Raw genomic sequence first — 57,671 nt, 5'->3', positions numbered from 1 at the left:
AATTATGTGCAGCTACAGGGTGATGTGCGCGATCTCTATCCCGTGATCCGGCTCGCAGACCTTGCCCAAGGCGGAACCGCCCATCATAAGGCCAGCGAACTGCCGAGCCTGTATCCACCGTGGAATTATGAAAGCTACGCCTGGGGCATGGCGATCGATACCGCCGCGTGCATCGGCTGCAACGCCTGTGTCGTCGCCTGCCAGGCTGAGAACAACGTCCCCGTGGTCGGCCCGGAGGAGATCGCGCAGGGACGCGACATGCACTGGCTGCGCATCGACATTTATGATCACGGGACGCGGGAGTACCCCAGGCCGGGCTTCCAGCCCGTACCCTGCATGCACTGCGAGCAGGCCCCATGTGAGCCGGTATGCCCGGTGGCGGCTTCGGTGCACGACAGCGAAGGCCTCAATGTCCAAGTCTACAACCGTTGCGTCGGCACGCGCTTTTGCGAAGCGAACTGCCCCTACAAGGTGCGCCGCTTCAACTTCTTCGCTTATGCCGATGGTCAGGAATACGGCAATCTCGGCGCCGAATCCGTCAAGGCGCAACGCAACCCGGAAGTGACGGTGCGGACACGGGGCGTCATGGAGAAATGCACCTATTGCGTCCAGCGCATTAGCCGCGCGCGACAAACGGCAGAGAGGGAAAACCGCGCCATCGCCGAGGGTGAAGTCGTCACCGCATGCCAAGCCGCCTGCCCGACCCGAGCCATCACGTTCGGAAACCTCAATAGCGAGATGTCGGCCGTTCGCTCCGCAAGGAGTGATCCACGCCACTATGCGCTCCTCGGCCACCTCGGGACCCGCCCCCGCACCACCTACCTCGCCGATGCCAAAAATCCGAATCCGTCACTCGATGGAGACGCGACATGAGGCGGATCGAGCAAGGGGCGCCGACCATGGAGCATCCCTGGCTCGCAATGCAACATGCCTCCTATGAGACCATCACCGCCGCGGTGGCGGATCCTATCCTCAAGCATCGGCCAGGGCGGCTGTGGTGGATGGCTCTGGGAGGCAGTTTTCTTCTCGTGTTGGCGACGATGGCCGCCGTCGGCTGGCTGTTCATCAACGGCATTGGGTCATGGGGCGTGAACACGACCGTGGTCTGGGGCTATGCCATCGCAAACTATGTCTGGTGGATCGCCATTGGCAGCGGCGGCACGCTCATCTCCTCGATCCTGGTGCTGACACGCCAGGATTGGCGCCACTCCATCAACCGTTTCGCCGAGTCGATGACCCTGTTCGCCATCTCGATTGCCGGGATCTTCCCGATCCTGCACCTCGGCCGACCGACCTATTTCTACTGGCTCGCACCGTATCCGAATACCATGTTGGTCTGGCCCCAGTGGCGCAGCGCCCTCGTGTGGGACTTCTGGGCTATCCTCAGCTATCTGATCTTTTCCATCATATTTCTCTATGTCGGGCTCCTGCCCGATCTCGCCACCTTGCGTGACCGAGCGGCCACACGGGCCGGAAAGATATTCTACGGTGCCGTGGCGCTCGGCTGGCGCGGCTCGGCACGGCACTGGAAGCACCTGGAAACCTTGCACACGACGCTTGCGGCGCTGGCCGTTCCACTCGTCGTCTCCGTACATTCCATTGTCGGCCTCGATTTCGCCGCGAGCCTCATGCCCGGCTGGCAGGAGACGATCTTTCCTCCGTATTTTGTCGTCGGCGCTCTCTATTCCGGCTTCGCCATGGTTCTCCTGCTGACCGTGCTCGTCCGCTACGGCCTGCAGTTCGAGTCGCTCATCACGATCAATCATTTCGACGCAATGGCAAAGATCATCCTGACCGGATCGATCATCATGACCTATTCATACGCGACCGAGTGGTTCGTGGCCTGGTATGGCGGAGGCCATGCCGACCGCAGCCTTATCGCCTACATGTTCACGGGCGATTATGCCCCGCTTTACTGGACCGTACTCTTCTGCAACTGCCTTCTGCCGCAAGCCCTGTGGTCCAGATCCATCCGCCATAATGTCCTGGCTCTGACAATCATCGCCATCGCTATCCTGGTCGGCATGTGGCTTGAGCGCATCCTGATTATCTGGAACACACTTTCTCATGGATACATGCCGAGCCTCTGGCGGCTATTCCATCCAACCCTCTCGGATTGGACGCTGCTGATCGGCCCGTTTGGCGTTTTTGCCTTCATGTTCCTCTGGTTCGTGAGGATCATGCCTGCGGTCTCGATGTACGAGGTCCGCAAGTTCTGCCGAAAGGAGGGTCCCGCATGACGCCATCGATCCTTGCCGAATTCGCCGATGCAGGGACGCTTGTCGAAGCAGCACGACGGGCCAAGGATGCCGGCCATCAACTGGTCGATGCCTTCACACCCTTCCCGGTCGAGGGTCTCGCCGAAACCTTCGGCGTGGAGCCCTCCCGCATCCGCTGGGCGATGCTGGTTGGAGGCTTGGCCCTAGCAATCTTTGCCTTCGGTCTCCAATGGTGGAGCGCCGTGCATGATTATCCGCTCAACGTCGGCGGGCGCCCCCTGAACAGCTGGCCCGTGTTCCTGCTCGTTCCCTGCGAGGTAGGCATGCTCGTTGCAGCACTGGCAGGCCTCGTGGCCTTCTTTCGGCAGTGCGGCTTGCCCCGCCTTCACCATTCGCTCTTTGATGTGGCAGGCTTTGAGCGGGCAAGCCAGGACCGCTTCTTTCTGCTGACACAGGAGGCAACCGACAAACAGGACGGGAGCCTGCGCAACCTTCTTCTCGACTCCGGTGCACTCACGATCTCGGAGGTGAAATCATGAGACGGGCCGCCTTGATCCTGGCATCATTACTCGTTGTTACTGGCTGCAAGGACCAGTCCATGCGTCAGCAGAACCGCTACGACGTGTATGGGCCCGCAGCCCTCTGGCCCGACGGCTCCGAGGCCCGCCCTCTCCCAGATGGCGTCGTCGCGCGTGGCGACATCGCTCTTGCGCAAGAGGCGGACCACGCCCCCGTTGCGGATGCGGCGCTCCTGCGCCGCGGACAGGAACGCTACCGGATCTTCTGTACGCCTTGTCATGGCGCGGCCGGCTTCGGCGACGGCATGATCGTCGCGCGTGGTTTTCCGGCACCGCCCTCCTATCACACCGCTCGGCTCAGAGCCGCGCCGGCGCAGCACTTCTTCGATGTCATCACCAACGGCTATGGCGCGATGTATTCCTATGCGGCCCGCGTACCGCCCCGAGACCGCTGGGCAATCGTGGCCTATATCCGCGCCCTTCAGCTTTCGCAGCGCGCACAATTAGCGAGCGTGCCTGAAGTCAGGGAGCAGCTGCCATGACGAGTGCAGCGCTGCCCTCTTATATCTCCCGATCTGCGGTCACCACGCTCGCGATTGGTCTTGTCAGCCTTGCGACCCTCGCGGCCGGATCGGCCTTCGCTCCCGTTGCCGTGGCGCAGGGCTGGCTTATGGCCTTTCTGTTCTGGAGCAGCATCCCGGTCGGAAGCCTGATCCTTCTCCTGATCCATCGCCTCGTCGGCGGCAGATGGGGTAATGCTCTTGCTCCCGCGCTCTTGCCTGCCGCAAGCCTGATGCCGCTTGTCGCGCTCGCGTTTCTCCCGGTCGTGTTTGGTCTCACGGCCATTTACCCATGGGCGACGCAACCCGCGATTTTGCCGCCGGACGTAAGCCATTTTTATCTCAACGCCCCAAGCCTCATCATACGTGCTTTCGTGGCGCTTGGTGGTTGGTCGTTGCTCTCCATTCTGGTGGTTCAGGGCCGTTGCACAAAGCTTACGGCAGGTCTTGGACTTGCTTTCCATGGTTTTGTCGTGAGTTTCACGGCCATCGACTGGATTCTGTCCGTCGACCCTCATTTCGCATCGACCGCCTTCGCGGCGAGCATCGCCATCCAGCAGATTCTGGCCGCGCTCGCATGGGCCGCAGTCTCTGCTCCCGAAGCTCCCAATGATCCTGCGACCGCCGACATCGGTGCCTTCCTGATCGCGGCTCTGTTGGGTGTCGTCTATCTCGGTCTCATGTCCTACATCGTCATTTGGTACGGTGATCTGCCGGAAAAAGCAGCTTGGTATCTGAAGCGCGATACCAACGGCTGGAACTGGATTATCACTGCCGCTTTCTTGGTCGGAGCAGCGATCCCGCTCGCCATGCTGCTCAAACGCAGCCTGCGCCAAAGCCGACGCGTGTTGCGGATCGTTGGCGGGATGATCCTCGTGGGGATCTGGCTCCATGTGGAATGGCTCGTCGCGCCCACTTTCGTCTCGGGATGGCTGATTGCTGCCGCAATCGCGATGGTCGCGATGGCCGGCATCTCGGTCGGACTCATCAGGGGCGCTATGCTGCGCCCCGGCAGGAATGTGGACCATGCCGAGTGATGAACGATCAACCAATGCATCTCACCAGTCGCCGAGGGGACCGGCGCGGTCCACGTTCGCAACCATGCTCGGATTGGCCGGCTTGGCGTTTTTCTTGGGATTTCGAGCACACCTTACGCGAAGAACCCAAACATCGAGGATACATCCGTCTGCTCAGACATCGGATGTGTCCGGGTCTTCCATTGAGGCGCCGGATGTGGCGGCGCGGTCGGTACTGTTCGCAGTGCTCGGGTTCTTCGCCTTCGTCGGCCTCTCGCTCCTGGGGCTTCGCGTCTATTACGCGTGGGACGTGCATGGGCTGGCGGTCATTCCGCCCCATTCCTTTGCCGAGCCGCGCCTCCAATCCAATCCGACCGAGGACCTGCGCCGTTTCCAGGCAAAACAGCGGCAGCAGCTGACAGGCTACGCCTGGGTGGATCGCGGCCAAGGTCTTGTGCGTATCCCGATTGACCGGGCGATGGATCTGATCGCAGCGCGTGGTGCCGATGCCTATGCTCCGCTCGACCCACCGGCGGAACCCTCGCCCATTCGCTTGCCGGAGAAGCAGCCATGAAGCCGTTCCTCGCAGCCTTCATCGCGCTCATCCTCACCTGTCCAGCACTGGCGGGCCTGACCGAACGCGGCCTCTCGGAGGTGGCCTTCGCTCCCGGGCTGGAGGCGCAGGTACCGACCTCTCTCGTGTTCCGAGATCTCCAGAGCAGCACCGTTACTCTTGGCGAGGCGCTCGCCGGTCGAGCGGGGCTCCTAATACCGGTCGACTATACCTGTCGAACCACGTGCGGTCCGGCGCTCTCGATCGTGGCCTCCGCCCTCGCCCAAACCAACCTTAATGCAGGGGACGACTATCGCCTGATCGTGGTCGGCATCGATCCGAAGGACAGCTCGGGCGATGCACGAACGCTCGTCCGAACCAGGATCGGTGATGAGGCACTCTTTTCGTCGACATCGGTTCTGCTGGGCGATGCCCGGACGGTTAAGGCGCTTCTGACGGCCCTCGGTTACCGGACAGCTTACGATGTCGAACACGATCAATTCGCCCATCCGAGCGGCGTGGTGACACTCTTGCCTGATGGACGGATCTCGCGCGTTCTTTCGACACTTGCGCTTGACCCACTGGATTTGCGCCTAGCCCTAGTCGAGGCTGGACAGGGACATGTCGGCGGACTGACGGACCGCATCACGCTGCTATGCTACGGCTTTGATGCCGTGCACGGCATTTATACACCCATGATCCGCCGCATCCTTCAGTTGGCCGGCGCAGGCACCCTCGCCGGATTTGGGCTCGCCCTCGCAGCCCTTTACCGGCGCTCGCGCCGCGCCGGGTTCTCTCACGAGGGGAAATCTTGATGTTCTCCAGCCTGATGCCCGATGTGGCCTCGACGCAGGCGGCTAAGACCGACACACTCTTCTTCGCCCTGCTGGGCCTTTCATCCGCAATTATTCTCCTCGTGCTCGTACTCGTCGCTACCTTCGCGATCCGCTATCGCCGCGGCTCGAGAGCGAACCGGGGTAGCCTGCCTCCGATCCTCAGCCGCGAGTTTGAGATCGGCTGGACCGCGACGACCCTGTTCGTCTTTCTCTTCCTGTTCTGGTGGGCCGGGTCCTCGCAACTCTCGGCACTTGCTCCTCCCAAGGATGCCATCGAGATCCATGTGGTCGCCAAGCAGTGGATGTGGAAGACACAGCATTCCAATGGCGCCCGCGAGATCAACGAGTTGCACGCGCCGCTCGGTGTCCCGGTCCGCCTCATCATGACGTCGCAGGATGCGATCCACTCCTTCTTCATGCCCGCCTTCCGGATCAAGAAGGATGTGCTTCCGGGCCGCTATACAGAGACGTGGTTCGAGGCAAGCAAGCTCGGAGTGTTCCATCTTTTCTGCGCCGAGTTCTGCGGCACCGATCATTCGCGCATGCTTGGCCGCATTGTCATCATGACGCCGGAAGACTATGCCCGATGGCTGACGGCCCAGCCCGAGGGCGATGATCTCGCCCATGAGGGAGCGGCTCTCTTCGCCACGCGCGGTTGTTCCGGATGTCATGCTCCGTCCTCCCCGGTCCATGCTCCGAATCTTGCCGGACTCTACGGCCGCACCGTGCAACTGGCCGACGGTCGCACCGTCACGGCCGACGACGCCTACATCCGGGATTCGATTCTGCAGCCCGGGCGCGATGTCGTCGCCGGCTACGAGGCGATCATGCCGAGCTTTGCCAGTATCCTCTCGGACGGGGAGATACAAAGCCTCGTCGCCTACATACGGTCGCTAGCGACCGGCCAGGCGGGGCGCGGCCCTGCCCTGGCTCCCGGAAACGCCATCGAGGGTCGGCCTTCCGGCGAATCCGATGGAGCCAAGCCATGACGACCGCCGCCGCTTCCTCCGGCGAACAGCCTCTTTCATCTGAGACTGACTACCTCGGCGCAGGGCACACGCTCGGCTCCTGGCTCATGAGCACGGACCACAAGCGGATCGCGATCCTTTATGCGATCTCGATTACCCTGTTCTTCTTTCTTGGCGGCGCGGCGATTTCCATCGTGCGCCTCGAACTGTTCACACCAGAAGCCGACGTCATCACCGCTGATACCTACAACAAGCTCTTTACGCTTCACGGCGTGGTCATGGTCTGGTTCTTCATGATCCCGTCCATTCCTAACACTTTCGGGAATTTTCTCCTGCCGTTGATGATCGGCGCACCGGATGTCGCATTTCCCCGTCTCAACCTATTGAGCTGGTATTTGAACATCGGCGGAGCGCTCCTGACCATTTATGCGTTGATCGTCGGCGGGGTCGATACGGGATGGACGTTCTATACCCCCTATTCGACCATGCTCTCCAACACTCATGTCCTTGCAGCTGCCGCCGGCGTGTTCCTGGCCGGGTTTTCCTCGATAGCCACGGGCGTGAATTTCATTGCGACAACGCACATGTTGCGCGCACCAGGCATGACATGGTTCCGGCTGCCGCTGTTCGTATGGGCGATTTACGCCACCAGCATCGTCATGGTACTTTCGACCCCGGTGCTTGCCATCACGCTTCTCCTCATCATAGCGGAGCGCTGGCTGAGTCTGCCGATCTTCGATCCGTCGCGCGGCGGCGACCCTCTCCTGTTCCAACACCTGTTCTGGTTCTACAGCCACCCGGCGGTCTACATCATGGTCCTGCCCGCCATGGGCGTGATCTCGGAGGTGATTACCTGCTTCGCGCGCCGGCGCATATTCGGATACAGATTCATGGTCTATGCCATAGTCGGCATTGCTGGCATCGGCTTCTTCGTCTGGGGCCACCATATGTTCGTAGCCGGCATCTCGCCCTACGCCGCGCTTATCTTCTCGTTCCTGTCCTTCGTCGTCGCGGTGCCGTCGGCGATCAAGGTCTTCAACTGGACGGCGACCCTCTACCGAGGTCAAATCGGCTTCGAGGCGCCTATGCTCTATGCGTTGGGCTTCCTGGGCCTGTTTACGATCGGCGGATTGACCGGGCTGTTCCTGGCTTCAATCCCGGTCGATGTGCACGTGACCGACACCTACTTCGTCGTCGCCCATTTCCACTACATCATGGTCGGAGGCACGGTGTCGGCTTTCTTTGCCGGGCTGCACTACTGGTGGCCGAAGATCACGGGCCGGCTGTATCCGGAATCCTGGGCGCGCTTCGCGGCGATCCTGATGTTCTTCGGCTTCAACTTCACTTTCTTCCCGCAGTTCATCGTCGGCTATCTCGGGATGCCGCGACGCTATCACGTCTATCCTCCCGAATTTCAGGTCTACAACGTGCTGTCGTCCGCTGGCGCCGGAATCCTTGCCGCCGCCTATCTCCTGCCGCTCGGATACCTGGGATGGTCCCTGATCTGGGGTCGCCGTGCCGGCAACAATCCTTGGGACGCGACAGGCCTCGAGTGGCGGACGACCTCGCCCCCTCCACGAGAAAATTTCCCACACACTCCGCGCATCAATATCGGCCCTTACGATTATCATCCGGAGGGAATGTCGCCGGCTCCGGATCAACCCAGGCACCGTGGGCAAGGAGATTGAACGTGAGCCATTCGCCCGCCATCCTCAAGGAGCCCTGGCGAGATCTCACCCGGCAGCGGGAGAGCGCCACTTTCGGCATCTGGGTCTTTCTTGCGAGCGAGTTGCTCTTCTTCGGGGCCTTGCTCATGACCTATACGGTCTACAGGATCGAGAACCCGCAAGCCTTCGCAGCCGCGGCCCGCGAGACCAATATTTGGTATGGCACCATCAACACCGCCGTCCTTCTGACGAGCAGCCTTACCATGGCAGTCGCGGCACAGGGCGCCGAGCGGGGTTGGCGGCGCCTCGCCGTCTGGTGCCTAGCCGCAACTGCGGGGCTTGGACTCGCCTTCGGGATCCTGAAGGGGTTTGAATATGCCGAGGATATCCGCAAGAGCCTCGTGCCGGGCCCCAACTTTGCTCTGCATGACGCGGCGGCCCAGCTGTTCTTTGCACTCTACTGGACCATGACTGGCTTGCACGCGATCCATCTGACCATCGGGATCGCGCTCGTGGGCCGGCTATGCCTTCTCGGCGCTCTCGGGCGGATCGTTCTTCGAGGGAATCCCCAGGTCGAGGTTACCGCGCTCTACTGGCATCTCATCGACGTGATCTGGATCATCCTCTATCCGCTCCTCTATTTCCCCGGGAGGGCCTCATGAGCGATGCGGCGGAACGTGCGGGCGTCTGGTCCCTCTGGCGCCGCAATCTTCTCATCTGGGCGGCCCTTCTTGCGCTTTTGAGTCTGACATTAGGCTTCGCCTACATACCGCTTGGACCATTCAACGTCGTATGGGCCCTCGGAATCGCGGCAATCAAGGTTGGATTGGTAGCCCTTCTGTTCATGGAACTCAGGCGGTCGAGCACCCTGATCCGCCTCGCCGCGGCAACCGGCTTCCTGTGGCTCATCATCCTCTTCGCATTGACGCTCAGCGATATTTTGACTCGATCCTCAGGTAGCTGAAGCATCGCGGATGATTGAAAAATCGACTCTGGTCAGGATGCGTGTTCCAACCTCCTGTTCATGGATTGGCGGCCAAAAAGAAACAGCATGGCTGCGAAGCCAAAGGCAGCGCATGCGAGACCCGCACGTAGATAGGCCGGATCGACATCAATCAGGCTCGTCCTGGCTCGGAACCCGAACCGGCCACGTGCGCCATGATCCTCGTGGGCGGGCTCGAAGAGAATATCGGGATCACTCGCAAGCACGGGTTTCGCCGAGAGCTGTTGTTCATAGGCGGTTCGTGCAAGGTACATGTCGAGCATACCCGGCGCGATGAAGTTCCCGAGAATGGCCGCAATCGTCGGGGTTCCGATCCAGAGTTCTCGCGGCCCCTGCTGGGCCGCGTCGACGATCGCTCTGACGACGACATCGGGTTCATAGCACGGCCCAACCGGCTGATGATGATATCTCTCATGAGTGCGGGACCAGTCGAATTGCGGGGTGTTGACACCCGGTAGCTGCACTATCGTCAGCCGGATAGCGCTATGATCATGCAACAGCTCGGTCCGGAGAGAGTCGGTAAAACCACGGATTGCGGCTTTCGCTCCGCAATAGGCGGATTGCAGCGGGATCGAACGGTAGGCGAGGGCCGACCCGACTTGGACAATGATTCCCTCATCGCGTGGACGCATGTGCCTGAGAGCAGCCAGCGTGCCATGGATTGTACCCAGATATGTCACCTCCGTGACCCGCTTGAATTCGGACGGCGTGATGCGGTCGACCGGACCGACGACTGTCGCCATCGCATTGTTGACCCACACGTCAATCCTTCCCCAGTGAGCCATGACAGAATCGGCGGCGGCAAATACCTTGTCGCAATCGGCGGTATCGACAGGAGCGACGAAGGCCTCGGCTCCTGCTGCCTCCACGTCGCGGCGGGCTCCCTCCAAACCTTCTTGTCCTCGCGCCAGAAGAGCGACGTCATAACCACGATGGGCGAATTCGATGGCAACCGCGCGCCCAACGCCGGCGGAAGCACCGGTCACGACAGCCACCGGGCGGGAGCCGCTACTCTCGCTCTTCCTGCTCAAGCCTTGCTTTTTGCTTTCACTCATCGATCCTCTCCACGCTTCGAGAACAATGCTCGCCTGCGATACAGACATGTCCCTCAAGGATTCAGGCTAGCACGGGCCAAATGAGACTCGCAGGACAGTCTGTGAGCCGTATTGACTAGGGCGAGGTGGGACAGGGCCTGCGGGAAATTGCCAAGGAGCATCTTGGCTTCCGGGGCATATTCCTCCGCCAGGAGTCCGACATCGTTGCGCAGGGAAAGGAGGCGCTCGAAAAGGTCCTTCGCCTCTTCGTGGCGGCCCTGAAGAGAATAGTTCTCCGCGAGCCAGAAGCTGCACACGAGAAACACGCCTTCCCCCGGCGGCAATCCATCCTCTGTCTTGTCCGTATCATAGCGCTTGACGAAACCATCTTGCATAAGCTCACGCTCGATCGCTGCGACGGTACTCTTCACCCTGGGGTCGTCCGCCGGCAGGAAGCCAACAATGGGAATGATAAGCGCGCTCGCGTCCAGATGCTTCGAGCCGAACGCTTGAACGAAGGCTCCCCGTTGTTGATCGAATCCGCGCTCACATATCTCGGCGTGAATCCTGTCGCGCAACGCTCTCCATTGCTCGACAGGTCCATCAAGGCCCGATTGCTCCACCGCTTTAATTGCGCGATCAAATCCCACCCAGGCCATGACCTTCGAATGTACGAAGTCTTGGCGCCCTCCCCTGACCTCCCAGATCCCTTCGTCCGGTTCGTTCCAGATTGCCCCGAGATGTTCGAGAAGGGCTTTCTGCAGGTTCCATCCGGCTTCGGTTGGATCAATATGCGCCCTGCGGGCGAGGTGGAGTGCGTTCATGATCTCGCCAAAGACGTCGAGCTGAAACTGAGTAAAGGCCGCATTTCCGATTCGCACGGGCTTGGACCCGCCGAAGCCGGGCAGCCAAGAGGCCTCCCACTCGTTCAAGCGATGCTCGCCAGCGATCCCGTAGATCGGCTGAATTTGGGAGGGCGTTCCGGCAATCGCGCGCAGCAGCCAGCCGCGCCAAGCGCGCGCCTCGTCGCGAAATCCAGCCTTTAACAGGCAGGCCACCATGAAAGTGGCATCCCGCAACCAGCAGAATCGATAATCCCAGTTTCGCTTGCCGCCCGGTTGCTCGGGGAGTGAACTCGTAGGTGCGGCAACGATTCCTCCCGTTGGGCGGTAGGTCATCGCCTTGATCGTGACCAGCGAACGCTTGACGGCCTCTGCCCAGGCTCCCTGATATGAACACCGGCCCGTCCAGTCGCGCCACCATTGCTCGGTCTGACGGAGGGCATCCTCGGCATCGGCAGGATCGGGGGGCGGCAGGTGCGATGCGCGATAGGTGAGCACGAATGGGATGCGCTGACCTTCGCGCACACGGAACTCGGCACATATCTCACAATGCTTCCTCTCAAGCGGAATCTCTGTTCGAAGGGTCACCGCGTGGGGACCGGAGACAGCTTGCAGGCAACTCTCGCCAGGGCGCTCCACCCAAGGTATGAAACGGCCATAATCGAAACGAAGAACGAACTCGGATCTCAGCGGAACCTCACCCTTCTGTCCGGTAACAATCCTGACGAGACGCGAGCTATCATCCCGGATCGGCATGAAATCAATGAGCGTCACGATGCCCTGAGAGGTTTCGAATTCCGTTTCAAGGATGAGAGTGGATTCCTTGTATCGTCGCCTGATCCGGCTTACCGGACAGGAAGGCGCGATAAGCCAGCGTCCGTGTTCAGGTTTTCCCAGCAGGGCCGCAAAGCAAGCCTCCGAGTCGAATCGGGGCCAGCACAGCCAATCGATCGAGCCATCCTTAGCGACGAGCGCCGCTGTCTCGCAATCACCGATCAGTGCGTAATCTTCGATGCGCCGCATGCCGCTTCCACCATGCTCCCTCCTTCGCTTTCTCCCTTAGTCCTGGCTATAGGCAGTGGTCGTGAGGAGCGCGAGCTCCGCCTTTCTCGAGTCGAGCCGCGTATGCTGGATCACGACAGGCACGTCGGATTCGAACAGCGACGAATAGTCCGTGTCGCGCGGAATGGCTTCTGGATCTTGGAGATCATTGAACCGTAGGTGCAGCGTGCGTCCCGCCGGTACCCTCACGCGATACGGCCCGACCGGATCCCGGTCGGAAAAGAATACGGTGACCGCAAGATGAGCATCGGACGGCCCAGCGTTGAGAATGCAAGCCGTCTCATGAGAAACGAAGGCTCGATCGCCGCTTGTGCTTTGCGACGGAATATAGCCCTCCGCTATTGCCCAGACCGTCTTGCCTACCGGTCTCATGCCATGCCTCCTTATAATCCTAAGCGCCGCGCCATCAGTTCCGCGACGTGCAAAGTCTCCCTTCCAGTGCCCTGCTCGATTTGCTCCCGGCAGCTGTAGCCGTTCGCCAGGATGAAGGTTTCGGGATCGGCCGTCCGCACTGTTGGCAGCACCACCCGCTCGCCGACCGCCATTGCGACATCATAGGTTTCGGCACTGAAACCGAAGGCGCCGGCCATGCCGCAGCAGCCGGACGGCATGACATTGTAATCAAGGTCTAGTCGGTCGAGCAGTTTTCGCTCACCATCGGCCTTGATGACTGCATGCTGATGGCAATGGATCTGCACCAGGGCCTTGGCCTGCGCATCCGGCCGCAATTCAAAGCCATCGGCGTGGCCGCTCACGAAATCACTGAAGAATATGCTTTGCTCGGACAACCGCTTGGCAAGATCATTCTCGGGAAAGAGATTGGTAAGTTCGTCGCGGAAGGAGGCCAGGCAGGCGGGCTCAAGGCCAATGAACGGCGTTCCGGCTCGAATCTCCTCGCTCAGAGTGGTCATCGTCTGCCGCCATAATCGTTTAGCCGCTCCGAGCCAGCCCCAATCGTACAAAGGGCGCCCGCAGCACAACGGCCGACCGGGGATGACGACTTGGAAGCCGAGTTCTTCAAGAACCTTCGTGGCGGCGATGGCAGTCCCCGGGCGAAAGTAGTTGTTGAACGTGTCCGGCCAGAGCAGGACGCGCGGGCCTCCGTTTCGGGGCGCCTCGCGGTGGCGAAACCAATCCGTGAAAGGCTCACTGGCAAAGCGGGGTATCGAACGCTGCTGCGCGATTCCGCCTGCGGCCTTGGCGAGGCTGCTGAGCACGGGAGCATGCGTGAGGAGGTTGGCGGCCCGGGGCATGCGCGATGCCTCGCGCGCAACCCAATAGATCCAGCCCATGGCATAGGCGTGTCGGGGTCGCAGCCGCCAGGCATAATGATGAGCGCGGAATTCCGCCTTGTAGCTCGCCATATCGACATTGACTGGACAGTCGCTTTTGCAGCCTTTGCATGCCAGGCATAATCCCAGTGCGTCCTCGACGGCGTCATTGCGCCAGCCGTCCTTGATCGGCCCTCCATGGAGCATTTCGAACAGGAGCCTAGCCCGTCCACGCGTCGTATACTTCTCCTCATGCGTCACGAGAAAGCTCGGGCACATCACCTCGCCATCATTATCGTGCCGGCGGCATTTTCCTACGCCGACACAACGCTGGACAGCCCGCTCGAAGCCGCCCTCGTTCGGGAAAGTGAAATACGTTTTCAGCTTGGGGGGATGATAGCTCGGTCCGAGCCGAAGGTTGGAGGTGATCGGATACGGATCGATCACCTTGCCGGGATTCATTCGCCAATGCGGATCCCAGATTTCCTTGAACTCCCGGAAGGCCTTGACCAGTTCCGGACCATACATCTTTTCGAGAAGCGCTCCCCTCGCCTGACCGTCTCCGTGCTCACCCGAAAGCGAGCCGTCATGGCGCACGACGAGTTCCGCCGCCTCGTCAAGGAATTTGCGCCATTGCTTTATCCCAGGCTCGTCATAAAGATCGAAGGCAATGGCGCAATGGACGACACCACCTCCGAAATGACCATAGATGACAGGATCGTAGCCGTACTTATGGAACAGCGCCTTCAACTCCCGTATATAATCGCCGAGCTGGTCCGGAGAGACCGCGCTGTCCTCCCATCCGGGCCAGGTGTCGGGGTGGTTCGGCACGTAGGATTCTGCCCCAAGTGAATCATCGCGGACATTCCAGATCCGCTTCTGCTGCTCCTTGTCCCGGATAAGCTTTGGATCGACGCCATCGCTCCCTTTGAACTCATCCACCAGTCCCTGAGCCTTCGCGGCGGCATCGCTGTCGTTATCTCCGCCGAACTCCACCAGGAGCCATCCCTGCCCTTGCGGGAGAACCTTCAGATCGTCGGCATGCAGGCCCTTCGTCTTGTATCGATCGATCAGAGTTTCATCGAAGCCCTCAAGACCGATCGGCTTGTGTTTCAGAACCCGGGGAACAGCATCGGCCGCCTGATAGATGTCCGGGAACCCGACGATGGTGATGACCCGCGCCGGAGGATTGTGAATGAGATTGAGGGTTGCCTCGAGAACGGTCACGCACGTGCCCTCAGTTCCAACGAGCGCGCGAGCGACATTCATGCCCTTCTCGGGAAAGAGCTGATCGAGGTTCTCATAGCCCGAAACCCGGCGTGGAATATCTGGGAACTTCTGCCGGATGAGGTCGCCGTACTGCCGGCGCAATTCATCGAGTCGACGATAAATCTCGGCGCGGCGGCCGCCTGCCCGCAGGACGGAACGATAAGCTTCGTCATCTGTAGGTCCCACGGCCAGTTGCAGCCCCTCATAGGTCAGAACCTCCAACGCCTGGACATTGTGCACCGTAATCCCGTTCATCACCGCGTGAACGCCGCCGGAGTCGTTGCCGATCATGCCGCCGAGGGTGTTGTGGTCGTGCGTAGCCGGATCGGGGCCGAAGGTAAGACCATATTTGGCAGCCTCCTCCCGCAGATGGTCGAGGATGCAGCCCGGTTCGACGCGAGCCAGGCGGCGTTCAGGATCGATTTCGAGCACGCGATTGAGATACTTCGAGAAGTCGATGACCACAGCCGTGTTGCAGCACTCCCCTGCAAGGCTCGTTCCACCACCGCGTGGGAGGACAGGTGCCTGATGACGTCGGCACACCTCGACGGCCTTGATGACATCATCCCGCGTCTTCGGGATTACGACTCCGATCGGCACCTGCCGGTAGTTTGAGGAATCCGTTGCATAAAGGGCGCGGCTACCGGTGTCGAAGCGCACCTCGCCATCTATAGCGGCCTCAAGCTCCCTGAACAGGGCCTTCGGATCGAGATCAGGAATCTCCGTATACGCAGTTCTGATACGGCCATCCGGGGCACGCTCAATTTGGCGATCCGGATGCCTCCGGCGGTTCTCCGCCGACAGCTTGTTTGCCTCTGTCACGGCCACATTGGCCATTGCGGCATCCTCCCGTTAACGGCAAGTTCCATGCGACCCCACAGCGCGCACGAGAGTCGCATGGAAACCTTCACTGCACGATCACATCACGCGGAACCGCCTTCACATCGGTTACCCCCGTGAGCGCCATGCCGGTGTCGAGCTCTTCCGATATCAAGGACAGAGCCTTGCGGACGCCTGCTTCCCCACCTGCCCCCAGTCCGTAGAGATAAGCGCGTCCGATGAAGCACGCTCGCGCTCCCAGGGCGAGAGCCTTCAGAACGTCGAGACCTGAGCGGATCCCGCTGTCGAAGAGGAGTTCAATCCGGTCACCGACAGCATCCCTCACTCCAGGGAACGCCTTCACCGTCGAGGGAGCGCCATCGAGCTGGCGACCGCCATGGTTGGATATGAGCACCGCATCCGCACCCGCCGCGACCGCCATCTCGGCATCCTGCGGATCGAGGATGCCCTTGACGATGAGCTGGCCCGGCCAGAGCTTTCGCACCCACTCCACATCGTGGCGTTCGAATGAAGGATCAAACTGCTGCTTGACCCATTCCGACAGGATTCCGAGATTGCCTGAATTTCGGATGGCATCCTTGAGGTTGCCAAACGTATATTCCTTGCTCCATAGCATTCCAGACGCCCAGCGTAGATGCATCGCAATATCGAGGATATTGGCCAGTGACAGCCGTGGGGGAATGCCGAGCCCGTTGTGCACATCGGCCGTACGCTGGCCTTCGACATGCAGGTCCATGGTCAACACCAGCGTCGGGCACCCTGCCGCATGCGCCCGCTCGATCAGCGATCGGCTGAAACCGCGATCCTTCATCAGGTAGAGTTGGAACCAGAAGGGTTTCTCGACTGCGGCAGCGACATCCTCGATGGAGCAGACCGACATGGTGCTGAGACAGAAGGGCACTCCATGCGACTGCGCGGCGCGGGCGGCATGGATTTCACCATTGGGATATACGGCTCCCGTCAGGCCTGCCGGCGCGAGCACGACCGGCAGCAATGCGGGCTGACCGACGATCGTGGTCGACTGGACCCGGGAGGAAACGTCGACCATGACCCGCTGGCGCAACTCCAACGCATCGAGAGCTATCCTGTTCGCCCGCAGAGTGAGTTCATCATAAGAGCCGGCTTCGACATACTCGAAGAAAGTTCGTGGAACTCGCTTCTTCGCAATCTCACGAAGGTCTTCAATATTGGCGACCGCGCCCCACGCCAGGCTAGCCTTCGTCCTGGCAGCCGAAGCCGAGCCTAGCTCCTTCGACCCGCTAATGGGATTGGCGGAAGCCATGGCCTGCCTCTCAAATGACCTCACGCACCTTGTCCGACGCGATCGTCAGCGCGATGGAGCCGGCATTGGGGGTGCCGCGAGCAAGCGCCTCCGCAAGGTGGGCCACCTGCTCGACACTGACTTTCGGCGGCATGGGAGGTTCGTTTGGATCGACCACCGCCTCGATCACGACGGGCCCGCGGGTAGCAAGCGCCTGCTGCAAGATCTCACGGCAGGTCTTTGGGTCCTCAATGGTGAACCCGGTGCAGCCAAAACCCTTGGCAACGGCCGCAAAATCGATCGGCTGAAGCTCGCAGCCGTATTCCGGATTGCCGAGAAAGACCATCTGCTCCCATTTGATCTGGCCGAGTACGTTGTTCTTGACGACGACGATCTTCACATCGAGATTGTATTTGACCGCTGTCGCAAGCTCACCCATCAGCATGGTGAGCCCACCATCCCCAACGAAAGCGACGACCTGTCGGCCCGGATAGGCAAGTGCTGCGGCGTTCGCGTAGGGCAGACCGCATGCCATCGTGGCGAGATTTCCAGAACAGGAAAACATCATGTTGCCCCGAATATCGATGTGCCGTGCGGCCCAGCTCGTAATCGTCCCTGAGTCGGTAGCGATGATTGCATCGTCGGATAGCAACTTGTTGAGCTCGTGAGCGACGACCTGCGGCTTCATAGGTATGTCCGTTCGGCTCCCGCGTTCCTGCATGAGTTTAAGCCATTCGGACATCCCGGCCTGGGCTTTTTCCAGGAATGAGCGATCCTGGTGGTGGTCGAGCTTGGGCAGAAGTGCCTGCAAGACGCGCGCAGAATCGCCGACGAGCGCCGCATCGACGGGATAACGGAGAGAGACACGCTTGGGATCGAGTTCGATTTGGACACACTTCGCCTTGCCCGGCTTCGGATAATACTCGATATACGGGAAGCTCGAGCCAACGATCAGAAGCGTGTCGCATTCCTCCAAGGCTTCCTGGGATGGTCTCGTCCCGAGAAGACCTATCCCACCTGTGGTATAGGGATGATTATCCGGCAGGACGCCTTTGCCGAGAAGCGGCTTCACAACTGGCGCGCCGAGTCGCTCCGCAACAGCCTCAACCTCACTTCTTGCGCCGAGAGCCCCTCGCCCAGCCATGATGACGATCTTCCGGCCTTCGTTCAGGATCGCCGTCGCACGAGCGAGTTGATCCTCCGTCGGCATATGTGCGCTTTCGGCCATGAGGTCGGAGACATGATCGGGGCGGTTCCGCGCGGACCGTAAATCCTTCTTCACGGGCTGATCCTGAAGGTCGACCGGGACTGTGATATGGGCGACGCCCCGGTAGGCCAGTGCCGTGCGGCATGCAAGCTCCGTTACATTCTGGACATGAGCGGCACCCATGATCCGCGAATTATAGACGCAAACGTCCATGAAGAGCTTATCGAGCTCCACATCCTGTTGCGTATAGGTATGCAGGAGGTCATGGAACTGAAGGCCCGTGATGGCGAGCACCGGCTGACCGTCGAGCTTGGCATCATAAAGCCCATTGAGGAGATGAATCCCACCGGGGCCGGAGGTGGCGATGCAGACCCCGAGCCTGCCGGTCCATTTGGCATAGGCGCAGGCCATGAAGGCTGCCGCCTCCTCATGCCGCACTTGAATGAACCGGATCCGGTCTTTGGCTTCGCGCAGCGACTCGATGATGCCGTTTATCCCGTCACCCGGTAACCCGAAAACTATGTCGGCACCCCAGTCGATGAGGGTTTCAACAAGCACATCGCCCGCAGTCGTAGCCATGATTGTCTTCCCTGAAGAACCAGTGGCGATAGCGGCCGCTCTGCCGCTGAAATGCATTGGAATTGTCTAGGTCGAGCGGCTCGCAGGAAACCGATGGTCCACGTTGACAGTCACGATATCTTCACAACCAGTAGACCTGATAAGACGACGGCTCGATTTTGTTCCATCTCATGCTCGATCATTGGATATGGCCCGTCGGTTCCCAGCTTTGCTGACCGGACTTGCCAGACCTCTACTTCTGTTGAGTAGCGCCTCCGCTCCTATTGGGGGCCGTGGTCTGGCTCCCCGAGCCTGCGGTAGAACCTGTGCTTGCCGGTCCGCTTTGAATCTCCTCAAACGCAGCCATGCCATTGGGGCCAATGGTCATCACGATTGGATTACCGTCCCGTGTCTTGGCTTGGACGACGAAGGCCTCCTGGACGACCTTCACATCGGAGAATCCCGCATTCTGCAAATCCTGTGTCAGCTTCTGCCTCGTGATCAGCTCATTCTGGCCGGCGGCAGGAGCTGGCTGGTTTCCTGGAGAGCTCGATTGACTCTGCGATCGCGTAGCGGGTTGCGAACCCGAAGGAGGTGAGGACTGAGCCAAGGCTAAGCTCGAGCTGGTTAGCCCAAGTGCAACGACGAAAACAAAAGCGCCTTTCACTTTCATGGGGCTCTCCCGTGCCGAAATCTGCTGGCTAAAGGGGAGTCCTGTCCAATGGTTCCAGGATCAACAAAGGTGTGTCCGCCACCGTACCATGTTATGGTTGGGGTCCAACCGACATAAGCTGGATCATGGTCAAGTTGGAGCGCCGCCGTGACAGAGAGGCTTACCGCAGCCAAGCCTTGCCAAACTTCAATTCGCAATCGCCTGCTGCAGGCCATTTCGCCCCGCGATCTGCAGACGCTCTGGCCTCATCTGGTGTCGGTTGAGCTCAAGCCCCGACAGACGCTTCATTACTCCGGCACTCCGATGGAGAGGATCTACTTCATCGATAGCGGGCTTGTATCAGTCTCGGCTAAAGCATCGCCCAGTACATGGGTGGAGGTCTGGTTGATCGGATCCGAGGGAATGACTGGTCTCCCAGTCCTGTTGGGGGATCCAGACCCTCCGTTCCGTCGCGTAGTCCAAGTGGGCGGAAGCGCATACCGGATCTCCCGCACGGAGTTTCAGGACGTGGTCGAGCGCGCGCGTTCGCTGCGGGAAACGCTCTTCAAATACAACCAGTTCGTTTTACTGCAGGCATCCCAATCGGCTGTTTGCGAGGCTCACCACTCACTGAAGCAGCGCCTGTGCCGTTGGCTCCTGCTGGCGCGTGATGGGCTAGAGGGTCAAGATATCCCTCTCACACACCAAATGCTCGCACGACTGCTCGGGGTAAGGCGGGCAAGCATAACAGAATGCCTACGCGCTCTTGAGGATGAGGCAGCCCTCGAGAACACGCGAGCGCTGATCCGCGTGAGAAATCAGGAGAGATTGGAGGGCCTCGCATGTAGCTGCTACAATCTCATCAGAAGTGAGTACCGGCGGCTGATCAAGTAAGCACCGTGCTAACGGCAGCCATTAGCGTAAACCATCCGCCTGTGCCGTGCGCCGGTATCGTCACATTAACGGCTATTCGATAGGATTCGGGCTGAGCGGAGCATCGTTTTCAGGCGGTGCGCGCCACAGAGGCGATGTTCGCCCATGCCGCGAAGGCTGCGGCTCGCGCTTGACGCTCGTCAGCCGTGGTCAACCGATGGCGTCGCAGGTGAAACACGCTGCTGGTCGGATCAGGGATTGAGAAAAAGCGCTGCGCCTGTCGCGCCGCCTTGAAGCGCTTCATCGGGCGTTCTCGTCGGCGGATGCGCTTGGCATACGCGGCCCAATCTCTCGGCCCAGCGTCGCACCGTCTCGTGACTGGTCTCAATCCCGCGGCCGGCCCGCATCGCCACGACCATCTGGACGCTCAGGGGAAGGCGGACGTCCAGCCAAACTGCCAGGCTGATCACCTCGGCCGGGAAACGGTGGCGGGCAGAGATCGAAGGGCGAGGCTTCTTCATCCCGCCTCATACGCCAGCTCCCCATCGCATCTCGTTAAGGTGACGATGCCGGCAACTCGCGGAATAAATCCACTTTGACCGTTTCCCCGTGCCCAGCGTTGTCCCGCACCTGCTACCCGGACCAAGCCGGCCGCCGGGTCTGGACTCAAAAGGAGCCCTCCTTTCCATGCCGCACGATGTGGCTCTCATCGCGACCATGGCCGCCGGTCTGACGGTCGCCTTGTTGGGCGGACTGTTGGCGGTTCGGTTGAGGCTGCCGCAGATCCTCGGCTACCTCATGGCCGGCGTCGTGGTCGGCCCCTTCACGCCGGGCTATGTCGCCGATCCGCGGATTGCCACGCAGCTCGCCGAGATCGGTGTCATGCTGATGATGTTCGGCGTCGGAATGCACTTCTCGCTGCGGGACCTGCTGGCGGTGCGTACCATTGCGGTACCGGGCGCCATCCTGCAGATCGCCGTTGCAACCACGCTAGGGGCAGCAGCCGCCCGTCTCTGGGACTGGCCGTTGGGCGCTGATCTGGTATTCGGCTTGGCGCTGTCGGTGGCCAGCACGGTGGTGCTCCTGCGCGCCCTGGAGGAGCGCGGCAAGGTCAACGCGCCGGACGGCCGGATCGCGGTAGGCTGGCTGCTGGTCGAGGACTTGGTCACGGTGCTGGCTCTCGTCCTTCTCCCGGCGCTGGCGCCGACCCTCGGCGGCCAGTCTGCGCCCGACGCACCGGCTCAGGCGGGGCTGCTCGCAGTCCTGGGATGGACAGTCGTGAAGGTCGGGGCCTTCATCGCCCTGATGCTGATCATCGGCGCACGGGTGCTGCCGTTGCTGCTGGACCGGGTCGTCGCGACCGGCTCGCGCGAATTGTTCACCTTGGCCATCGTGACGTCGGCCATCGGCATCGCGTTTGGGGCAGCCGAGTTCTTCGGCGTCTCCTTTGCCTTGGGCGCGTTCTTCGCCGGCATGGTGGTCAACATCTCCGCGCACAGCAGTCGCGCGACACAGGAGATTCAGCCACTCCAGGACGCCTTCACGGTTCTGTTTTTTGTTGCTGTTGGCATGCTGTTCAATCCGCTGATACTGATCGAGCGGCCGTTGCATGTGCTGGTGACAGTCGCGATCATCATGGGAGGCAAGTCGCTGGCCGCCTTCCTGATCGTGCTCGCCTTCCGGCATCCGCTCCACACGGCTATCAGGATCTCGGCGGCCCTAGCGCAGATCGGTGAGTTCTCGTTCATCCTCGCCACGCTTGGGCTAGGGCTGGGCCTCCTGCCACCTGAGGGGCAGAACCTGATCGTGGCCGGCGCTATCTTTTCGATTACCTTAAACCCGCTTGCCTTCCGTCTTGCAGACGCGGCCCAGAGGCGATCGGCGGAGCGAAACCATCTACCCGGATGAGCCGGAAGCCAGCCTAATACGGAAGGAGGTGCCGCGGGATGACCTGGACTGCGGCCCTCGGCTGGTTCTTCGCAGGCTATGCGCTGCTGACCGGCATCTTCATCCTCCTGAAGAACCGACTGGAGAACCGGCGCCCTCAGGCGACGCTGGCCTGGATGCTGCTGTTCATCGGCCTGTCCGGCATCGGGCGGAACTGCCGCAAACCGGCCGGTAACTTGGTCCAGCATATGCCCCTGGCAAGCTCCGGAGGTTCGTCATGTTCAAAGGTCGCCAGTTTTGCCGCTCGGTGATCCTGCTCCGCGTGCGGTGGTATCTCGCCTATACCTCTGGAGCTGCCTCCTAACGCGATGGACCGCGGAGCAATTCTTTGATTGCTGGGATGACAAGACCGAGCAGGGATACGCGCTCGACTTCGATATCGCCATGGGCGAGCGTGCCGATCGTCAGGGGCGTGCTCGGCCCTTGGGAGGAGGTCCAGGCATAGCCGCTTGGAGTAGCGGGACTGCGCTTCATCTCAACCGTGGTCAGAAATGGAGCGCCGTCAGATGTCAGCTTGCGAACAAGATCGTCGTTGCGCACGATGCGACGCAGCCGCTCGGGCGTGATCGGCACATCAGAGGTGGTGGTCACCCGTCCTTCGATGGTGCCATAAACATCGCGTCGCACAGAGGTGGGGTCGACCAAAGCCGGCATGCCGGGGCGGATCTTCTTGCCATCCTGCGCAGCCACGAACAGGAGCCCAATCAAACGATGCGGGCCTGAACGCTCGGTGCCGAGGGTCTCGTCCGTTGGGAGCAGACTGACGACAGGCGTGTCGAAGCGCACGAGATCGCCGGCCTCGACCTTGATCTCTGAGACTGTGCCGGCATGGGTGCTGATCACCACCGTTTCATTGCGCTGACGATCTTCAAGGCGGTTGATCTGACGCTCCGTCGCAGCGAGGCGGGTTTCAAGCTGCTGGATCTCGCGCTCGTATTGCGCCTGCTTCTCACTCTGCTCGACGAGAATGGAGATCAGCACATTGCGCTTGTTGGCTAACCGTTCTCTTGCATCCGCAAGATCGGCACGCGTCTGCAGGTGGCGGTCGACGGTGATGTTACCGTTCAGTCGAAGTCTGTCCAGATGGGTGGCGAGCTGCTCCAGGGCGGTCACACGCTCACTCAGAAAAGTAATGCTGTCTTCGACCTCGGCCTGCTGCCGTTCGTGCAGGCGCGCCGTGACAGAGAATACCTTCTCCTGGAGCTCACGCACGCGAGCGAGTTCCTGCGCAATGCTTTCACGCTCGATCCGGGCAAGACGCAGTTCGGTCTCCAGGCCCGGCTGCACGAGACGGGCGACGACGGTACCGGACGAAATCACGTCACCTTCCTCGACGACGATCTGCGCCACTCTCCCCTCGTGCTGCGAAGCGACCGTGAGCTCCAGCATCCCTTTCGAGCTGATGATGACTCCAGTGCCCTTGACCATGACCGGCACACGAACGAACGCCGCGGCCCCAAAAGCGACAACGATAATCAAACCGAGCGCGACCAGGACAAGACGTGTTGCCGGCCGCACGAGCCGCAGGCTCCGGCCAAGCTGCTCCGGACTTCGCAGGGCATCAAGCGCCTCTTGGCGAAACAGGGTTTGATCGGTCATGGTCACATCACTTCACGAGATTGCTTGATGCTGATCATCGGGCGGACCTTGGAAACGCCCTGCGATGAGCGCACGAAATGGCCCGGCGCGGCCAGCGAGCTCGCGGAACGTGCCGCTGTCAACGATACGGCCGTGCTCCAGGACATAGACTCGGTCGGCGCGCGCCAGGGTCGACAGGCGATGCGCCACGACGATGCGGGTTGGGGAAAGCTCTGCGAGCGCGTCGAAGATGCGAGCCTGCGTCGGCCCATCGAGCGCACTCGTGGCCTCGTCGAAAACCAGGATTGCGGGGCGCGCCGCAAGCGCTCGGGCGATCAGAAGGCGTTGTACCTGACCGCCGGACAATCCGGCTCCGCCTTCACCGATGAGGGTATGCAGGCCCATGGGCATCGTGCGCAGATCATCGCCGAAACCAGCCAGTTCAGCGATCTCCAAGGTCTCTTCGTGGGTAATCGACGTCGCACCGCGGATGTTGTCGAAAATCGACCCTGGGAACAGTTGGCCCTGTTGGAGCACGGCGCCGATCTGGCGGCTGAGCTCCCGCCTGTCGACCTGCTGCAGGTCCTGTCCATCGATGATCACCATGCCCGTCTGCGGAGCATCAAGGCCCAGGATCAGGCGGAGCAGGGTCGACTTGCCCGATCCTGACGATCCGACGATGCCCACGAACTCGCCCGGCGCGACGGAGAGCGACACGTTGTTCAACACCTGTGCGCTGTCGTAGCCGAAGCTGACATTGGTCACCTCTATGGCGCCGCTCAAGCGGGGCAGCGGCACGCGCGGTCCATCCTCCTCAAGCAACTGTTCGATGAGAGGCCGGGCAAGCTTGGCCATCGGCAGAAGTTTGGCGGCGCCCAAGGTCGCATGAGAGAGCGCACGACCTTCCGCCATGAGCGTGCCGAGCGCAGCCACGAAGGCGACTGCCGCTCCGACGCTCATGCTTCCGGAGGAACCTGCAAAAGCGATCGCCGCGAAGGCGACCGCGACCGTGATTACCTCCCAGCCTCCCTCAATCACAGCGGCCAGATTCGAAATGCGCGCGGATCGTATCAGGCGGCTCTGAAATGCCAGGAAGTTCTGTGCCCATTGGACGAAAGCCCGGCTCTCCGCACGAAGGGAGCGTAGGGCAGGCACAAGTCGGATCAACTCGTACACGAAAGCCAGGACTATCACGTCCATGCGCTCACCTTCGTAGATCGCCTTGAACTGGCACCAGCCTATGGCAGCGCTGCCAAGCACGAGAAGGATGACGAGACCGCAGACCGCAAGCCCCGCCACCGGTGCGTAGAAGGCAACCAGGGCCGCCGCCATGAGGCCCTGAATGGTGGCAAGGACGGCCATAATCAGAAATCTGAGAAAGGCGCGACGGAATTTTTCTACCGTCTCCATCTGGGTTGCCAGGATGACGGTCGTGGAGCGGCGCAGGGCGCTGGCGGGCAGACGCAGGAGCCGGTCCACCATAGCGGCATGGAGCAACAGGCCCACGCGTCCCTCAGCGCGCAGAATCGCCATCTGTCCACCCAGATGCAGAACCGCCTGCGCGATCAGCGCCAGCAGGAGGCCGGCGATGATCTGACCGAGAACGACGAAGTCGCGGTTGGGAATGGCCAGATTGACGATCTGAGCAAAAGCAATCGGCGTCAGCATGGCGACGACGCTGCCGATCAGTCCCCAAGTAACGATCTGAGCAGCATCCCGCCAGACATGCTGCAGCCCGAAGGTCATGATCTCCCGGTAGCTCAGTTTTCCCGAAGGCAGTGTCGGATGAAAGGCGAAGGCCGCCCGGTCGAGTCGCGAGCGCAGAGCGGCCGTAAGCGGCGTGCGGGTGCCGGTTTCCGGATCCTCGATTTCGCAGAGCCCTCCCCGTCCCGCTATCAGCGCTACGGGACGCGCTCCCTCGTCGAGAAAGACGATAAGGGGCCAGTGCCCATCGGGTTGCCAGTCGCCGTCGAGCACCAGACGCCGCAGACGCATCCGGCACGAGGCTGCCATCCGTGTGAGCACGTCCGCCGGCGCCTCGCCGGGCAGTGGGCGGAAGCCGTCCGGCGCCTTGATATGCAGGCTGTCGAGCACGATCCGCGCGGCGCGCACGAGGGCTGGCGTATCCATCTCTTCAGGCGAACGTCGCTTGAAGCGTCCGTCGAGCAATCGGCCGAAATCGCCGAGCGTCTCGCGGAAGCGCGCATCGTTGGCCTGCCTCCGCAGCGCAAACCGATCCTCCTGGAAGGGAGCGTTCATTCGGCCTCCACAAGCTTGCGGTAGAGGCCGTTACGGGCCATCAGTTCGTCATGACTGCCGGTCTCGCTCACCTGCCCGGCATCCAGAACAACGGCACGGTCGCAGAAACGTAGCGTGCTTGCCCGGTGGGTAATGATAATGGTCGTGATTCCGCGCTCACGCAGGTTGCCGAGCACGATCGCTTCAGTCGCGGCATCGAGAGCGCTGGTTGCCTCGTCGAGAACGAGAATTGTCGGATCCTGCATGAGAGCGCGGGCAATGGCGAGACGCTGGCGTTCACCACCACTGAGCCCTGCACCACCCTCGCCGAGCCGTCCATCGTAGCCGCCAGACCGCGCGATGATCACATCATGGGCGGCAGCACTCCGCGCCGCGCGCTCGAGTTCGGCATCGGAAACTGCGGGGTCCCAAAGCGTAAGGCTGTCGCGCACCCTGCCTGAGGCGAGATAGGGAGCTTGGTCCACATAGCCCAGCGAGGCCCCAAGCGTGGCGTGCGGCACTTCATGAGCGAACCGCCCGTCATAGAGCAACTCGCCGGCCGATGGGTTCAGAAGTCCGACCAGCAGCCGCCCGAGTGTGGTCTTGCCGCTGCCCGAGGCCCCGGCAATCGCGACGATGCTGCGCGGCTCAATAATCAGGTCTACCCCATGCAGCGTCGGCCGCGACCGGCCGTAGCCGAATGTCAGCCCCCGGGTTTCGATCCGTCCGGTCAGCCGGTCGGTTGCCCGTGTGCTGGGTTCTGTCGGACCGGAGCTGCGCCCGTCGACGGCGTGACCGGTAATATCCTGAAGGCGCATCATTGCGCTCGATGAGGTCTGGATTGCGGCTCCGAGGCCTACCAGCGCCGACAGAGGCGCGCTGAACATTTCGGCCAGCATCTGGAAGGCGATCAGCATGCCGATAGTCATTTCGGTCTGCATCACCTCTACAGCGCCGACTCCCATGACCGCGATCGCCAGCAACCGACTGCTCACGAGTGGGGCGGTGCCGAGCAGCTTCTGAACCCGACCTACGGCCTGTTCGGCATTGAGGAGTCCGACCTCGGCCTCGACCATGCGCTCGTAGAGGAGCGCCTCCGTCCCTGTGGCGCGGTGGTCCTCAATGAGGGCGACGCCTTGAATTGCCACCGCATGAGCATGGCCTGCCGCCATCTGCAGGCGCTGACTGCGCTCTGTGACGACGCGAGCCACCCGGTGCAGAACGAGGAAATTCACGGCCGCAAAGCCGACGGCGATGACTGTCAGCAGCGGACTGTAGGCCAGCATGATGACCGCATAGACGGTCATGGTGATGAGGTTCACCACAGTGGTAGTCAGAGGACCTGAAACCGTGCCGGCGATCTGGCTGGCCAACTGCACCCGACTCGACACTTCCGCGGGACTGCGATGCACGAAGAAACGATACGGAAGGTGGAACAGGTGCCATACGAAGCCGGCGGACATGACGGCAGTGATTTTTGTTTGCAGTAGCAGCAAGCCGCGCGTCTGCAACCAGAGAAGAGCCATGCGCAAGGCGGCTACGGCAATCATCCCCAGCAGCAGAGGAACGAGCCAGTCGCCGAAACCGCGAACGAGGTAATCGTCGATGAACACCCGTGTAAAACCGGGAACAAGCATACCGAGCAGCACCAACAACAAGCTTGCGACAATGACAAAGCCGACGGCATCGCCCGACTGCCGCATCTGGGCGAAGAGCTGGCGCAACACTCCGCCGGGAGCACGCTTGCGCACGAACTCCGCCTCGGGCTCGAAGGCCAGCGTCACACCCGTGAATTGACGCCGGAACTCATTCTCCTCGACCGTGCGTCGTCCAGACGACGGATCGACGATTGAAAACCGATTGCCACGGATGCGCTCGAGCACGACGAAATGGTTGAACCCCCAGAACAGGATCTGGGGCATGGGCAGGTCCGCGAGTTGCGGCACATCCCGTGTGAAGGCTCGGGCCTTGAGATGATAGCTGCGCGCCGCGGCTATGATGTCCGTTGCGCTCACCCCGTCGCGAGAGACCCCGCACCGGTCGCGCAACGCATCGAGAGACTCGTGGCGTCCGAAATGCGCAAGAACCATCGCGAGACAGGCTGCCCCGCACTCGACGGCTTCCATCTGAAGAATTGACGGTACGCGCCGCGATTTCACAGCCCACCCTAACCCATTATCCTTCGCGCAACGCCATATGCATGGCGTCGCCCTGGCCCTTCCCTGTCGAGGGTTATGCCTCACCCATTATCTATGAACGTAAGTAACGCAGAGGCATGTTTAATTTTCCGATTCCATTTGTCAGAATTTCTTGCAACGGTCTATAGGTTCAAAGGATGAACTTCATGAGCGAAGGGGTTCTTGCTTAACGAGCGTATGAAATACGGTGTCTGAAAGTAGCATTATTACTTAAAAATGCTTACACCGTGTGCTGAGCCGCACATCGTCAAGTGCTCGTTCAAGTGAAGCTTGGCATATAGCCGGACACGTCTCGTCGCCGGCGGGTACGGGGGATATTGATGACAGGCCAGAACGAGCGCCGGAATTCCCGGCTCGACGGGATCGAAGATGGCGCGGTCCCGGAGGTAATCCTGGATAGAATCGTCGGTGGACGCGGCACCGACACCCGGCGCGAAATCACTGCCGAGACAGCTGCGGCGCTAACTGCCGCCGAACCGGTGAAGGACGCGCAGAAGGATGCCGTTCAGGAGCCGGGAAAGGTAGAGAAGCCTTTCAAGTCCGAGTCCTCCAAGACCGTCGGCCCATTGGATATCACCAAGACCACGAAGGACGGCTGGGACGAGAAGAAGGCCGCCTGGGTCAAATCGAAAGACACAGAGATCTCCTTCAAGACGAACGACGAATCTAAGAAGGACGATTCGCAGTGGAAAAAGGCGTTCAAGGATGGCGCCAAGGACGCTGCGTCCAAATTGCCTGAAAAGCTTCGCGACGGTTATCATTCTCTGGCGCAGAGTAATGCCGAGAAGAGCGGCAATTCCGCCCGCGAAGAGGCCATCGACAAGGTGCGCGGCAAGGCCGGCGTCGAGGCGCCTGAGGCGGGCAAGATCATCGTCAAGGTGACGGAAAAGGACGGCTCCAGTTCCGAGAAGTCCATCACGACAGGCGGCAAGCCGGTCCAGCCCGGTGATATCGTCGGAGCCTGGGACCCGCTCAAGGCTGGGAGCAAAGGTCCGGCAGACAGCGTTACGCGGGAGGCTCACGCGACCTACAAAGTCGATAATTCCGAGAGCCTGTCGAACGAGACGGGATCGCTCAAGGTCACCGAAAAGATCAAGGGCGACGTGAAAGACATTCGGATCGGCGGCGGTGCTGAGGGGATCGTCGGCGGGATCAAGGTTTCGCAAAGTCATCAGGCCGGTGCGAGCACCCTCACCGAAACGACGTCGAAGTCGATCGAGGCGAAAACCAGCGACACCACAGCGCGCGAAACCGAAGCGGGAGCTCGGGCCGCTGCTCAGGCCGAACTCGGTTCGACGTCGAAAATCGGTGCGATCGAGACCAACTCCAAACTTTCGGCGGGCGCCGAAGCGGGAGCGAGTACTGCCAGTAAGGTTCAGTCAAGTGCTTTCGGCGCCATTGCAAGCGGTGAGGCACAGGCCGGAGCGGAAGCCAAGGTAGGCTTCAAGCAGACGACGAAGATCGGAAGTCAGATCGAAGCCCATAACACTGGCGAACTCGCCGCCAAGGCTCAGGCGAAAGCGGAGGGCACGGCGTTCGCCGACAAGCACATGCTCGCTGCCGGCGCGAGCGGCTCGGCTGAGGGCAGCGTCCAAGTGAAAGCCGAGGCTCGGCAGGGTGTCACTTTGGGCGGCTCCATCGACGTGACCCAGAAGGGTACAGCCGATGCCAAGGCCCAGATCAAAGCGGAAGGATCCGCCCAGGCGAGCCTCATGGGGGCCAAGGCGGAAGGCTCCGTCAAGGTCGGTGCACAAGCCGAAGCGAAGGCCGAGAACCGGGTTGCGATCAAGGAACTCGGCGGCGCCGGAATCTATGGCGGTGGTGCCGCAAAGGCCCAGGCGGATGCCGGCGCCAAGGCCGGGGCACGCCTAGGCCTTCTGGAAGGTGTCGGCGGTTCAGCCAAGGCCGAAGCTGCGGCCCGCGCCGAGGCTGGGGCGCACCAGGGCCTCGATTACGGTGTCGGCTCCGCCACCGCGGCAACCAAGGTCTTTGCGCAGGCCAAGGCGGAAGCGAAGGCCTCCGCCGAGATCTCCTGGAACCCTGCCGATAAGGTTGGAGCCAAATTCGGTGTCGGGGCTATGGCCTCTGCCGGCGTTGGCGTCAGCATAGAGCACAAGCTCGCCGATAAGGGCGGCCACAGCGCAGGTGCCACGGCGACGCTCATGTCGCCGGGTGCGGCGGGCGCAAAGATCGATCTCGATTGTTCGCTCAAGGACGGCGAGCTCAAGTTCAAGATCGGCGGAGCCCTCGGAATCGGCATCTGCGGCGTCAAGCTGGACGGCGAGATCAACCTGAACCTGAAGCCGCAGAAGCAGGCAATCGAAAACGCGATCCATGAGTTGAAGGCGATTACGCCGGAGAGTGCTCTGAAAAACCCTGATACCCTGGCGCCTGCAGTTACCAAGGCGGCCGACAAGGCGGCGGAGGCATTGATCAAGTCAGGGCAGACCCAGGGCGGACTCGCCGGCAAGATTACGGAGGCCTCAGGGCATGTGCTGAAGGCGGTGAACGACAACATTACCAAGCCCATCATCAAGCCAATCATCGAAGCCGCCAAGCCGGTGATCAAGGTAGTCGAGGCGGTTGTTCCGAAGCCCATTGTGAAGGCCGCCACGGCGGCCTGGAACTGGTTCACAGGCCTATTCCGCCGCTAAGCGCTGCCTCACCATACAATAAGGACCGATGTGATGTTCCCGCAGAACGACCGCGATCTGACACCCGCTCAAAAAACCACTCTGCAGCGCGCCATGGACGAACTCGGGCCGCGCCTGCAGGAGCTCCGCAATCTCATGCACATCAACATCGTTAACCGGGCGGAGCGCGAAGGCTGGTCAAAGAGCCAAGCCGAATGGCTCGACTCCTTTGCCGAAGTACCTTTTCTCGAAGCTATTCTGAGCAATGTACCGGCACCGGAGGCGCTTGATAACGCTTATACGCAAGCGCGCAGCCAGCTCGCGGAAGCCTATTTCATCAAAGCGCTGGACGACGGCAAAAACCGCCTCACCGCTTTCCTGACCGTCATCGATCTCGAACGACAGGTCGTGGAACGCAGGGGCGAGCCGGTAATCGACTATTCCGATGCCTGGTTGCAACGCGCAGCGGCCGCGGTCGAAGCCGCGGCGGCCGCAGGTGTATCTCCGCATGAGCAACTCGTGGCAGGTTTTGCGACGTTGCACGAACTCGCTATGAACTGAGTGCGCATCCGGCAAGTAATGCTGCCCCAGCAGAAGAGCGATCCCCGGCAGGCAGCCGTGGTGGCGCCCGCATCGCATCCCGCTCAAGCGCCTGGCCGATGCCGACCAACTCGACTGGAGCCAAGCCGCGCTCGACTGCTCTGCCATTGCTGCCAAAAAAGAGGCACATCAACGCGCGCAACGCTGGGGAACAACACATTCTTCGGCTCTGCGAACGGCCTGAGCGTAGTCATCAGGTTTTGAAGTTACTCGGCCAAGCCGTTCAACAACGTCTTGGTAGACACATTAAGCGCTTCTAGAGCATCGTGCGCATAAGTGGAGCCGGTTTTGCGCACGACGCTCTCACCTGATGCTTTAGGCCCGATGCAGGACGCCCTTATGGATTAACTATTCAACACGAGATGCCCTGCCGAGACCTCCCTGTACTCCCGGATAGGGGGTACGTAAGTGATCGGGCGAACAGGGCTCTTGATTTCATCGGTTGCCATCTCGCGCCGCAAACTGCGGCGGGCGGGATCCGGCACAGGAACAGCCGCCATGAGCTTTTTGGTATATGGATGCTGCGGGTTCTCGAACACGGAAGCACGGGGCCCGATTTCCACGATTTCGCCGAGATACATGACTGCGACGCGATGACTGATGCGCTCGACCACGGCCATGTCGTGAGAGATGAACAGATAGGCAAGGTTCAGGCTCTGCTGGAGATCGAGCAGCAGATTGCAGACCTGTGCCTTGATCGAGACGTCCAGGGCTGAAACCGCCTCATCCGCGATGATGACCTTCGGGTCGAGCATCAGGGCACGGGCGATGGCGATCCGCTGGCGCTGGCCACCGGAAAATTCATGGGCATAGCGCCGCATCATGTCCGCCTGAAGGCCAACCTTCTCAAGCAGGTCCGCAGCCTTCTCCTGCGCCTGCTTTTTCGAACCCAGCTTGTGCTCCAGATAAGGTTCCATCACAGCGGTACCGATGCTCATGCGAGGGTTAAGGCTCGCGAACGGGTCCTGAAACACCATCTGGATACTTCGGCGCATCGTCCGAAGGGTTGGGCGGTCCAGCTTCGCGACCTCGTGGCCGTCTACGACGATGTCGCCCTTCGTCGGTTCGATGAGTCGTGTCACGGAGCGCCCGGTCGTCGACTTGCCGCAGCCGGACTCTCCGACGACGGACAGCGTTTCGCCTTCGAACAGATCGAAAGAAATGTTTTCCACCGCGTGCACCGCACCGGTCTTGCGCGCGAAGACTCCCGAATGGATATCGAAACGGGTGGTCATGTTCTTGACCGACAGAATCGGCGTCTTCGTTTGAGCGACCGTATTGGCGACATCCCGCTGTGGCTGTACGTCCCCAGTGACGATATCGACGATGGGGAAGCGCAGAGGCAGGTCGCGGCCTGTCATCGATCCGAGCTTGGGCACCGCGGAAAGAAGCGCACGGGTATATGGGTGCTTGCCACGCAGGAAGATATCGGCCGTCGGACCCATCTCGACTGCATCGCCGCGAAACATGACAATGCTCTCATCGGCGATTTCCGCGACAACGCCCATGTCATGCGTGATGAAGAGGACGGACATGCCCTCCTCATCCTGGAGGTTCTTGATCAGGTCGAGGATCTGGCCTTGGATGGTGACGTCAAGCGCCGTAGTCGGCTCGTCGGCGATGAGAAGTTTCGGCTTCGAAGCCAACGCCATGGCGATCATCACCCGCTGCCGCATTCCCCCCGAGAACTGGTGCGGATATTCGCCGAAGCGGGAAGCCGCGTTCGGAATGCGCACCCTGTCCAGAAGGCGGATGACCTCCTTGCGGGCCTCCGACCGGGACATCTGGTTGTGAACGGTCAGCGCCTCCGCGATCTGCTTGCCGATCGGAAAGATCGGGTTGAGGCTCGTCATGGGCTCTTGGAAGATCATGGAAACGTCCTTGCCCCGGACGCGCCGCATCTCGTCATCTGAGAGTGTGTGAAGCTTTTTCCCGCCGAGGGTAATCTCGCCCTCGATACGGCTGGAATGCTTCGGAAGAAGGCGCATGATCGATAGGGACGTCACGCTCTTTCCGGACCCCGACTCGCCGACGATGGCGACGGTTTTCCCGGGCGCCACGTCGAAGCTCAGATTCCGGACCACGGGCTTCCACGCATCGTCGCTCCTGAAGGAAGTGGTCAGATTGCGAACCGATAGAACCGGGGTTGCCGTTTCCACTTGGGTCATCGGGGAATGACCGGGCTGATGCATTTGGATCATCTCAGTCTTCAGAGAACGAGTTCAGGAACGGGCCTTGACAGGGCCGGGTCCGCCTTGAAGGCGGTCTCGATTGCATGGGCGATTGCCAGGACCTCCCGGTCCTTGTGCAGTTTGCCGACGATCTGAATGCCGAATGGCGTGCCGTACTCGTCGACGCCGCAGGGAATGGCGACGACCGGGTTGCCGGTAACAGTCAGGGAGGACGTCAAGGCGGCCCAATGCACGTAATTCTCCATGGGAGCGCCGTCGATCTCCTTGGGGTAGAGCTCCGCGAAGGGGAACGGGGTGACTGTCACCGCCGGGCAGATCAGAACATCAAAATCCGCCATGAAACGGTGGAAGTCCTGCATGAGGCGATATTGCTCGCGGGCGGCCCATCCGATCTTGCGGGCCTCCATTTTCAAGGCTGCGGCGACGTTGCTGCGAACATTCGGATTCACGTCGTCCGTGTAGGTTTCGAACACCGCCTCGTGCTTGGCGAGCATGTAGACGCCGCGCAGATACCAAAACACGTCCAGCACGTTCTGGAAGTCCGGGTCGCGGTGCTCCACCGTTCCGAATAGGGACGAGAAGCGGTCGACCCGATCCATGAAGGCCGCCCGCACGGCTCGAGCCACGGGCGCGATCCCGAGATCCTCGCTGACGGCAACGCGAACGCTCGCCAGATCCACCTCCGGAAGGCTGAGGAACTGCTCGGGATCCAAGGGATAAGCCATCGGGTCGATGGGATTGCGCTCTGCCATGGCTGAGAGAAGCAATGCGGCATCGGCCACGGTGCGGGCCATGGGCCCCTGGCTCTGGTAGGTGCTGAAGGCTTGGGAGCGGCGGTCGAAGGGAACGATGCCGGGGCTCGGGCGATGGGCCACGACCCCATTAAAGGCCGCGGGCAGCCGCAGACTTCCGCCCGTATCCGACCCGGTGGCCAGCGGCATCATGTTTGTTGCGAGCACAACGCCCGAGCCCCCGGAGGAGCCGCCGCAGGTCTTCTCCAGGTCGAACGGATTGCGCGTGGGACCGTAAAGCTTGTTGTTGGTGTTGCCGCCCGCGCCGAATTCGGGACTGTTGGTCTTGCCGATGACGATGCCGCCCGCCCGCCGTACGGCGGCGACCACGTGCTCGTCCTTGGCGGGCACATGATCCCGGAACAGAAGTGACCCGTAGGCCGACACGATCCCTTGGGTGTCGCTCAGGTCCTTCACACCCACCGGCAACCCATGGAGAGGCTTCAGCGGATCGCCGCGCATGACGGCAGCCTCCGCTTCCCGAGCTTCCTTCCCGGCGCGCTCGAAGGCTCTCACCACAAGGGCGTTCACATGTGGATCGACTGCTTCGATCTGCCGGATGCAGGATTCCAGTAACTCAACGGGAGAGAGCTTCTTCTGGCCGATGAGGCGTCGCGCTTCGACGGCATCGAGATCGCAAGGTCGGATCATGACGGAACCTACTCAGCCTTCAAGTTTTGGGCGAGACGCGGGAATACCCGCACGCCGGTACGGATGCCGTTGAAGAAACCGGCAAGATCCATGCTTTCATCCGGCGCATGGTTGGCTTGGTCATGGGTCGCGTGCGGCACCACGAAACAGGCCTGCTCCAGGATATCCGTGAAGACGTAGTTCGGACCTGCGCCTCCGATGCCGGGGAATACGATGGGCTCAAGCCCATAAGCTTCCTGCAGGGATTCGATGATCACGGGCAGCGCGGGGTGGTCGATAGGCGTCCGCGACGGGATGAGGAAGTTGCCACCTTCCACCTCAATATCGCCGAAGCCGGCGTTCTCGAGATGGCGCTTCAGCTTGGCGAGGATGTCCTCCGGGCGCTGACCCGGCACGAGGCGTATGTCGACCTTGGCCTTGGCTACGGAGGGAAGAACGGTCTTCGACCCCTCACCCGTATAGCCGCTGACTATGCCGGCGATGTTGCAGGTCGGTTCGGAGATGAGGTTGTAATAATAGCCGTCTTCGACACGGCCCGGTACGAACTTCTCGATGCCGAAGAAATCCAGCAGGGTCTGCTCGTCGACCGGGATCTTGGCAATCGTCTCCCGTTCCATATTGGTGAGCGGCCTTACATCGTCATAGAAACCTTCGATGGCGACTTTGTTATCCGGTCCCTTCAGAGTGTTCAGGGCCCAGACGAGGCGCCATGCGGGATTGGGAACGCCGGTAGCCCGCATGGAGTGCTGGTCGATCCGTGCGCCGCGAGCGGTCAGCTCCACATAAACCATGCCCTTGAGGCCGAGTATAATGATCGGGCGGCCCGATTCATGGACATGGCTGTCCGAGTAATAGGTCAGATCGGCCTTCAAGAGATCCTTGTTGACCTCGATGAAGGGCGCAAGACTCGGGCTGCCGATCTCCTCCTCGCCCTCGAACATAAACTTGAAGGACAGCGGCACATCGCCCGTGACGGCGCGCAGCGCCTCAATAGTCTTGATGTAGATGAAGATCTGAGCCTTGTTATCCGACGTGCCCCGGCCGTAGATTTTCCCGTTGCGGATTTCGGGCTCGAACGGCGGGGAGGTCCACAGCTCCAGGGGCTCAGGTGGCTGGACGTCGTAGTGCCCATAGACAAGCACGGTGGGAGCATCGGGCCCCTTGTCGATCTCACCATAGACGATGGGATGACGCGGGGTCTCCATGATGCGCGTCTCGATTCCGACGCCCCGCATCAGGCCTGCGAGCAGGTCTGCGCATTCGTGCATGCCCTCGTTGCGCGTCGAGATACTGGGCTGCCGGAGGAAGGTGAACAACTCCTCCAGGAAACGTTCCCGATTGTCTTCGATATAAGCGTCGATTTTCGCTTGAAGGTTTTCGGTCATGATCAACGCTCCGCCATTTTAGGATCGAGGGCCAGCCGCAGCCCGTCTTGGAATAGATTGATTCCGAGCACGAGCAGCACGATCGCTCCGCCCGGAAAGATAACGACATGAGGGGCTATCAGCATGTAGTTCCGCCCCGCCGCCAACATGGCGCCCCATTCCGGCGACGGGGCTTGCGCGCCGAGGCCGAGGAAGGACAGGCTGGATGCGGTTAGGATCGCCAGAGCTACGCGAAGAGTCCCCATCACCAATAAGGTGTTGGCGATGTTGGGAAGGATATGCCGCAGCAGGATACGGCTGTGCCTCATGCCAGCGGAATGGCAGGCCTCGATATAGGGCTCCTCCTTGACAGAGAGGGTCGACCCGCGAGCCAGCCGCGCGAAGATCGGCACCGTGTAGATCGCAACAGCGATCATGGCGTTCACGAGGTTCGGGCCGAGAATCGAAACGATGACGATCGCCAGAAGAACGCCGGGGAACGCTAGCAGCACGTCGATAACGCGCATGATGATGGTGTCCGTCCGTCCGCCGACATACCCGGAGATCATCCCGACTGGAACGCCGATCACCATGGCCAAGCAGACTGAGAAAAGCCCCTCCGTCAAAGACAGCCTAGCGCCCACGAGAACCCTCGATAAGATGTCGCGCCCGAGTTCGTCCGTTCCAAACGGATGCTCTACGCTAGGCGGCAGGAGCATAGCCGTCAGGTCGCTCGCATAGGGGTCGTGGGGAGCTATCCAGGGCGCCAAAAGCGCCAGAACGATGAAAAGCAGCACGATCGCGCCACCCGGCAGTGCGAACTTCGACTTTCGCATCTGCTTGAGTATCTGCTGCTTTCGGGACGGTGCCGGATGCGGGGCGGCTTCGATGAACGCCGGCAAGACTTGGGGGGCCCCCGACATGAGGTTCGTGTCAGAACTCATTTGAACTTAATCCGCGGGTCGAGAATTCGGTAAAGCACATCCGTCAGAAGGTTGATCATGACGAATGTCAGGGCGAGGAGCAGGACCGAGGCCTGCACCACGGGGAAGTCTCGCGCGGAGATCGACTGCACGATTAGGCGGCCGATGCCGGGCCAGGCAAAGACTGTCTCAGTGACGACCGCGCCCCCCAGGAGATATCCCATCTGAAGCCCTACCACCGTCACAACCGGGATCAGGGCGTTGCGGACGCCGTGGTGACCGACCACAATAGATTCCTTTACCCCCTTCGCCCGTGCCGTGCGCACATAATCCTGGTTGAGAACCTCAACGAGGCTCGACCGCGTGATGCGGGAGATGATAGCGGCATTCGGGATGCCGAGTGTGAGCGTCGGGAGGATAAGATTTTTCCAACTTTCCATCCCGGTCAGTGGCAGCCAGCCCAGGTAGACGGAGAAGAAAAGCATCAGGATGATTCCGAGGAAGAATGACGGAACCGAGATGCCAAGAAGTGAAATAGCCAGGATTGTGCTGTCGAACCAACCGTTCCTGTAAACGGCGGTCAGGATGCCCGTGGCGACACCGAGAAGCGTGCCGAAGGCGACAGCGGAAAGTCCGAGGATCATCGTATTCCAGTATCGAAATCCGATTTCCTCGCTGACGGGGCGGCCCGTCCTGAAGCTTTTGCCGAAGTCGCCAACGGCAACCCGCCCGACAAACTCACCGTATTGCGCCACAAGCGGGCGCTCCAGCCCCAGAGACTTGCGAACGGCTGCGACATCCTGCTCGGTCGCGTCAATACCGGCAATCAAAACGGCCGGATCGCCCGGAATGAGATGGATCATCAGGAAGACGATCAGGGAGACGCCGACGAGAACCGGAAGCAATTGCGTGAGCCGTCGGGCGAGAAAAGTTATCATCGGTTCACTCATCGATGAGGAGGCTCAGGCCTGCGCCTGGCCTCCTCAGATTGATCATTCAACTTTGGCATTTACGAAGAGAACGTTCTCGTTCGGCAACACCTCGAGACCGCGGACATTGTCCCGTTGTCCGAAGATCTGGTTCTCATAGAAGAGAGTGATCCACGGCACATCGTCGTAGGATTGCTGCAAGATCTGTCGCAGCAGTTCGTTGCGCTTGGCAACGTCAACCGCGCTCCGCTGCTCGCTCAGCAGCTGGTCAATCTTTGCACTATGGTAGTTACCGTAGTTTCCGGTCCCTTCGCTGTGAACGTTGATCGTCAGCGTGAAATCGGGGTCGCCGGTCGGGCTGCCTTTGCCCAGAAGGAACATCGGAATCTTCTTCTGGCGCAGCATGGCGGAATAGGCGCCGAACTCAGGTGATTGGAGATTCACCTTGATGCCGACCTTGGCCAGCTGTGCCTGAATGGCTTCACCGAGCTGCTTGTCGTTGATGTAGCGGCCTGTGGTCACATAAAAGTCGACATTGAACCCATTAGGATATCCGGCTTCCGCAAGAAGCTTCTTGGCGAGCTCCGGGTTGTACGGATAGGGGTCGATCTTTGCGGATCCCGGGATCACAGTGGATTCCAGTCCGCCACCGGCCGTGCCGATATTGTTCATGACACCGGTCAGCAGCGCCTTTGTGTCTATGGCGTGGGCAACGGCCTGACGCACCTTCAGATTGTCGAAGGGCTTCACGTCGAGATTCAGTCCCACGTAGATCGTACGGTAGCCGGTCTCCTCCACAATTTTGACGCCTGGGGCGCTCTTCAGGCGGTTCACCATGACGGGAGGAACGTTGGATACCACGTCTGCCTCGCCCGACATCAGCATCAGAACGCGTGCGCTATCCTCCGGCACGACCGTGAAATCGACGGCGGCGGAGGCGGCCTTCTTGCCCCAGTAATCGGCATTGCGAACGATAGTGAGCTTCTCGCCGGGAGTCCATTTACCGAGCTTGAACGGCCCCGTGCCAGCCGGCGCCCGGCTGTATTCGTTGTTCAGCTTCACGCCAGAAGTCGGGCTAATGATCGCCAGGTTATAGGCGGACAGCTGGGCGAGCAGAGGCGCATAAGGTGATTTCGTCTTGATGACGACGGTATTCTCGTCCTTCACTTCCACCGAGGCAATGGCCGCTGCGGAACTGGCACGCGGAGCTGCCGTCTCCTTGGCCATAATGCGATCGAAGGTGAACTTGACGGCGTTGGCATTGAATGGAGTGCCGTCATGGAACATGACGCCCTTTCGCAGATGGAACGTCCACGAAAGGCTATCGTCGCTCACTTCCCAGCTTTCTGCCAGCACGCCGACCATTTCACCGGCACGGTTCGGGTAAACCAGCGTTTCGTGGAGCTGAGTCACGACGCGGGCGGTCGGGATATCGGTGACGAATTGCGGGTCGAGCGTTTGTGCGTCGGTACCCGTCGCATAGCGCAAGGGCTTTACACTTTGCGCGGAGGCTGGCGCTGCCCACAGGGATGCGGAAAGCAGGCCAGTCCCCACCAGTGCACTTAGACCTCGGAACATTCGTGATGTCTGCATTCTATGGCTCCTCTCTACCAACGCCCTCGATATGGCATACCATTCTGCATTAAGTGACCGCCTTAGCGTAACCACGCCTAAACCCGTCAGGTCACCCCGGCCGTAAATTTTCTTGTATTTTTAGGGACAGAGTTGCACGTCTGAGCCTAATGATCTTTTCATGTTGACCGTACGGCAACAGTGGCATACCAAATTATGGCGTGCAAGACACAAACTGTGCAATTTGCTCACGCGCCCGAATAAGGGGCATGCAGACCAATCTGGAGGCAGCTGATGGATGGTAGCGACAAGACAACGAAACCCGTGTGGCTTTCATCCAGCCCGGCCGAGGCGGGATTTAACCCAGATCGTTTAGCCGATGCCGTCTCCTTCGCGGCCGCCAACGAAACGCGCTGGCCCCGAGACATGTACATTGATGGGATCTTCGTCGGCTCCGCCCATGTAGACGACAAGCCTCCTTATAACCGCCCCATGGGGCCGGTCGTCGCGCGCGGCGGCGCCAGCGGAGTCGTAATTCGCCACGGAAAGCTTGTGGCTGAATGGGGCGACACGAGCCGCCCCGATATGACCTTCAGCATCGCCAAGAGCTATCTGGCGATTCTCACAGGCCTTGCTGTTGACAAGGGACTGATCGGCTCCATCGACGAACGCGTCGGAGAGCGCGTGAAGGATGGCGGGTTCGACGATGCGCACAACAGTGCGATCACTTGGCGTCATCTCCTCGAGCAGACGAGCGAATGGCATGGCGAACTGTTCGAGCGGCCTGACTCCGTGGACTGGCACCGCCAGGTTGGGCCTTCCGTTTCGTCCGGCACGAGCAACGCCAAGGGTTCCGAACGTGCCCTCACCGCTCCCGGCACTCATTTCGAGTACAACGACGTTCGCGTGAACCGGCTGGGCCTCAGCCTCCTACGTCTGTTCGAGCGTCCGCTGCCCGAGGTGCTCAAGGAGCACATCATGGACCCCATTGGTTGCTCCACGACCTGGGCTTGGAATGGCTATGAGACCAGCTGGGTTGATGTGGGCGGCCAGCGGATGCAATCGGTCCCCGGCGGTGGTCACTGGGGCGGCGGGATCGTCATCAACAGCCGCGATCATGCGCGCCTCGGAGAGCTGATCAAGAACGAAGGCTATTGGGAAGGCCAGCAGTTGCTTTCGCAGGAACGGGTCAGGGCCATGCTGATCCCCTCACGCCTCAACCCGACCTATGGCCTGCTGTGGTGGTTGAACACGGAAAAGCGCCTGTATTCACAAGCCCCGGAAACAAGCGTCTTCGCCCTCGGTGGCGGGTCCAACATCATCTGGATCGACAGGCCCAGGGATCTTGTGGTTGTTATCCGTTGGCTCGATAAGCCCTGCACCGACGAACTGCTCGGCAAATTCACCAGCGCGATTATTGCCTAATGTCACTCCTTCCGATCACAGATAAGGATAGCCCGCTCGAAAGCGGCGACGGCGCAAAGGTCGCGCACGTCAAGGAGCGCATTCGGGAGATGATCCTGAAAGGGGAACTCGCTCCTGGCTATCCTATTCGTGAGAGGACCTTGGCCAATCGGCTCGGCGTGTCGCGGACTCCCATGCGGGAAGCCTTAAAGCTGCTCGCCGGAGAGAGCCTTGTCGAGCTCAGTCCCCACCGTGGCGCGACTGTTGCCTTGCTTCGCCGCAGCGAAGTGTTCCAGATCGTTCAGGTCTTGGCCGCCCTTGAGGGGCTGGCTGCCGAACTGGCATGCGCTGCCATTACCGATGAGGAAGTGGCGGAGCTCTGGGCGCTGCATTACGAAATGCTGGCGTTCAGAGCACGCAAGGACCGGATCGGCTATTTTCAGAACAATCAAGCAATCCACCTGGGTGTCGTGCGTGCGGCTCGCAACCCGGTCTTGGCCGAGCATCACGCCACCCTCAATGCCCGCATGTATCGACTTCGGTTCGTCGCGCATCAGGCGACTGAAAATTGGGATAATGCCGTTAGAGAACACGAAGAGTTTCTTCATGTTCTGGAAGCGAGAGACGCCGTCCGGGCCCGACCGATTCTGACGGCCCACGTGGCCAGCATCTGGACCCGTCTCAGCACTATCCTCGACGAAGACGGCACTATTACCGAGCAGGTTCCAGTCACATGAAAAATCTCCTCCGGTTTCGGCCGGATGTCCTGATCACCGCGCTTGTAGCGGCAGCGGTCATTGCATCATTCGTGCCAGTGTCAGGCGCGGCCGCCAAAGGGCTGAACTATTTCACGCAAGGCAGCGTGGCGCTCATCTTCTTTCTGCACGGCGCTCGCCTCCTGCCCCGGGTCGTGATGAACGGTTTCTCGAACTGGCGCCTGCACTTGACCATTGTCGCATGCAGCTTCGGATTATTTCCGCTTCTTGCACTTCCCCTGCAAGAATTGGTTCCGAGATGGCTATCTCCGGACCTCTATATTGGCTTCGTCTTCCTGTGTATCCTGCCGTCGACCATTCAATCTTCGATCTCCTTCACCTCGATCGCCGGAGGGAATGTTTCGGCTGCGGTTTGCGCCGCATCTGCGTCCAACATGCTCGGGGTCGTGGCAACGCCTGCTCTAGCAATGCTACTTCTGGGCCGCCAGGGAGGCATCGACAGCCACGCGTTCGAGAGCATCATGCTGCAACTCCTCGCACCATTCGCCCTCGGACAAGTCCTTCAACGATGGATCGGAGATACGATCCGGGCATATCCGAAACTGGTCGGCTTCGCGGAGCGGATCTCGATCGTCGCCGTCGCCTATCTCGCTTTTTCCAACGCGGTGGTGGGTGGCGTCTGGACCCAGATCGATGCCAACGACCTTATCGTCATGCTGGTTCTCGTCGTCTCTCTCCTGGCGCTCGTGCTGACAGCAACCCGTCTCATTAGCCGCTTCATGGGTTTTTCGCGAGAGGATGAGATCGCCATAGTGTTCTGCGGATCGAAGAAGAGCATGGGAAGCGGACTGCCAATGGCGAACATTATCTTCGCAGGGCAAGCAATTGGTCTGATCGTGCTACCGATGATGGTTTACCATCAGATTCAGCTCATCGTATGCGCTGTGCTGGCCCGCGCCTACGCCACTCGAATGGAGCGTGCCAATCTGGCACCTGCAGCGCTGGAATGAAATTGAGCAGTCGCTCCGATCTACCAGGCCTGCACCAAACTCGGGAGAGCAGCAGAGTTGCGATTAGGCTTGTCCTGTTAGTGTGATATTGCTGTGTTCGCCACCCTCCGTTGCCCACCCTCCCGCTTTGATGAGCCGTAGCGAACGGTGCAGGATGAGAATGCTTGAAAATTGACGCTGAAGCTCTACTCGAGCGTTTCGACAGGAGGCGATGACGTAGGCCCACGGGTTTTGCCGCAGAATTCGTTTTTTGCTTACCAGTACTCGTGGATCAGCGCCGGCCCATTCCTATAGAATCAATGGATTAACGCGCATGGCGCGGCAGCGAAATGGCGCGAAAAAGCGCATACTTCGCGCTTGCGACAGAACCGCCCAATCATCGAGGTCCGAGCCAAGGTCAGCGATCTCGGGCTGACCCCTCCCGCGGAGGCTTGAGCAACCTGGAAGAGGCGCAGACCGGAACATCCAGCATCGCCTTCTCGGCGGGCGTCAGGTGCCGCACTGCGCCCCTTGGCAGATCGCCCAACTGTAATCCTCCGACTTCAATGCGCACGAGGCGGAGCACCTCCGCCTCAACGGCGCCGAGCAGGCGCCGGATCTGCCGGTTCTTGCCTTCACTGAGGATGACTTCAAGCCACGCAGTGCGGGTGCCGGAACGGAGCACGCGGGCTGATTTCGCCACGAGGCGCTCGCCATCGATCTCCATTCCCGCCGCAAGCCGTCCCAACATGCCCTCATCCGGCAAGCGGTCAACCTGGACGTGGTAGACCTTCTCGACATTCGACGCGGGATCGAGCACGCGCTGCGCCCAGCGCGTGTCATTGGTCATGAGCAGCAGGCCCTCGCTCGCCTTGTCGAGGCGCCCCACGGGCGCGACGAACGGGAGATCAACCCCCTCCAGGCAGTCGTAGACCGTCGCCCGCTCGTGCGGATCGTCGCGGGTGGTGACGAGGCCGCGCGGCTTGTTGAGCATCAGGTACACCTTGCGCTCCGCCACGACCGGCTGGCCGTCAACGGTGATGCGGGCGCGTCCGGGGTCGACGCGGGCCATCGTGTTGCGGATGATCCGGCTGTCGACGCGCACGCGTCCCTCGGTGATCAGGGCCTCGGCTTGCGTGCGGGAGCAGAACCCGAGCTTAGACAGGGCGCGCGGAAGGCTCACCACGGCGCCATTCGCGCGCCGTGCACCATCCACGCCCCGCGAACGGGGCGGTTGTTTCATGATGATGTCTCTCCCGCCTCAGACTGGAGGGAGCCGGACGGAGCCGCCGGTCCTGTCATCCACGCGGATCAGGAGAGGAACCGAGCTGGTCTCGCGCGGGGGTTTGTTTTCGCTCGGAATGCCCGCGTCGAGGTAAAAATGCCTTGCTGGTTCGCCCTGGCATATTAAAGCCCGGTCCGGCATGAAGGCTGCGTACAATCTATCTCGCTCCTGGATGTAGCTGGGGTGTCGGTGGACCCTCTCATGAGGGCTTGAGCCACAGAATGCAATCTCCCGGCAAGCGGCCTCATGGCTGCCCGATAATCCGGGGGCGTCTGCGGGGGTCCGGGTCGACGGGGAGGGAAAGAGCTCGCTCGCCTGCGCCCTCGGACACCGCGCCTGTCGGGATGATCGCTCGGTGCTGTATCACCGCGTGCCGCGGCTGTTCGCCGCGCTCGAGCTCGTCCGCAACGATGGTAGCTATTCTCGCCCGTTGTGTACGGTCGCCTGGGCCCTGAGCCGCTCACCGGCGACCGGAACTCGCCTCCAAGCTGTCACACGACAGACGACCGGCAGATGCCAGAAGGCGACCTTCGTGCAAGCTGTCAATAAGCATTCCTGGACGAGCACAGTCTCATTCGTTGGACAAGACGATTCGGATCCGGTTTGATTGCGTAACTCTCCTCCTTGTCCGAATCCCCTAACCATTGGTGCACACAGTGAGTGATTTCAAAACGGCTGATCTTTGCGATGAATTTGCAGACGAACTGGAGGTCTGCCTGGCTCAGTTCCGCATCTTTGGCGGCCGTAGGTCCTTCAGCGGCGAGATTCAAACCGTCAGTACATTCGAGGATGTCGGGCTGGTCAGACAATGCCTCGAACAGCCTGGACAGGGGCGGGTTCTCGTCGTTGATGGAGGAGGCTCGACCCGGGTGGCCCTACTTGGCGACAGGCTCTCGGCAAAGGCAATCGAGAACGGCTGGGCCGGGGTACTCGTTTTCGGTGCCGTTCGCGATACCGAGGCGCTTGCAACTCTTGATCTTGGCGTGATGGCGCTCGGCGTCGTCCCAGCCCGAGGCTCGTTCAGCGGCACGGGCGTGATCGGCGCTTCATTCCAAGTCGGCGGGGTGGAGTTCGCGCCGGGTCGGCTCGTCTACTGCGATACGGATGGAGTCGTCGTGAGTTCCCGGAGATTACATGCCCTCTGAAAACTCCCAACTACCGGCTCAACGGCCCAGCCCTGTGTCGAAGCGCGCCTGAAGCTCCTCAAAGGAAGTCAGCTCGCCCGCGATGGCGCTGGCCGCGACCGTGGGAGGGCTGGCAAGCCAGACCCTTCCAGGGCCCGAGCGCCCCGGGAAGTTCCGGTTAATGGCACTCACGGTTACCTGATCGGTGTTGGTCGATGTGCCGGGTCCCCAATTGGCACAGGCGCCACACCCACCATAGGCGATGGCGATGGCAACCCGCTGTGGCAGGTTCGAAAGATCGAGGCCATTGCCGAGATCCCCGGGAGCCGCCACCATGGGCGACAAGGCCGACAGGTCGGTGCGGATCACCTCCGCATAGGTGGCTCCCTCGTCGCTGCGCATCCACGGTTCGATCGTGACGTCGATCCCGCGACGTTCCTTGAGGAATCTTACAGTCTCCGCATCGGGTTCGACGATCCCGGTAAAGCCTCCCAGCTTAGCGGTCATATTGGTCAGCGTGGCCCGCTCATCCGTGTTGAGTTGTGCGATGCCGAATCCGCCAAACTCGAAAACCTTGCCGACGCCTGTTCCCGCCTTGAGACCCGGCAGAGCGAGCAGATGCAGGACAATGTCCTTCGCCGTGACGCCGCAAGGTAACGTGCCCGAGAATTCAATGCGCAGGACCTCCGGTACCGTGATCCGCACCGCACCCGTGATCATGCTGTTCGCGATGTCGGTCGTGCCGACGCCGAACGCCAGGCAACCCAGCGCCCCGCTATGTGGCGTGTGCGAATCCGTGCCGACGATCAATTGGCCAGGCAAGGCATATTGCTCCGCCACCAAGGCATGGGAGATGCCTTCGGACCCTTCTCCGCCCGGCAGGTAGCCATGCGACCGCAAGCCGTAATCGGCCACGAACTCCCGGTGCACCCGGGAAAGTTCATGAACCCGGGGAAGCAGACCACGCTCAATGTGCACACGGCTCCGGTGCGCATAGGTGCGCATAAGAGTAGTGATCCTCGAAGACGATGATCGACTCTGGTTCATAGAGGCGGACGGGCTTGCCGAACGTGCCATGCAGCATGTAGCTGCACATTCCGGTGTAGATGTCGTGGATGAACCGGATGTCGGCTCGGACGAAGCCTCTTATTCCCGGCGTCAGGTCACCAGGGCTATCGGCGGTTTTTACCACATGGCGGGCCAGGATCTTCTCGAATAGAGTACGGGGTCTCTGCCTATCCGACAGAGCCTGCATGGTTGAAACGGCGCTCAAGCGCTCCTCACCATAGCGCAGCAGGCCGACATTGTCCGCGTTCTGGCGGTAGATACGCTCGAAGCTCTCGGCGATGACGAGGCGAATGCCGGCTGCCTTCTCGGCCACCGGGCTGTGCTCACGTGATGAACCCTTGCCGTAGCGCTTGCCTCCGACGGTGACGGCGAAGAAGCCACCCTGCTTGACGGCGTCTACTCCAATCGGCAGCCGATCACCGGCCTTGAAGCCGGTGTAAGGATGACTGGCTAACCGCTCGTCGAAATAGACGAGCGACGGCAACGGGGTGATCTCGTCGGTCGAGATATCGTCGCGAAGCGGCCCGGCCTGCCCCTGCGAGAGATCGGCCCCTGCGATCTGAGTATCGATCGTCTCGGGATCGGTCGACAGGAACAGCATACGTCCGGGAAGGCGACTCTGGTCATGCGCTTGCCTGATCGAACTGGGGCTGCCACCGCAGGAGGTGGGCCTGGATCCGCCGCACGCCGATGGCAAACAGGATGCCGACCATCATCTCGGACGCGTTGGCGCGGGCCTCGGCTTCGACGATCAGCTTGCCGATGCCCCGCTCGGCGCCGATGAACTCACCCACGATCACCCGATCAGCGCAAAGGACACCGCTGGCGTCAGGGACGCGAACACCCAGGCCAAGGTCGATGGGATCACCACAGTACGGGTGACCGTCCATGAGTTGGCCCCGAGCAGCCGCGATGCCGCGATCTGATCCCGGTCGACGACACGGGTGCCCTCGAAGGTGTTGAAGAACACCACGAAGAACATGTAGCTTGCTGACCTCCGCAGACCTTCCAAAGTCTCGAGGGCCAGTTGCCGGACAACTTTTGCCGGGGCGTCAATGATGAGAGATCCTTCGGGAAATTCCTTCCGTTCCATCACCAGGCGTTCGCGCCGACAAGGCAGTTTGCGCCAATTCGGGCTCCGTTCAAGATCGTGGCGCCCATGCCGATGAGCGAGCAATAGACGAGGCGCGGATTGATCCCGGACAGCGCGGCATATCCCAATCCGAGCTTCTCCATGGCTCCCGGGCGAAAGTTCTCCACAATGACATCCGCGCTGGAAGCAAGTCGACGGACGAGCGCCGTTCCCGAAGGACTCTTCATATCCGCGCGGATGCTGCGCTTGTTGCAGTTGAAGGTCGGGAAGAAGCCGATAGCCGCGCCGGTCAGACGTCGCGAATTATCGCCGGCGGGACTTGGTTCTACCTTCACGACGTCGGCGCCGAGATCGGCCAAGATCATCCCGCAGCTCGGCCCCATGATCATGTGGCTGAATTCGAGCACGCGGATCCCGGCGAGAGGCGTCGGCGCTTGTGGGCGTATTGGGTCAAGGTTGCGGACAAGATGTAAACATCCTCAAGACTGTCAGGGTGGCGTCAAAGACGCCCAATCCCACTAGGCGACGGCGGCCGACGACAAGCGGTAGGTGCGGGGAATACCGGCAGCCGCGACCCGCCCCTGGAGTTTTTCGCTTGGGAGCCCGGCCTGGAGGACCTTGCGGGCTTCCAGCAGAGCCTCAAGGTCGATCCCGGTCGAAAAGCCTTCCGATTCCAGGAGATTGACGAGGTCCTCCGTTGACACGTTGCCGATGGAGCCAGGCGCGAACGGACAACCGCCAAGGCCGCCTAGGGCCGCATCGAAACCGCGTACGCCCTCCTCGAGAGCGGCGAGTACGTTGGCCAGAGCAGTGCCGAGAGTGTCATGAAGATGCAGGTTGCCGAACGTCGTATTACCGATCTCGGCCCGCACGGCCCGCACAAGACGGCGAATGTGGGACGGGCTTGCGTAGCCCAAGGTATCTGCAAGGGCGATCACATCCACGCCCGCTTCGGCCAGCGAGGCCGCTAATGAAACGACTTCGCTCTCAGGGACGATCCCCTGAAGAGAGCAGCCGAAGGCGGTCGAGATGCCGACCTCAATCCTGGGCGCTTTGTCTCCCAAGGTCCGGGCCCACTCGACAATGCGCCCGACCTCCGCGACCTGATCGGCCCGTGACCGGCGCACATTCGACTGGCTGTGAGCCTCGCTCGCCGATACGGGCACGATAATCGACTGTGCTCCGGCCGCAGCCGCATTTTGCACGCCGCGTAGATTGGGAACCAGGACAATGATGCGCAGGCTCGGGTGAGCCGAACGGACAGCGCGGGTCACTTCGGCGGCATCTGCCATCTGCGGCATCGCGGCCGGAGGGACGAAGCTGGCAACCTCCATCTCGCGGATGCCTGCCGCTGTCATCGCGGCGATCCAGGCAAGCTTGGCTTCTGTCGGCATGGTGGCCGACGCGTTCTGCAAGCCGTCGCGCGGTCCGACCTCGCGCACCACGACGGCCTCCGACTTGGAGTTGATCTCCATGGCGTCTCCTCGGGCATGTTCTTGTTTTTGTTATTTGGCAAAGACTGCCGACATGCGAGCAGGAGGAGAAGCGCTATTTCGCGGACGCAGGGTCCGTCATTCGCGAACGCTCAGGCTGGGCTTCAAGGCCCGGCGAGGCAGAAAGATAGTCGAGCAGTAGACGTGCCGAAGGCGTCAGCATGGCGGCCGGGCGGCTGACCAGTCTCACCTGCCGCTGTGCCCAGGGCTCAGCCAACCGAACGCCGGCAAGGCGCAGATCGGGATTGTAGATGGGCAGGACACCATCCGGTCCCGGGGTGCTCGATTGAAAATCCGCCAACGCCTGCGCGAGTGGATGGCCAGCCAGGACCGAGAGTGTCGCATTAAGACGAACGCTTCCCAATCCACCTTCGGCGACTGCACGCAGATCCTCCCCAAGGCGGGCACCGAAATCGAATATCGTGCGGGCATGCCGGGCGAGGAGTTCCCCAGCCACCGTCGGCGTTACGCCCCTTGCACCCCGGGTCAGGAGTTGGACCCCAAGTTCCGTCTCCAGATCCTAGATGCGTTTTGCGGCAGCCGAAACGGCGATGCCACATTTCTCAGAGGCGCGTGTAACGCTCCCGCACTCGATAGCAGCAAGAAAGATATGCAGGGTCGTCCAATCCGGCAGGGTCATTGGCCTATATTCGGCAATGCGCTTCCCCGTGCAAGAACCATCTCCGGAAGCCCAATCAAGTTGGCGCGAATATAGGCCTCTAAGGTCTCCTGTGGGTCAAACTGGACGGTTCCCGATTTGCATTGAATGTCCGCTTATCCCCCTGTGACCTGCCGTCCCTTCGCGAGCCACCTCATCAGGTCGGTTCTGACGCATTCCCGGATCGGGCCGCATGAGCCTGGCTGTCATCGCGCCCGCGCGTCACTCGCCGCAGCACCCGCGAGACGTCGTCAACCGCATAAGGTTTGTGCAGCAGCTCGAAGCCGTGCCGTCCCTCCTCAGCCAGCACATGACTATAGCCGGAAGTCAGCACCACAGGCAGCCGTGGGTAGCGCTGGCGGATTCCCCGAGCCAGTTCGACACCGCTCATCCCCGGCATGACCACGTCGGAGAACACCACGTCGAACCGGCGGGCATCCTCCTCCAACAGCCTGAGAGCTTCGCTGGCATTGGCGACCCACGTGGTCTCGTAGCCGAGATCCTGGAGCAGCTGCGTCGAGAAACGGCCGACTTCAATGTTGTCCTCGACTACAAGCACTCGGCACCCACGCCCCTCTTCATCAGAGACTGAGGCACGGTCGTCCACGATCTCCATTGGAACATCTCCAGTCCGCGGCAGGTAGAGCGTAAAGGTCGTCCCCACTCCAACATCGCTCTGCACGGCCACATCGCCGCCAGACTGCTTGGCGAAACCGTAGACCTGACTCAGGCCCAAGCCCGTGCCCTTGCCCACTTCCTTGGTGGTGAAGAACGGCTCGAAGATTTGGCCGAGCCGGTCGGCCGGGATGCCGCATCCGCTGTCGCTGATCGACACGGCCACATACTGGCCGCGGCCGCCCGCGTGTCCCCGGATGGACGGCAGGTTGGGCAGGGCGCCTACGTGCACCTTCAGCGTCCCCTCGCCATTCATCGCATCGCGCGCGTTCACGGCCATGTTCACGAGAGCCGTCTCGAATTGAGTGACGTCCGCCTCAACGAAGCACTGCGCACAGGCAAGGTCGGTCACGATCTGGATGCGCGCGCCCATAATCGTGCGCAGCATGTCCGCGATCGCCCGGATGCGCTCGGGCACGTCGAATACCTCGGGCTTGAGCGCCTGCCGCCGGGCGAAAGCCAGCAGCTGGCCCGTGAGCTTGGAGGCGCGGTCAACCGTGTCCGAGATCGCCTCGATGTACCGGGTCCGCCGCTCCTCGGGCAGATTAGGGCGGCGCAGAAAGTCGATGGACGAGCGTACGATGGTGAGCAGGTTGTTGAAGTCGTGCGCCACCCCACCCGTGAGTTGCCCCACCGCCTCAAGTTTCTGCGACTGGCGCAGAACCGCTTCGGCCCGCTCCCGCTCGGCAATGGCGCCCTCCACCCGACTTTCCAACTTCTGATTAAGATGCTGAAGCGCGGCCTCGGCTTCCTTGCGGTCGGTGATGTCGAGCACAAACTCGACCACCTCATCACCGACTTTGCGCGGCGCGAACAGGCCCCACCAGCGGGACCCGTCTTTGCGGAAGTATTGCTTCTCGTACGGAGTGGCCTCGCCCCGGGCGTTCACCTCCTCGACAGCCCGCCAGGAAACCGGGTGGAACTCGTCCGGCGTAAGCTCCTGCCAAGTCTTGCCGATAACTTCCTCGCGGCTGAAGCCGGTCAGGTGCAGAAGTGCATCATTCACCTCGGTCAGGGCGAAATCCCTGCTCCAGAACATCACGCCCACCGTGCTGATCGCGAAAGCACCCCTGAGACGCTCCTCGCTTCGGTGACGCGCCTCCTCGGCGCGCCGGCGCTCAGTTTGGTCGAGCAGGGAGCCGATCATCCGGTTTGCCCGGCCCTGGGCGTCGCGCCTGACGAACCCTCGGTCGAAGACATAGGCCTCCGATCCATCTGCTCGCAAGAAGCGGTACTCCGCGCTCCAGTTCTCACGATCGGATGCGATCACCGCCTCAATGCTCGCAACGACGCGCTCGCGGTCATCCGGATGAATGCGCTGCTTCCACCAGGAAGGATCGGTCTCGATCTCGTCGTACCCGAAGAGCGTGGCGAGGGCCTCGCTCCAGGATATGCGATCAGATGCAAAATCCCAGTCCCAGATCACGTCGTTCGTGGCCCTGGAGGCCATTCGGTAGCGCTCTTCAGTCTCATGCAGTGCAGCCTCATCCCAGCCGCGCTCCAGGGCGACCCCGAGCAGGTTGGCGAAGCCCTGGACGAAGGTGACGTCGGCTTCAGTGAATCGGCTCACGGCCGGGCTATCGACCTCCAAAACACCGTAGGGCTCACCCATGGTGACGATAGGGACATTGATGGCCCGCTTAATCCCATGCTCCGCGAGGATCTGCGGGGTGCGGAAGCGACCCTCATTCTCCAGGTGGCTGGAGATGACAGGCTCGCACTGCTGGAAAGCATAGCCACTGGCGCTGCCCAGGTCGGCATCGGTTTTGGCCCCAATCACGTCAGGCCTGAAGCCGATCTGCTGCGAACCCTTGAGTGCCGCCGACAGCGGATCCTCGCCCTTCTCCACGAAGCGCGTGATGTTCTCGATCATAACGATCGCATCGTCGACGACGAATCCGGTCGAGACGGTGAGCGCCATCAGCGAAAGATTGTCCAGGCTGAAGCCCAACAGGTACATTGCGGCCAGGGTGCCCACGAGCGACAACGGCACCGACAGACTCGGAATGATCGTCGCGGGCAGGTTGCGCAGGAAAAGGAAGATCACGAGCACAATGAGGGTGATTGCCAGCATCAGCTCGAACTCGATATCCATTACCGAGGCGCGCACCGTCGTAGTGCGGTCGCTCACCACCGCGACATCGACGGCAGAGGGGAGCGTGGATTCAAGCTGCGGCAAAAGTGCCTTGATCCTGTCCGCTACCTGAATGATATTCGCTCCTGGCTGGCGCTGGATGTTTAGGATGATGGCAGGTGTCGTATTCGCCCATGCTCCGAGCCTGGTGTTTTCCGGGCCGCTGACGATGCTCGCAACATCTGCCAGACGGACCGGTGCGCCATTGCGATAGGCCACCACCACATTGCGGTAGTCGCCCACACTGCGCAGCTGGTCGTTGGCGTCAATTACAAAATCCTGCCTCGGGCCATCGAAATTCCCTTTAGGCGTGTTGACGTTCACGTTACCAATGGTGGTGCGCAGGTCATCGATGTTGAGGCCGAAGGCGGCCAATGCCCGCGGATCGACCTGGATACGAACCGCCCGTCGCTGGCCACCGCCGATGCTCACCAGCCCAACACCGGGCTGCTGCGAGATCTTCTGCGCGAGATTTGTCTCACTCAAGTTTTCAAGTTCGGTCAGGGGCAGGGTCTTGGAGGTCACCGCGAGCGTGATCAGTGGCGCATCGGCCGAATTGACCTTCGCATAAATGGGGGGCGCCGGGAGATCGCCGGGCAAGAGATTACCCGTCGCGTTGATCGCAGCCTGCACTTCCTGCTCGGCTTCGTCGAGGCCAAGATTGAGGCTGAACTGCAAGGTGATGGCCGATGCTCCGGCCGAACTCACCGACGTCATCTGGCTAAGACCCGGCATCTGGCCGAACTGGCGTTCGAGCGGCGCCGTAATGGATGAGGTCATCACATCCGGGCTGGCACCGGGATAGAACGTCTGGACCTGGATGGTGGGATAGTCCACGGTCGGCAACGCAGCGACCGGAAGGAAGCCGTAGGCGGCAATACCTGCAAGCAGGATCGCAACCATCAGAAGTGAAGTGGCGACCGGGCGGAGAATGAAGATCCGTGACGGGCTCATCGCCGGTGGCCGCTGCGCCGAAGCTGGGGATCCCCGCTCGGCTTGCTGTCGCTCGTGGCAGGCTGTTGCTGGCCTACATCGGATGCCGTCGCCGGGTTGTCCTTCGCTACGGCGATAACGGGTGCTCCGTCATGCAGGCGGTCACTGCCGTCGATGACGACGCGATCGCCGGGAGAGAGACCATCATCCACTTCGACCTTGTCGCCGTCCGTCGGACCAAGCTTGACCGAACGAACCGTGGCAGTGTTGTCCGTGCCGACGAGATAGACGAAGGTGCCGGGCGCTCCACGCTGGAATCGCGGCGGCTGGCGCGGTGACGACGTTGGGCCTCGTTTCGACCAGGAGATTGACGTTGACGAACTGGTTCGGGAAAAGCTTTTCGTCGGCGTTGTCGAACTGAGCGCGCAGCTTCACCGTGCCCGTCGTCGTGTCGATCTGGTTGTCGAGGGTAGTCAGCCTTCCGGTTGCGATCTGCTGAATGCCGCCACGGTCGAAAGCCGTGACTTGCAGCTGCTTTCCGGCCCGCAACTGAGCCAGGACCGGACCTAGATCGGTCTCCGCGAGCGAAAAGATGACGGAGATCGGCTGCATCTGCGCGATGACCACGATTCCGTTCTGGTCGCCGGTCTGCACATAGTTGCCGGGGTCAACCTGCCGCAAGCCGACGCGGCCGTCGATGGGCGAGACGATGTGGCAGTTAGAAAGGTTTATCCTCTGCGCTTCGACCTGTGCCTGGTCGACCTTCACACTGCCCTGATATTGCTGGACTAGATAGAACTGATCTTCGGCCTGCTGGCGTGTGCCTGCATCCCTGTCGGCAAGAGTCTGATAGCGGACGAGATCGACCTGAGCCCCCTTGAGCTGAGCCTGATCCCGCTCGAGTTGGCCTTCGTATTGCGCTTCTGCGGCCTCGAACGGACGGGGATCGATCTGAGCGAGAAAATCGCCCTTGTGGACGTCCTGCCCTTCTTTGAACCCGACGGAAACGAGCTGACCACTGACTTGGGTTTTGACCGTAACTATCGCGAGCGGAGTTATGGTGCCGAGTGCGTTCAGAGTGATGCGAATATCGCTACGGCTGACATCGGCAATGCCGACCGGCTGCGGTGCAGCTCGGGCTGCATGCTCCACTTCCTGCCCCGCTTGACGGGGTAATGTCAGGAAACGATATGTGCCAAACCCGAGAAGGAGAACGGCCGCAAGGCCGAGCACCCATCGCCGCCACGATCGTCCCGCCTTCGTCTCGCTCAAGGGAGGGTTGACAACGATCTCCCGCTCGAAACTGCGGCTCCTAACCCTTTGCTCCATGGTCGCTCCTCGGCCGTCGCGATCTCCTTCGCGCGGGAAGAACCCCCAACCTGACTCGGTAATGGCCGGTCACGGCTCCGCTCGGTCTTCGTTCGGGCGGTCTGCAGATACCAAGCACCAAAATATACTATAGGCACCTTATGACCCTTGCAGCTGTCCATCGGATTAATTCTTCGTAATCCGGGCGTCGCGGCCTGAGAGAGGCTTCAAATGGGGCTTAAGCTCCCCTTTCGACGCTATTACTAGAGTTGCAGCTGCCGATTTTGGGTACATAATCTCCCGGTCTGATCCAGGAGGCTGCCATGACCCGTGTGGCCGTCGCGCAGATGCGCGAGTTCTGGTGTGGAATTGCGTCAGGTCAAGGTTCAGCTCAAGTCTCTGTTTGCCCATTCCAGCGTCGCCCCTCGGCGGCTGCCTTTCTCGACGGACTGCTCGGTCGGAACGGCGCAGGACCGGCTGGATGCGCGCAGTAGCCGCCGGGGGATCCAGGCCCCTGGCGCCTGCAGGCGGTGCTCGGCCGCCGCATGGCCATCCTTATGTTACGCCTTAGGTCTTAACCGGCCATAGGAAAGATAGTGTTGCGACAGAGGGCGTGGGAGATCGGTTCACTGTCACCGTGTCAGGAGACCTTAAAAAGACTATATTTGGTCCTACTGGATCACCATGGTGCAACCATGCGCTACTCATCTCAAGTCAAGCCGATCAGCTATCTCAAAGCCAATGCCGCCGAGGTTCTGACAAACCTTGCCGAACACCGGGAGCCGCTGGTCATTACACAGAACGGTGAAGCCAAAGCGGTCTTGCAGGACGTTGCCTCGTTCGAGCAAACCCAGGAAACGCTGGCGCTTTTGAAGATCCTGGCGCTGGGCCATGACGACAATGTGCCAGGGAAACTTCATCGTCGAGGACAGCGGCGTTCCGGGAGCACAACGAATTATCGTCGACATCATCCCTGGATATTGACCCCACCTCGACCGAACTTGCCGGGCGTTTAATCCGGCATTTCGCTGCTCCAAGCCTGCCGAGCAAGCCGGAACGATACCACCACAGGACTGGCAGCGCCAATCCAGGATCGCGCTCGATGCCCTATAGTTTGACCTTCTCCCTGATGATCAGCCTTGCTCTCTTTCTGCTGATCGACCTGATCTATAGTCTTGGGTCAACCAGCAACTCGACAAAGGTAGCCGGCAGCTACCCGCGTAATCCGGGTCCGCTCAGAAACCGCCCCGCGGCAGCTTCGATATACTCATCATCAGATCAACGCTAAAACCCGACTCCGTTGGATCCGTGAATAGGTTCAAGACAGGATTCAGGGTCTCAGCAGAAACGTGGTTCATGTCATACATCGCGCTAAAGCGCTGAATCAGCTTATCGACCTTCTTCGGGTCCTGCAGATCCTTAATGTCGATGAGTTTCTTGAGGTTTCGGACCTGCACATCCAAGTCGGCCTTTGACGACTCCTTTGGAATATTAAATGTCGTCTGAACAAACTCGAGAATGGCCTTATCGCTCAATAAGCCCATGTGGCTGGTGATCGAAGAAGCTTTACGCTTGAAGTACAGCGCAATCCGCACCCCTTCGTTTTGCTCCCCTTCCTTGGCCTCTAGTACCTGCTGGACATATTTGCTGACTGCCTCGGTTGTGGCGCCTGGCGCCGAAGTCGCGGCAACCCCCTTCCCAGCAAAATCGAAGGCCTTTGCAAACTCCTTGTAGAGAGGGTTCGACATCTTGTTCGCCATGCTCTTAGGGTTGGTCACATCTTCTTCGAGCAGCTTTTTGATGAATGCCTTGCCATAGGCCATGTCCTGCAGGCCATATGCTTTCATGGCATAGTTGAACAACCTGTAGTCATTCACGAACTGATCGATCGTTTTCACGTTCTTGATGTTCGCGGTGTAATAGGCTGTCTCCCGCTTCACCGTGGCGTCATTCTCGATCGTCGTTCTCGTACGCGCCATGTTCGACGTGAGAATTTGGTAGCGGGTCGCGGTGCTCAGCATTGGCTCAGGCCTTTTTCGACAAATGCTTGATTCGACTTTTATACGTGTTGTGACTTCAGTCGTCAGGTTCTTTTCGACGCGAGAGATCCACAATCCTGCGAGAAACGCTCCGTCACAGCTCTCGTTTCATCTCTCTCGAGCTTGAACTCGGACTTCATACCCTCGTACCGGTAGTTCGATAACTCGATAACAAGCTTTTCAGACCCTACAAGCTTCCGAACGAAACCTCTAATCGCCTCGGGATCGCGCAATTGGCCATACCTGTCACGGTAAATCCAGTTCGACACCTCAGGCGGATTCTCATCGAACCAATAAACCGTGCTTCGTCCCTTCGCTTCACTCGAGCCGAGAAACCGCTTGGCCGTGACCGTTGCCGCATAAGAAACCGTACTGGTTTCCAGATCTAAACCGACACGACGTGTGCAGCTAATCCACAGGGCGGACCCATCCTGGTTTCGAAGCCGCGCCATAACCATCTGCGGATCGCCGGTGTAATCGCTCTTAACCGTATAATCCCAAGCGCCGTCCGACTTGACGCCCGCAGGAGCAGCGCCTGAAGGCATGACGATGCCGGCCAGGACCACAACGCCAACGGCGCGGCGTTTCAAATATAAACGCGCTGTCATCGTAGAATCTCTCAAACGACTTAAAAAATAAGGCCCCGCCTTGGTTAAGACGGGGCCCTACCGACCATCAGATGTTGGGCTGAGGCTCTTACTGGAAGAGCTTCAGGATCATCTGGCTGTTCTGGTTCGCGATCGACAGGGCCTGAACGCCGAGTTGCTGCTGGGTCTGAAGAGCCTGCAGGCGGGTCGAAGCTTCGTTCATGTCCGCATCGACGAAGGCGCTCACACCGGCCGTCAGCGAGTCCGACAGGACGCCGATGAAGGATTCCTGGGTCTCCAGGAGAGCCTTGTTGGCGCCGAGGGTCGCCGAACCGGTCGT

At 60.8% G+C, this 57,671-nt stretch carries 49 protein-coding genes and 4 pseudogenes (1 of these 53 running past the window's edge); 22 read left to right on the top strand and 31 right to left on the bottom strand.

The features are described 5' to 3' along the window. The 11 genes from AB4Y97_RS11865 to AB4Y97_RS11815 form a co-directional block, all read left to right on the top strand. Positions 1-873, top strand: partial view of a 4Fe-4S dicluster domain-containing protein gene (locus AB4Y97_RS11865; RefSeq protein ID WP_441999251.1) — the end only. 1,998 nt of this gene lie to the left of the window's left edge; the window shows 873 of its 2,871 coding nt (coding positions 1,999-2,871); its start codon lies beyond the left edge, outside the window; it ends in the stop codon at positions 871-873. Continuing rightward, entirely contained in the window at positions 870-2,240 is a 1,371-nt protein-coding gene (nrfD, locus tag AB4Y97_RS11860) for an NrfD/PsrC family molybdoenzyme membrane anchor subunit (RefSeq protein WP_441999250.1), read from the top strand. The genes AB4Y97_RS11865 and nrfD overlap by 4 nt, the downstream gene beginning before the upstream one ends. Next, complete coding sequence (locus tag AB4Y97_RS11855) at positions 2,237-2,758, top strand: DUF3341 domain-containing protein (RefSeq protein WP_441999249.1); 522 nt, start codon at positions 2,237-2,239, stop codon at positions 2,756-2,758. Before nrfD ends, AB4Y97_RS11855 begins: the two co-directional genes overlap by 4 nt. After that, positions 2,755-3,279, top strand: a complete 525-nt coding sequence (locus AB4Y97_RS11850; RefSeq protein WP_441999248.1) for a c-type cytochrome — start codon at positions 2,755-2,757, stop codon at positions 3,277-3,279. Before AB4Y97_RS11855 ends, AB4Y97_RS11850 begins: the two co-directional genes overlap by 4 nt. After that, positions 3,276-4,334: a hypothetical protein gene (locus AB4Y97_RS11845; protein ID WP_441999247.1), complete on the top strand. Its 1,059-nt coding sequence runs from the start codon at positions 3,276-3,278 to the stop codon at positions 4,332-4,334. Before AB4Y97_RS11850 ends, AB4Y97_RS11845 begins: the two co-directional genes overlap by 4 nt. A gap of 166 nt (positions 4,335-4,500) precedes the next feature. Next, entirely contained in the window at positions 4,501-4,887 is a 387-nt protein-coding gene (locus AB4Y97_RS11840; RefSeq protein ID WP_441999246.1) for a hypothetical protein, read from the top strand. Beyond that, on the top strand, positions 4,884-5,681 hold the full coding sequence (locus AB4Y97_RS11835) for an SCO family protein (protein ID WP_441999245.1): 798 nt from the start codon (positions 4,884-4,886) through the stop codon (positions 5,679-5,681). The genes AB4Y97_RS11840 and AB4Y97_RS11835 overlap by 4 nt, the downstream gene beginning before the upstream one ends. Further along, positions 5,681-6,691 carry a cytochrome c oxidase subunit II gene (coxB, locus tag AB4Y97_RS11830; protein ID WP_441999244.1) on the top strand — a complete coding sequence of 337 codons (1,011 nt, stop codon included), beginning with the start codon at positions 5,681-5,683 and terminating at the stop codon, positions 6,689-6,691. The genes AB4Y97_RS11835 and coxB overlap by 1 nt, the downstream gene beginning before the upstream one ends. Further along, the gene (gene ctaD / locus AB4Y97_RS11825) at positions 6,688-8,358 is read left to right on the top strand and encodes a cytochrome c oxidase subunit I (protein WP_441999243.1); all 1,671 of its coding nucleotides are present in this window, start codon (positions 6,688-6,690) and stop codon (positions 8,356-8,358) included. Before coxB ends, ctaD begins: the two co-directional genes overlap by 4 nt. Before the next feature lie 2 nt (positions 8,359-8,360). Continuing rightward, on the top strand, positions 8,361-8,999 hold the full coding sequence (locus AB4Y97_RS11820; protein ID WP_441999242.1) for a cytochrome c oxidase subunit 3 family protein: 639 nt from the start codon (positions 8,361-8,363) through the stop codon (positions 8,997-8,999). Continuing rightward, positions 8,996-9,301, top strand: coding sequence for a cytochrome C oxidase subunit IV family protein (locus tag AB4Y97_RS11815; protein ID WP_441999241.1), 306 nt, complete (start codon positions 8,996-8,998; stop codon positions 9,299-9,301). The genes AB4Y97_RS11820 and AB4Y97_RS11815 overlap by 4 nt, the downstream gene beginning before the upstream one ends. Before the next feature lie 32 nt (positions 9,302-9,333). On the opposite strand, the gene AB4Y97_RS11810 is transcribed toward AB4Y97_RS11815, so the two are convergent. The 6 genes and pseudogenes from AB4Y97_RS11810 to AB4Y97_RS11785 all read right to left on the bottom strand — a co-directional run bounded on the left by AB4Y97_RS11810 (position 9,334) and on the right by AB4Y97_RS11785 (position 18,705). Then, the gene (locus AB4Y97_RS11810; protein WP_441999240.1) at positions 9,334-10,395 is read right to left on the bottom strand and encodes an SDR family oxidoreductase; all 1,062 of its coding nucleotides are present in this window, start codon (positions 10,393-10,395) and stop codon (positions 9,334-9,336) included. Positions 10,396-10,448: 53 nt separating this feature from the next. Beyond that, a pseudogene (locus AB4Y97_RS11805) lies at positions 10,449-12,254 on the bottom strand (glycoside hydrolase family 15 protein); the annotation flags it as partial. Between the two features lie 21 nt (positions 12,255-12,275). Next, positions 12,276-12,650: a sensory rhodopsin transducer gene (locus AB4Y97_RS11800; RefSeq protein WP_441999239.1), complete on the bottom strand. Its 375-nt coding sequence runs from the start codon at positions 12,648-12,650 to the stop codon at positions 12,276-12,278. Positions 12,651-12,661: 11 nt separating this feature from the next. Continuing rightward, positions 12,662-15,655, bottom strand: a complete 2,994-nt coding sequence (locus AB4Y97_RS11795; RefSeq protein WP_441999238.1) for an FAD-binding and (Fe-S)-binding domain-containing protein — start codon at positions 15,653-15,655, stop codon at positions 12,662-12,664. A gap of 70 nt (positions 15,656-15,725) precedes the next feature. After that, on the bottom strand, positions 15,726-16,940 hold the full coding sequence (locus tag AB4Y97_RS11790; RefSeq protein WP_441999237.1) for an alpha-hydroxy acid oxidase: 1,215 nt from the start codon (positions 16,938-16,940) through the stop codon (positions 15,726-15,728). Between the two features lie 10 nt (positions 16,941-16,950). Further along, a complete protein-coding gene (locus AB4Y97_RS11785) occupies positions 16,951-18,705 on the bottom strand; it encodes a thiamine pyrophosphate-dependent enzyme (RefSeq protein ID WP_441999236.1) in 1,755 nt (584 codons plus the stop codon). Between the two features lie 799 nt (positions 18,706-19,504). Between AB4Y97_RS11785 and AB4Y97_RS11780 the strand changes: the two genes are divergently transcribed. Next, positions 19,505-20,230, top strand: a complete 726-nt coding sequence (locus tag AB4Y97_RS11780; protein ID WP_441999235.1) for a Crp/Fnr family transcriptional regulator — start codon at positions 19,505-19,507, stop codon at positions 20,228-20,230. A gap of 109 nt (positions 20,231-20,339) precedes the next feature. Here AB4Y97_RS11780 and AB4Y97_RS11775 read toward each other — a convergent pair. Beyond that, positions 20,340-20,730 (bottom strand): annotated as a pseudogene (locus AB4Y97_RS11775) (hypothetical protein). A 166-nt stretch (positions 20,731-20,896) separates the two neighbouring features. Here AB4Y97_RS11775 and AB4Y97_RS11770 point away from each other — a divergent pair. Beyond that, a pseudogene (locus AB4Y97_RS11770) lies at positions 20,897-22,108 on the top strand (cation:proton antiporter domain-containing protein); the annotation flags it as partial. 47 nt (positions 22,109-22,155) lie between these two features. Next, complete coding sequence (locus tag AB4Y97_RS11765; RefSeq protein ID WP_441999234.1) at positions 22,156-22,407, top strand: hypothetical protein; 252 nt, start codon at positions 22,156-22,158, stop codon at positions 22,405-22,407. A 49-nt stretch (positions 22,408-22,456) separates the two neighbouring features. On the opposite strand, the gene AB4Y97_RS11760 is transcribed toward AB4Y97_RS11765, so the two are convergent. The 3 genes from AB4Y97_RS11760 to AB4Y97_RS11750 are packed head-to-tail and all read right to left on the bottom strand — an operon-like array spanning position 22,457 to position 28,131. After that, positions 22,457-23,755 (bottom strand): NHLP bacteriocin system secretion protein, encoded by a 1,299-nt coding sequence (locus AB4Y97_RS11760; RefSeq protein ID WP_441999233.1) that lies wholly within the window; start codon positions 23,753-23,755, stop codon positions 22,457-22,459. Between the two features lie 12 nt (positions 23,756-23,767). Beyond that, the gene (locus AB4Y97_RS11755; protein WP_441999232.1) at positions 23,768-25,993 is read right to left on the bottom strand and encodes an ATP-binding cassette domain-containing protein; all 2,226 of its coding nucleotides are present in this window, start codon (positions 25,991-25,993) and stop codon (positions 23,768-23,770) included. Beyond that, positions 25,990-28,131: a cysteine peptidase family C39 domain-containing protein gene (locus tag AB4Y97_RS11750; RefSeq protein WP_441999231.1), complete on the bottom strand. Its 2,142-nt coding sequence runs from the start codon at positions 28,129-28,131 to the stop codon at positions 25,990-25,992. Before AB4Y97_RS11750 ends, AB4Y97_RS11755 begins: the two co-directional genes overlap by 4 nt. 359 nt (positions 28,132-28,490) lie before the next feature. Between AB4Y97_RS11750 and AB4Y97_RS11745 the strand changes: the two genes are divergently transcribed. Together AB4Y97_RS11745 and AB4Y97_RS11740 are read left to right on the top strand one after the other, a co-directional pair. Further along, a complete protein-coding gene (locus tag AB4Y97_RS11745; RefSeq protein ID WP_441999230.1) occupies positions 28,491-30,824 on the top strand; it encodes a hypothetical protein in 2,334 nt (777 codons plus the stop codon). A gap of 33 nt (positions 30,825-30,857) precedes the next feature. After that, positions 30,858-31,364 carry a hypothetical protein gene (locus AB4Y97_RS11740; protein ID WP_441999229.1) on the top strand — a complete coding sequence of 169 codons (507 nt, stop codon included), beginning with the start codon at positions 30,858-30,860 and terminating at the stop codon, positions 31,362-31,364. A 383-nt stretch (positions 31,365-31,747) separates the two neighbouring features. Here the strand turns inward: AB4Y97_RS11740 and AB4Y97_RS11735 are convergent, their stop codons facing one another. The 6 genes from AB4Y97_RS11735 to AB4Y97_RS11710 are packed head-to-tail and all read right to left on the bottom strand — an operon-like array spanning position 31,748 to position 39,846. Next, positions 31,748-33,595: an ABC transporter ATP-binding protein gene (locus AB4Y97_RS11735; protein ID WP_441999336.1), complete on the bottom strand. Its 1,848-nt coding sequence runs from the start codon at positions 33,593-33,595 to the stop codon at positions 31,748-31,750. A gap of 17 nt (positions 33,596-33,612) precedes the next feature. Then, on the bottom strand, positions 33,613-35,037 hold the full coding sequence (locus AB4Y97_RS11730) for an amidase (protein WP_441999228.1): 1,425 nt from the start codon (positions 35,035-35,037) through the stop codon (positions 33,613-33,615). 8 nt (positions 35,038-35,045) lie between these two features. Continuing rightward, entirely contained in the window at positions 35,046-36,422 is a 1,377-nt protein-coding gene (locus tag AB4Y97_RS11725) for a M20/M25/M40 family metallo-hydrolase (protein WP_441999227.1), read from the bottom strand. 2 nt (positions 36,423-36,424) lie between these two features. Further along, complete coding sequence (locus tag AB4Y97_RS11720; RefSeq protein WP_441999226.1) at positions 36,425-37,345, bottom strand: ABC transporter permease; 921 nt, start codon at positions 37,343-37,345, stop codon at positions 36,425-36,427. Next, positions 37,342-38,262, bottom strand: a complete 921-nt coding sequence (locus AB4Y97_RS11715) for an ABC transporter permease (RefSeq protein ID WP_441999225.1) — start codon at positions 38,260-38,262, stop codon at positions 37,342-37,344. The genes AB4Y97_RS11720 and AB4Y97_RS11715 overlap by 4 nt, the downstream gene beginning before the upstream one ends. Before the next feature lie 54 nt (positions 38,263-38,316). Then, positions 38,317-39,846, bottom strand: coding sequence for an ABC transporter substrate-binding protein (locus tag AB4Y97_RS11710; RefSeq protein ID WP_441999224.1), 1,530 nt, complete (start codon positions 39,844-39,846; stop codon positions 38,317-38,319). A gap of 405 nt (positions 39,847-40,251) precedes the next feature. On the opposite strand from AB4Y97_RS11710, the gene AB4Y97_RS11705 reads away from it, so the two are divergent. From AB4Y97_RS11705 to AB4Y97_RS11695, 3 genes are read left to right on the top strand one after another with little or no spacing between them, the layout of a single operon-like run. Further along, positions 40,252-41,250 (top strand): serine hydrolase domain-containing protein, encoded by a 999-nt coding sequence (locus AB4Y97_RS11705; protein WP_441999223.1) that lies wholly within the window; start codon positions 40,252-40,254, stop codon positions 41,248-41,250. Next, a complete protein-coding gene (locus tag AB4Y97_RS11700; protein WP_441999222.1) occupies positions 41,250-41,966 on the top strand; it encodes a GntR family transcriptional regulator in 717 nt (238 codons plus the stop codon). The genes AB4Y97_RS11705 and AB4Y97_RS11700 overlap by 1 nt, the downstream gene beginning before the upstream one ends. Continuing rightward, positions 41,963-42,955 carry a bile acid:sodium symporter family protein gene (locus AB4Y97_RS11695; RefSeq protein WP_441999221.1) on the top strand — a complete coding sequence of 331 codons (993 nt, stop codon included), beginning with the start codon at positions 41,963-41,965 and terminating at the stop codon, positions 42,953-42,955. Before AB4Y97_RS11700 ends, AB4Y97_RS11695 begins: the two co-directional genes overlap by 4 nt. A gap of 397 nt (positions 42,956-43,352) precedes the next feature. On the opposite strand, the gene AB4Y97_RS11690 is transcribed toward AB4Y97_RS11695, so the two are convergent. Next, positions 43,353-44,177 carry a pseudouridine synthase gene (locus AB4Y97_RS11690; protein WP_441999220.1) on the bottom strand — a complete coding sequence of 275 codons (825 nt, stop codon included), beginning with the start codon at positions 44,175-44,177 and terminating at the stop codon, positions 43,353-43,355. A gap of 334 nt (positions 44,178-44,511) precedes the next feature. Here AB4Y97_RS11690 and AB4Y97_RS11685 point away from each other — a divergent pair. Next, positions 44,512-44,646, top strand: a pseudogene (locus AB4Y97_RS11685) (ATP-binding protein); the annotation flags it as partial. A gap of 229 nt (positions 44,647-44,875) precedes the next feature. Then, a complete protein-coding gene (gene rraA, locus AB4Y97_RS11680) occupies positions 44,876-45,364 on the top strand; it encodes a ribonuclease E activity regulator RraA (RefSeq protein ID WP_441999219.1) in 489 nt (162 codons plus the stop codon). A gap of 18 nt (positions 45,365-45,382) precedes the next feature. Here the strand turns inward: rraA and AB4Y97_RS11675 are convergent, their stop codons facing one another. The 11 genes from AB4Y97_RS11675 to AB4Y97_RS11625 all read right to left on the bottom strand — a co-directional run bounded on the left by AB4Y97_RS11675 (position 45,383) and on the right by AB4Y97_RS11625 (position 54,726). Next, positions 45,383-46,348, bottom strand: a complete 966-nt coding sequence (locus AB4Y97_RS11675) for an aconitase family protein (RefSeq protein WP_441999218.1) — start codon at positions 46,346-46,348, stop codon at positions 45,383-45,385. Next, positions 46,311-47,012, bottom strand: a complete 702-nt coding sequence (locus AB4Y97_RS11670; RefSeq protein ID WP_441999217.1) for a hypothetical protein — start codon at positions 47,010-47,012, stop codon at positions 46,311-46,313. Before AB4Y97_RS11670 ends, AB4Y97_RS11675 begins: the two co-directional genes overlap by 38 nt. Before the next feature lie 22 nt (positions 47,013-47,034). Then, positions 47,035-47,205, bottom strand: a complete 171-nt coding sequence (locus AB4Y97_RS11665) for a hypothetical protein (RefSeq protein WP_441999216.1) — start codon at positions 47,203-47,205, stop codon at positions 47,035-47,037. A gap of 2 nt (positions 47,206-47,207) precedes the next feature. Continuing rightward, positions 47,208-47,504 carry an ABC transporter permease subunit gene (locus AB4Y97_RS11660; RefSeq protein ID WP_441999335.1) on the bottom strand — a complete coding sequence of 99 codons (297 nt, stop codon included), beginning with the start codon at positions 47,502-47,504 and terminating at the stop codon, positions 47,208-47,210. Continuing rightward, positions 47,504-47,917: a CoA transferase gene (locus AB4Y97_RS11655; protein WP_441999334.1), complete on the bottom strand. Its 414-nt coding sequence runs from the start codon at positions 47,915-47,917 to the stop codon at positions 47,504-47,506. The genes AB4Y97_RS11660 and AB4Y97_RS11655 overlap by 1 nt, the downstream gene beginning before the upstream one ends. A gap of 105 nt (positions 47,918-48,022) precedes the next feature. Beyond that, on the bottom strand, positions 48,023-48,979 hold the full coding sequence (locus AB4Y97_RS11650) for a hydroxymethylglutaryl-CoA lyase (RefSeq protein WP_441999215.1): 957 nt from the start codon (positions 48,977-48,979) through the stop codon (positions 48,023-48,025). Positions 48,980-49,052: 73 nt separating this feature from the next. Beyond that, positions 49,053-49,454, bottom strand: coding sequence for a hypothetical protein (locus AB4Y97_RS11645; RefSeq protein ID WP_441999214.1), 402 nt, complete (start codon positions 49,452-49,454; stop codon positions 49,053-49,055). A gap of 63 nt (positions 49,455-49,517) precedes the next feature. Beyond that, positions 49,518-49,637, bottom strand: coding sequence for a LysR family transcriptional regulator (locus AB4Y97_RS11640; RefSeq protein ID WP_441999213.1), 120 nt, complete (start codon positions 49,635-49,637; stop codon positions 49,518-49,520). 175 nt (positions 49,638-49,812) lie between these two features. Continuing rightward, positions 49,813-53,418 carry an efflux RND transporter permease subunit gene (locus AB4Y97_RS11635; protein ID WP_441999212.1) on the bottom strand — a complete coding sequence of 1,202 codons (3,606 nt, stop codon included), beginning with the start codon at positions 53,416-53,418 and terminating at the stop codon, positions 49,813-49,815. After that, positions 53,415-53,609 (bottom strand): hypothetical protein, encoded by a 195-nt coding sequence (locus AB4Y97_RS11630; protein WP_441999211.1) that lies wholly within the window; start codon positions 53,607-53,609, stop codon positions 53,415-53,417. Before AB4Y97_RS11630 ends, AB4Y97_RS11635 begins: the two co-directional genes overlap by 4 nt. Further along, positions 53,602-54,726 (bottom strand): efflux RND transporter periplasmic adaptor subunit, encoded by a 1,125-nt coding sequence (locus tag AB4Y97_RS11625; protein ID WP_441999210.1) that lies wholly within the window; start codon positions 54,724-54,726, stop codon positions 53,602-53,604. Before AB4Y97_RS11625 ends, AB4Y97_RS11630 begins: the two co-directional genes overlap by 8 nt. 674 nt (positions 54,727-55,400) lie before the next feature. On the opposite strand from AB4Y97_RS11625, the gene AB4Y97_RS11620 reads away from it, so the two are divergent. Beyond that, on the top strand, positions 55,401-55,721 hold the full coding sequence (locus AB4Y97_RS11620) for a type II toxin-antitoxin system Phd/YefM family antitoxin (protein ID WP_441999209.1): 321 nt from the start codon (positions 55,401-55,403) through the stop codon (positions 55,719-55,721). A 219-nt stretch (positions 55,722-55,940) separates the two neighbouring features. Here AB4Y97_RS11620 and AB4Y97_RS11615 read toward each other — a convergent pair whose 3' ends face one another. The 3 genes from AB4Y97_RS11615 to AB4Y97_RS11605 form a co-directional block, all read right to left on the bottom strand. Next, positions 55,941-56,726 carry a DUF1217 domain-containing protein gene (locus AB4Y97_RS11615; protein ID WP_441999208.1) on the bottom strand — a complete coding sequence of 262 codons (786 nt, stop codon included), beginning with the start codon at positions 56,724-56,726 and terminating at the stop codon, positions 55,941-55,943. A 62-nt stretch (positions 56,727-56,788) separates the two neighbouring features. Then, the gene (locus AB4Y97_RS11610; RefSeq protein WP_441999207.1) at positions 56,789-57,352 is read right to left on the bottom strand and encodes a hypothetical protein; all 564 of its coding nucleotides are present in this window, start codon (positions 57,350-57,352) and stop codon (positions 56,789-56,791) included. Positions 57,353-57,440: 88 nt separating this feature from the next. After that, the coding region (locus tag AB4Y97_RS11605) for a flagellin (RefSeq protein ID WP_441999206.1) at positions 57,441-57,671 on the bottom strand (231 nt) is incomplete at its 5' end.

The organism is Microvirga sp. 2TAF3, assembly GCF_052114965.1.
In the GTDB taxonomy this organism is placed as follows: domain Bacteria; phylum Pseudomonadota; class Alphaproteobacteria; order Rhizobiales; family Beijerinckiaceae; genus Microvirga.
The sequence above is the reverse complement of the archived record's forward strand: the minus strand, read 5'-3'. Positions and strand labels throughout refer to the sequence as shown.

What these genes read in the sequence shown, in the direction of transcription:
- nrfD (WP_441999250.1), top strand. Translation starts at nt 870, where the DNA reads ATGAGGCGGATCGAGCAAGGGGCGCCGACCATGGAGCATCCCTGGCTC.
- AB4Y97_RS11855 (WP_441999249.1), top strand. Translation starts at nt 2,237, where the DNA reads ATGACGCCATCGATCCTTGCCGAATTCGCCGATGCAGGGACGCTTGTC.
- AB4Y97_RS11850 (WP_441999248.1), top strand. Translation starts at nt 2,755, where the DNA reads ATGAGACGGGCCGCCTTGATCCTGGCATCATTACTCGTTGTTACTGGC.
- AB4Y97_RS11845 (WP_441999247.1), top strand. Translation starts at nt 3,276, where the DNA reads ATGACGAGTGCAGCGCTGCCCTCTTATATCTCCCGATCTGCGGTCACC.
- AB4Y97_RS11835 (WP_441999245.1), top strand. Translation starts at nt 4,884, where the DNA reads ATGAAGCCGTTCCTCGCAGCCTTCATCGCGCTCATCCTCACCTGTCCA.
- coxB (WP_441999244.1), top strand. Translation starts at nt 5,681, where the DNA reads ATGTTCTCCAGCCTGATGCCCGATGTGGCCTCGACGCAGGCGGCTAAG.
- ctaD (WP_441999243.1), top strand. Translation starts at nt 6,688, where the DNA reads ATGACGACCGCCGCCGCTTCCTCCGGCGAACAGCCTCTTTCATCTGAG.
- AB4Y97_RS11815 (WP_441999241.1), top strand. Translation starts at nt 8,996, where the DNA reads ATGAGCGATGCGGCGGAACGTGCGGGCGTCTGGTCCCTCTGGCGCCGC.
- AB4Y97_RS11810 (WP_441999240.1), bottom strand. Translation starts at nt 10,395, where the DNA reads ATGAGTGAAAGCAAAAAGCAAGGCTTGAGCAGGAAGAGCGAGAGTAGC.
- AB4Y97_RS11800 (WP_441999239.1), bottom strand. Translation starts at nt 12,650, where the DNA reads ATGAGACCGGTAGGCAAGACGGTCTGGGCAATAGCGGAGGGCTATATT.
- AB4Y97_RS11795 (WP_441999238.1), bottom strand. Translation starts at nt 15,655, where the DNA reads ATGGCCAATGTGGCCGTGACAGAGGCAAACAAGCTGTCGGCGGAGAAC.
- AB4Y97_RS11790 (WP_441999237.1), bottom strand. Translation starts at nt 16,940, where the DNA reads ATGGCTTCCGCCAATCCCATTAGCGGGTCGAAGGAGCTAGGCTCGGCT.
- AB4Y97_RS11785 (WP_441999236.1), bottom strand. Translation starts at nt 18,705, where the DNA reads ATGGCTACGACTGCGGGCGATGTGCTTGTTGAAACCCTCATCGACTGG.
- AB4Y97_RS11765 (WP_441999234.1), top strand. Translation starts at nt 22,156, where the DNA reads ATGACCTGGACTGCGGCCCTCGGCTGGTTCTTCGCAGGCTATGCGCTG.
- AB4Y97_RS11760 (WP_441999233.1), bottom strand. Translation starts at nt 23,755, where the DNA reads ATGACCGATCAAACCCTGTTTCGCCAAGAGGCGCTTGATGCCCTGCGA.
- AB4Y97_RS11755 (WP_441999232.1), bottom strand. Translation starts at nt 25,993, where the DNA reads ATGAACGCTCCCTTCCAGGAGGATCGGTTTGCGCTGCGGAGGCAGGCC.
- AB4Y97_RS11745 (WP_441999230.1), top strand. Translation starts at nt 28,491, where the DNA reads ATGACAGGCCAGAACGAGCGCCGGAATTCCCGGCTCGACGGGATCGAA.
- AB4Y97_RS11740 (WP_441999229.1), top strand. Translation starts at nt 30,858, where the DNA reads ATGTTCCCGCAGAACGACCGCGATCTGACACCCGCTCAAAAAACCACT.
- AB4Y97_RS11735 (WP_441999336.1), bottom strand. Translation starts at nt 33,595, where the DNA reads ATGCATCAGCCCGGTCATTCCCCGATGACCCAAGTGGAAACGGCAACC.
- AB4Y97_RS11730 (WP_441999228.1), bottom strand. Translation starts at nt 35,037, where the DNA reads ATGATCCGACCTTGCGATCTCGATGCCGTCGAAGCGCGACGCCTCATC.
- AB4Y97_RS11725 (WP_441999227.1), bottom strand. Translation starts at nt 36,422, where the DNA reads ATGACCGAAAACCTTCAAGCGAAAATCGACGCTTATATCGAAGACAAT.
- AB4Y97_RS11720 (WP_441999226.1), bottom strand. Translation starts at nt 37,345, where the DNA reads ATGAGTTCTGACACGAACCTCATGTCGGGGGCCCCCCAAGTCTTGCCG.
- AB4Y97_RS11715 (WP_441999225.1), bottom strand. Translation starts at nt 38,262, where the DNA reads ATGATAACTTTTCTCGCCCGACGGCTCACGCAATTGCTTCCGGTTCTC.
- AB4Y97_RS11710 (WP_441999224.1), bottom strand. Translation starts at nt 39,846, where the DNA reads ATGCAGACATCACGAATGTTCCGAGGTCTAAGTGCACTGGTGGGGACT.
- AB4Y97_RS11705 (WP_441999223.1), top strand. Translation starts at nt 40,252, where the DNA reads ATGTACATTGATGGGATCTTCGTCGGCTCCGCCCATGTAGACGACAAG.
- AB4Y97_RS11700 (WP_441999222.1), top strand. Translation starts at nt 41,250, where the DNA reads ATGTCACTCCTTCCGATCACAGATAAGGATAGCCCGCTCGAAAGCGGC.
- AB4Y97_RS11695 (WP_441999221.1), top strand. Translation starts at nt 41,963, where the DNA reads ATGAAAAATCTCCTCCGGTTTCGGCCGGATGTCCTGATCACCGCGCTT.
- AB4Y97_RS11690 (WP_441999220.1), bottom strand. Translation starts at nt 44,177, where the DNA reads ATGAAACAACCGCCCCGTTCGCGGGGCGTGGATGGTGCACGGCGCGCG.
- AB4Y97_RS11675 (WP_441999218.1), bottom strand. Translation starts at nt 46,348, where the DNA reads ATGCGCACCTATGCGCACCGGAGCCGTGTGCACATTGAGCGTGGTCTG.
- AB4Y97_RS11670 (WP_441999217.1), bottom strand. Translation starts at nt 47,012, where the DNA reads ATGCTGTTCCTGTCGACCGATCCCGAGACGATCGATACTCAGATCGCA.
- AB4Y97_RS11660 (WP_441999335.1), bottom strand. Translation starts at nt 47,504, where the DNA reads ATGGAACGGAAGGAATTTCCCGAAGGATCTCTCATCATTGACGCCCCG.
- AB4Y97_RS11650 (WP_441999215.1), bottom strand. Translation starts at nt 48,979, where the DNA reads ATGGAGATCAACTCCAAGTCGGAGGCCGTCGTGGTGCGCGAGGTCGGA.
- AB4Y97_RS11640 (WP_441999213.1), bottom strand. Translation starts at nt 49,637, where the DNA reads ATGACCCTGCCGGATTGGACGACCCTGCATATCTTTCTTGCTGCTATC.
- AB4Y97_RS11635 (WP_441999212.1), bottom strand. Translation starts at nt 53,418, where the DNA reads ATGAGCCCGTCACGGATCTTCATTCTCCGCCCGGTCGCCACTTCACTT.
- AB4Y97_RS11625 (WP_441999210.1), bottom strand. Translation starts at nt 54,726, where the DNA reads ATGGAGCAAAGGGTTAGGAGCCGCAGTTTCGAGCGGGAGATCGTTGTC.
- AB4Y97_RS11620 (WP_441999209.1), top strand. Translation starts at nt 55,401, where the DNA reads ATGCGCTACTCATCTCAAGTCAAGCCGATCAGCTATCTCAAAGCCAAT.
- AB4Y97_RS11615 (WP_441999208.1), bottom strand. Translation starts at nt 56,726, where the DNA reads ATGCTGAGCACCGCGACCCGCTACCAAATTCTCACGTCGAACATGGCG.
- AB4Y97_RS11610 (WP_441999207.1), bottom strand. Translation starts at nt 57,352, where the DNA reads ATGACAGCGCGTTTATATTTGAAACGCCGCGCCGTTGGCGTTGTGGTC.